Below are 56,675 nucleotides of genomic sequence, written 5' to 3' on the forward strand. Positions count from 1 at the left end.
TCTACCGTTACCTCGCCGCCGGAGGGGCCAGGGACTCATACGAGACATCGCGGGAAGCCGCCGACTATCGGGCGCAGCCGGCCGTCCGTGCCTGGGTGGATGTAGCGCCGAGGCTGGCCCGGCCCGACATCGCGGACCACTTCTCTTTCGATTGGGACCCGGTCGGAATCGGACGACGCAGCCGCGAGGAGTACGTCGCGACCTACGAGTTCAGCCTTCTGCCACTGCGCAACGTGCTGACGCTCAGTGGATGGTGGTACGAACTTGGCGATCCTCCCCTGCACGGCGCATGCCACGGTCCCCTCGAGTGCGTCCACGAGCCGAACTTCGGCATGGAACACCCGGAGGTGCAGTCCTATCTCATCGCGCTGCCCGCCGACACTCTGCTCGTCAACGTGCACTGCCACGTCTGATCCGCCCCACCCACATGGCCGGTCGACGCCACCTCGCAGTGGTGATCATGGGACCACCTCTACCGCAACACCGTTGCGTTTACGTCCGCGAGCGGCTCGCAAGTCCGTGCTCGAAGAACGTGACAGTGGTGTGGACGGTGTAGTTCTGGCTGGTCGTGGGGTGTTGTCCGGCGTTCGGGCCGTACTTGCTGGTGGGGTTCTTTCGGGTGCGGGCCTTGACGCGGTGCCGGTGGCGGGCGGGGTGCAGGGCGTCGAGGACGGCCCGGCCGATGGTGCCGACGAGGTCGGCGGGTCCCGTCGGGGGCAGGATCGCGGTCGCGGTGGTCACGGTGTCGCCGGCGGTGGTCTGCAGGACGGTGAAGCTGATGCGGTCCATGTCCAGGCCGGGCCGGGTGCAGGCGGTGTCGGAAGCGGCACGGATCAGGGCCTGGTAGGTGGTGAGCAGGGCGTAGACCTCCTGGTCGAGGCCGGTCAGGCTGCGGGAGCGCAGGACACGGCCGTCCAGCATCGTTGCCTTGATCGAGAAGTACGTCGTCTCCGACTGCCACCGCTCGTGGTAGAGATCCACGAGCCTGGCAGCTGGGTGGGCGGCCGGGTCGAGGAGAGTGGTGAGCAGGCGCCACTGCTCGGTGCGGACGGTGCCATCGGCCAGGGTCACGGTGACGGACGCCTCGATGACGCGGACGGTCAGCATGACGGGCAGGACGCCGTAGCCGATCCGGGCCAGGTAGGAGCCGTCGTCCAGGTGCCGGAAGGGGGTGGGTATGCGGCGGGCGGAGGAGCGCACCAGGAACTGGGCGCCGGTGGCCTGGACGTCCCGGGCGAACTCGTTCGCGTCGAAGCCGGCATCGGCCAGCAGGAGCATCGTGCGGTCCAGCACACTCAACAGGCGTCCCGCGTAGGTGAGTTCGCCGTCACTCTCGGGGCCGAACGCGGCGGCCAGCACGGCACGGGTGCCACACTCGACCAGGACCACGAGTCGTAGCAGCGGGTAGCCGAACTCCACGCTCTCGCCCGCCCGCTTGGGATAGCGCCAGGTGAGCGCCTCCTCATCGGGCACGTGCAGCAAGGTGCCGTCCACGGCCACGGTCCGAAGCCCCCGATAGAACGAGCCGGCCTGCCCGAGGTGGGCGACGGGTCCGGCGAGGATCTCGAACAGCCGCCGCAGCGGTGCCGCTCCTATCCGCCGTCGGGCCCGGGACAGCGAGGAGACCGCCGGACGCACCAACGGCAGTCCCTCCAGCCCCGCCGTCAGCTTGCCCCACACGCCCCGATAGGAACAGTCCTCGAACAGGGCCAGCGCGAGGACGAAATAGACCACCACCCGGGACGGCAGCAGCCGCAGCCGCTTCTCACGTGACCCTGTCTCATCGATCACCGCGTCCACCAGTACGAAGTCCACGATCTGGGTCAGCTCGCCCAAGTGGCCGGGCGCGTACACACCCCCGGCCGCCTCGACCGTGCGCGTGATGACAGACTTCTCCTGCAACGGGACTCCCGATGATCTTCTTGCTCGACACAAGCTGATCTATCAGGACGTCCCGTTGCGTCATTCAACAGGGCTTGACCTGCGACTCAAAACCCAAACGCAACGGCGTTGACCTCTACCGCAACACCGTTGCGTTAGCGCCTTGAGCGGTTGCTGAGTCCGTGCTCGAAGAACGTAACCGTGGTGTCGATGGTGTAGTTCTGGCTGGTCGTGGGGTGTTGTCCGGCGTTCGGGCCGTACTTGCTGGTGGGGTTCTTCCGGGTGCGGGCCTTGACACGGTGCCGCTTGCCGACAGGGTGCAGGGCGTCGAGGACGGCCCGGCCGATGACGCCGACAAGGTCGGCGGGCCCGGCCGGGGGAAGGATGCCGGCCGCGGTGGTGACGGCATCTGCGGCGGTCGCGTGCAGGACGGTGAAGCTGATGCGGTCCATGTCCAGGCCGGGCTTCTGCCTCGACCGTCGTGAACCGGGTGTTCTCCTCCACGCGCGGGCGGAGGCCAGCGTCAGACAAGCGGTCGGCGAGAGCCGCCGCGGTCGCTCCCGAAGCGGACACAGCGCACCCTCCGTTGCCAGCGATCACTTTCAGTGAAGCTAGTTAACTAGATTAGAGCTAGTGGACTAGATTTTCCATATGTCTGAGCAACCGCCGTACCTCCGCATCGCCGACGAACTCCGGCAGCGCATCGCGGAGCACGTCTGGGAACCGGGCGACCGTCTCCCATCCCGCGCCCAGATCGGCCAGGAGTTCGGCGTGGGCGAGAACGTGGTCCGCAGGGCACAGGAGTTGCTGATCTCCCAAGGCGTGCTGGAAGGCCGGGCCGGATCGGGCACCTACGTCGCCGAGCCCCGGGAGCGCGTGAGGGTCGTCCGGTCGTCGGCACGTGAGCAGCCCAGTGGATCCCCGTTCCGCCAGGACATGAAGGCCCTTCGCCGACAGGGCGACTGGGAGAGCCGGACCGACGCGAAGGTGCCGGCCCCGGCGGAGATCGCGACGCGGCTCGGGATCGCCGAGGGCGAGCTGTGCGTCCGCACGACGTACGAGTTCCTTGCGGACGGGAAGCCGGTCCAGTTGTCGGCGAGTTGGGAGCCGTACGCCGTCACTGGCGGAACCCTCGTCGTTCTTCCCGAGGGAGGGCCTCACGCGGGGGCTGGGGTCGTGAACCGCATGGCCGAGATCGGAGTCACCATCAGCCACGCGGTGGAGCAGCCCGAACCGAGGCACGCGACCGCCGAGGAAGCATCGCTACTCGGTATCCAGAAAGCCGCGCTCGTGACGCACATCCGGCGGACGTACTACAGCGATGACGGCCGACCCGTGGAGACAGCGGACATCGTGGTGCCCGCAGCGCACTGCGAGATCGTCTACGAGATCCCGATCAACCGCTGACGAGCTGCCCAGGCAGCTCCAAAGCCGTGGCCCGGCCGTGCCCCCTGCGTGCCCCTTCCGTGCCCGACAGAGCGGGAAACCAGGGGGAACAGCGGGTGCCCGGCAGGGAGTAGGCATGGCAGAGGCCCCCGACCATACGTACTGGTCAGGGGCCTCTCACTTGCGGTGGGTGTGGGATTTGAACCCACGGTGACATCGCTGCCACGACGGTTTTCAAGACCGTTCCCTTAGGCCGCTCGGGCAACCCACCCCGCGTCGTCGAGCCGGCGGGCCGGGCCCGCCTCGACGCGAAGGACAGCCTAGCCGGTCAGCTGTCGCCCTCGCGCTCGCCCAGGGTGAGTTCGGCAGTCGCCGTCTTGCCGTCGCGCTTGTACGTCAATGTGACCTTGTCACCCGGCTCGTGGGTCCAGATCTCACCGATCAGGGTCGGCCCGCTCTCGATCACGGTGTCGTTGAACTTCGTGATCACGTCGCCGCCCTTGAGGCCCGCCTTGGCCGCAGGCCCGTTCGGGGAGACCGCCGCACTGCCGCCCGCGCCCTCCTCCGAGATGACCGCGCCGCCCGTCGTCTCGTCCATGGTGACCGTCGCGCCGATCACCGGGTAGACCGGCTTACCGGTCTTGATCAGCTGCTCCGCGACGTTCTTCGCCTGGTTGACCGGGATGGCGAAACCGAGGCCGATCGAGCCTGCCTGGGACTGACCGAGGCCACCGCTGGTCGACTGGATGGCCGAGTTGATGCCGATGACCGCGCCGCCCGCGTCGAGCAGCGGACCACCGGAGTTGCCCGGGTTGATCGAGGCGTCGGTCTGCAGGGCGCTCATGTACGAGTTCTTGCTGCTGGAACCGTCACCGGAGGCGACCGGGCGGTTCTTGGCGCTGATGATGCCCGTGGTGACCGTGTTGGAGAGGCCGAACGGCGCACCGATCGCGATGGTCGAATCGCCGACCGCCACCTGGTCCGAGTTACCGAGAGCCAGCGGCGTCAGGCCCTGCGGCGGGTTCTTCAGCTTCAGTACGGCCACGTCGTAGCCCTGCGCGCGGCCGACGACCTCGGCGCCGTACTTCTTGCCGTTGGAGAACGTCGCCGTCAGCTGGCCGTTGTCCGCCGCGGAGGCCACCACGTGGTTGTTCGTGAGGATGTGGCCCTCCTTGTCGTACACGAAGCCTGTTCCGGAACCGCCCTCGCCGTCGCCGTTCTGGGCGTCGATCGTGACGACGCTGGGCAGCGCCTTCGCCGCGACGCCCGCGACCGTGCCCGGGTCACGCTTGAAGTCCTTCGGGCTGTTCGAAGCCGCGATCGTGGTCGACCCGGTGGCGGAGTCCGTGTCGTTACGGTCGGCCACCCAGTAGCCGAGGGCTCCGCCGATCCCGCCGGCGACGAGCGCCGCCACGGCCACGGCGGCGACCAGACCGCTCGCACGCCGCTTGTGCGACGGCTCCGGGGCCGCGTGCGCCGGAGCGCCCCAGACCGCTCCAGAGTCGCCGCCGCCGGCGTACGAGGGAATCGCGGGAGGGGGAGGCGGCCAGCCGCCCGTCGCCGCCGGTTCCTGATACGCCGACTGGTGCGAGGACTGGTGCGCCTGCTCGTGGGTCGGCTGGTGCGCCTGCTGGTGAGTCGGCTGGTGCGCCTGCTGGTGAGTCGGCTGCTGCTGCGACGCCTGATACGGCTGCGACTGCTCGTAGGGCTGCTGGGTGGTTTCGTGCGGCTGGTTCCCGGCCGCCGCACCGGGGACCGCGTCCGGAGCAGGGGCCGGTACAGCCTCGGGGGCCCTCGGCACGTCAGCGGGAGCGGCCGGGGCCGGCGCCGCGAACGGCGGCATGCCCTCGGGAGCAGCGGCCGGCGGCACTGGAGGTGTGGACGGAACAGGCGGTACGGCCGGGACCGCAGTGCCCTCGTTGCCCTCGTTCTCGGTGCTCACAGCTCTTTACTCCTCGGTTCCACTCGGTCTTCGGCAAGAGATCCGCTGTGCACGTGTCTGCGGTCAGCTTTTCCCACAGCACGTCAGGCCACTGTAAGCAGGACCTGTGCATCCGCACACCAATCTTTACATCAGACAAAACGGTCTCCCCCTGTGTCCCGTCCCATGTCTTGCGTTTCAAGGTGCGCACACCTCTCGCCGTCCGGTGACACGATGACGCGGTGACGGACGCACGGCAGCACACCAACCGCACCCCCATCCAGGTCATCGCCCACCGCGGGGCCTCGGACGACGCCCCGGAGCACACGCTCGCCGCCTACCGAAAGGCGATCGAGGACGGTGCCGACGCTCTGGAGTGCGATGTACGGCTCACCGCGGACGGACATCTCGTCTGCGTCCACGACCGCCGGGTGAACCGCACGTCCAACGGCCGTGGCGCCGTCTCCACCCTGGAACTCTCCGCCCTCGCCGCTCTCGACTTCGGCTCCTGGAAGGACCGCGAGGAGTCCCCGGACTGGGACCCGGCGCCGGGCGAACTCACCTCCGTACTCACGCTGGAGCGCCTCCTCGAACTGGTCGCGGAGACGCGCGCGGCCGGGCGTCCCCTTCAGCTGGCCATCGAGACCAAGCACCCCACCCGCTGGGCGGGGCAGGTCGAGGAGCGACTGCTGCACCTGCTCAAGCGCTTCGGTTTGCACGATCCACCCGCCGACGCCCCCTCCCCGGTGAGCATCATGAGCTTCTCGGCACGTTCCCTGCACCGCGTCCAGGCCTCCGCGCCCACACTGCCGACCGTCTACCTGATGCAGTTCGTCACCCCGCGGCTCCGCGACGGACGGCTTCCCGCCGGTGCCCGGATCGCCGGTCCGGGGATGCGGATCGTACGCAGTCACCCCGGCTACATCGACCGCCTGCACGCCGCCGGCCACCGCGTACACGTCTGGACGGTGAACGAACCGGAGGACGTGGAGCTGTGTGTACGCCTCGGGGTCGGGGCGATCATCACCAATCGCCCAAAACAGGTCCTGTCCCAACTGGGTCGTCTTTAACATCCGTTACAGGGTGTGCACCGGCGCATTCGTTCCGTACCCGATCGTTACGAGTGCGTCACTGGCGGACCTTTGGCCGGTTTCCGGTCCAGTCCATTGGGGCATCCAATCCGTGGCGTGGGGCGAAGGAGGTCCGGGGGTGGCGTTGGTGGTGGCACAGGAAGTGCCCGCGTCGTCGAGCATGGCCGTACCCCATGGCCCTGCGGGCGTGGGGCAGGCGCGGCACCGTATGCGCGAGCAACTGCGCAGCAACGGGGTCGCGGACACGGTCGTCGACGATGCGGTTCTGATCCTTTCCGAACTTCTCAGCAACGCCTGCCGCCACGGCAGGCCACTGGGACAGCACACAGACGTGGGTGACGGCGATGTCCGCGCCGCATGGCGCGTGGACAGAACAGGCGGGCTGACCGTCGAGGTGACGGACGGCGGCGGGCCCACCCGGCCGGTCCCGGCCACCCCGTCGGTGACCGCACGGGGCGGTCGTGGGCTCAACATCATCAACTCTCTCGCCCGGGAGTGGGGCGTACGCGACAACTCCTCCGGTGAGGTCACCGTCTGGGCGCAGGTCGCCCAGGAACAGGGGACAGCAGGCCGTACGGGGCGGGCGCCCGACGGCCCGGACGGACTCCACGCTCTCAACGGCCTGGACACATTGGACGACCTGGGCGGACTGGGCGGGCTGGACGGACTCGGCTTCGCCGACGCCCTCGACGACGCGGGCTGACCGGACACCAGGCCCGAAACAAGACCCGAAAAACCGGACCCGACGACCGGCCTGCCGCCGGACGTCCGGAACGCGAGCCGATGGCAACGGAGCCCCGCGGCCGCACCCGCCCGGCACGGACCGCGTCGGCAGGTGTGCCCGGGCAGCGGCACAGGCGGCTAGGCTCGCGGCCGAGACCGCACTGTCGCAATCGGGAGAATGCCCACCATGGCCAAGAAGCGCCCTCAGACCAAGGCCGCGAAGCAGCAGCTCAAGGATGGTGAGATCCCGGTCGTCGGGGCCCGCGAGCCCTGCCCGTGCGGTTCGGGCCGCCGGTACAAGGCGTGTCACGGACGCGCCGCCGCCCAGGCCGTGACCGAACTGGTCCAGCGCCCCTTCGGGGGACTTTCCGGCGAGTGCGACTGGGTCGCCCTGCGCGAGCTGGTGCCCGCCGCCACCGTCGCGCTGACGCTGAAGGGCGGACTGCCCGAGGGTGTGCCGTCCGTGACGCTCGCGACCGTTCTGCCCATGGCATGGCCGGCGCTGCGTCGCGACGACGGTTCCGTCCTGCTCGCCCTGCAGAACGACACCTCCTCGGGCGACCTGAGCCGCGACCTCGCGGACACCCTGCAGCGGGCACTGGAGGCGGAGCCCGGAACGCCGGTCGCCGCCCGGCGCGTACCGGCCGACGGACCGCGTCTCCAGGACGTGCTCGACCCCGGCGCCCCGTTCGAGCCGGTCGTCCACTCCGGATTCGAGTTCTGGGTCCCGGACGCGGAGAACGCGACCCCGGAGGTGTCCGCCTCACTGGAGCGTGCCAACGACGCCGCGATCCCGACCACGCTGCTCTCCGGTGTGGACGCCGCGTACTGGTGCGAGACCCCGGAGAAGAACCACCTGCGCTGGGTCATGCCGTACCCCGAGGAGCAGCTCCTCGACGCGCTCGCCCGGCTGCACGCGGCCGGGACGTCCTCGCTGGGCGAGGGGACCCGTCTGGTCGGGTCGTTCCGGGCCCACGGGCTGATGGTCCCCGTGTGGGACCTGCCGCGCACGATGGGTGCCGAGGAGTGTGAGAAGCCTGCGGCCGAGATCGCCGAGCGGCTCGCCGAGGCACTCGCTTCGGACGCCCCGCTCACCCCGGAGGAGCGCCGTGCGCGCGGCGGGCTCACCAACCGCCAAGTAACGCTCAGCTGACAGTAACGACGCCCGCAGGGCGGCTCGGTGACCGGCGTCACAGGTGACCGTACTCGCGGGTAAATCATTGTCTGAATAGGCGAGATCGAATTTGCGAACGGCAGATCTCTTGTTACCGTTCTGGCAGTCCGGTCGCTGGTGCATCCCCCGTCGCCAGCGACCGGGCATCCTCATTTCCGGTGCTGCTCGAACGGCCCCGGCCGGCCCCGTCAACCGGTGGGCGCGGAAGCCGGGTTGCTGCCGGTCCGCAGGAGCAGTGGAGCGTCTTCCGCCGTCCCGCCCCTCGCGTACTCCGCCACCGCCGTATAGCCGGCCGCCACTCCGTGCACCGGTCCGCGCGGCGTCTCGCAGACACCCGGCTCGTCGTTCGCCTCCACCTCGCAGCGCAGCTGTACGGCCCGTCCGCCGGGTCCCATCAGCGTCAGGAACGCCCGCAGTTGCTCGCCGGTCGTGTTGCGGTAGTACGTGCGTGCCCAGACATCGCGCCCTGCCGTCATGACACAGGTCTGCGCCTCGATGCCTTCGGGAGAGGTCAGTTCCGGACCGCACCGGGTGGCAGGCGCATCGGCTCCGCCCCCGCCGGCGGGCGGCCCACTTTCGGACAGAAGTCCGGAGGGAGAGGCGGGAGAGACCGGCACCGGCGCATTCCCTTCCGGTCCGTCCGGGGAACTGTCCGCCGGGCGCTCGCCGGGCATTTCCCCAGCGGGATCTCCGGTGGGATCTCCAGCAGGTTCACCTGCACGTTCTTCGCCACGTCCTGCGGAAAGGCCATCAGAAAGTAGCGGGCTGCCGGATTTCCTATCGGCCGAAACGGATTCAGGTCCGCCCGAGGTCACAGCGGACGCGGCCAGTGGGAGCAGAGCGGTGAACAACACCGCCGCCGAGAGCCCGACCATGCGGAGATTCATCGTGGCCTCACCTGCCGACTGGGCGCGAATTTCTGACGGTGCGCCGACGATATCGAGGGAATTTGCGCGGCCGGGGCTGCGTGCACCCAATTACCGCAGAACTCGGTCGGCTCACACCCGTACGAGTGAGCCGACCGCAATCGTATGCCCGTCCGGACGCCATGGCGTCCGGACGTCACCGGCCTGCTCGCAGACCGGCGGCCGGGCCCCTGCCGGACCGTCAGTACGCGAGGCGGCTACCGCCGTCCGGAGCCCCGGTGCTCGCCTCGACCAGCGCGTCCAGCACGGCTTCCACGTCGGGGAGCCAGGGCGCGACCGACCGGGACTGCGGTGCCCGCTCCCAGCAGACCTGCCCGGCGCCGATCTCCGAAGGCGGCAGAACGAGATAGCCGCCTTCCCCGTGGAATCGCAGGGAGCTGGGCACCCAGTCCTTGGCGTGCAGCAGTTCACCGAGCCGCTCCAGGGTGTACGGAGCCACCAGCAGCGACCACCGCGTCGGCGTCGCCACCACCGGGCCGATGCGCAGGCCCATCGCGTCGAGCGCCGTAAGCGCCCCTGCGCCGACGACCGCGGGCAGACTGAGTGCGCAGGGCGCGCTGCCACCGGTGGCCAGCACGACCGGGGCCGCGGGCCGGTTGGTCCACCACCACCGCACCATGCGTTCGTCGGTGGTCGCGGCCAGGAGGCCGGGATCGAAGGGGTGTGCGCCGGGCACGGCGCACTCAGGGTCGGGGCAGGCGCAGCCACGGCCGCGGTCACCGCGCGCACCGGCGGTCGCCGGCCCTGCTCCGGGCAGCACGGGCCACTGCCATGCGGTGGCACAGGTCAGCGCCGCGTCGAGCTGCGCGGACCGTCCCTTGCGCCGGAGCCGGAGCCTGCGTCGCCTTCCGAGGATCTCGCGCATGAGCGCTCGTTCCTTTCCGTTGAACGCCGAGGTCCACATCACACCACGTGTGCGTTACACCACGCGTGCGTCTCTTCGCTGTGCGTACATGCTCATCAGATCTGCGGTACGGGCATGCCTTCGGTACCGAGCGTGAGCCGAGCCGAGCAGAGTGGAACCGTGCAGAAATGGAGCTGAGTCGAAGCGAGCCGAGTCGTACCTAGCCGAGCGGAGCCGGACCGGGTCCAGCCAAAAACATGGCGGGGGCGGCGCGTGCTGCGCACCAGCCGTCCTGTGCAAGCCCCGCCACTCGGGGGTGGGGGCGCGGCCGTCGCCGATAAGGACGTCCGGGCCCGCTGCCAGGTTCCAGTTCCAGGGCGATCACAACTGCCCATGGTCATCACCGATACGTACCCAGCATGCCCCGGATGACGCTTCCCCGGGCACTTCACCCCGGGGGCACCACCTGTCGAGCACACCCAGTCGACCGCAAATAACTGTCATAGGTGCATTTTTTGGCCAACTTAACTGTCACACAGACACCACAAATCCCGTGAGGACAATGCTGGACATCGCCTTACTTGTGCGTGTACATGTGGATGCATTGATAGCGGCGCAGAATGACATGGGGGTTTGCGATGCTATTCGACGAATCGCACCGGTCGGAAAGCTGGCTGCCATGAGCGCCCCTCACCTCCCGAAAGTGGCTGGAATCGATCCAACAGTTCCTGTTTCAACGCACACTTCCGCGCCTCTGACGGGTGTCCCGGCAGCCCCGGGAGCCTTCCTCCAGGACCGTCTGGCGTCCTGGGTGTCCGACCTCACGACCCTGCACGAACTCACCGAGCGCCTGGCCAGAACCCATACGCTCGACCTCGCCCTCCGCGAACTGCTGGCCGCCGGAGCCGCCCTCGTCGGCGCACGCCGGGGGCTCCTCGTCCTCGAACCGGCCGTGGGCGGCCCCTCCACCACGATCGGCCTGGGACTCGCGCACGCGGAGCTCGGGCACATCGAGACCGTGCCGCGCAGCGCCACCTCGTACGGCCGCATCCTCGACGGACTGCCGGACGCCCAGGGCCCGCTGACCAACCCCGATCTGCTCGGCGACGAGAACCTCGACCCGCGCCACCGCGAGGTCGCCGCCCGGCTCGGCTACGCCGCGAGCTACGCCCTGCCGCTCGCCACCGACGCCGCAGGCCGGCTCGGGGCGGCCGTCTGGCTCTACGACGAACCCGCCGAACCGCTGGAACGCCAGCGCCACCTCGTCGGTCTCTACGTCCGGTACGCCACGGAGCACCTGGCCCGGCTGCTGGAGCTCGAACGGGCCCGCGCCGACGTGGCGATCCTCGCCGAGGAACTGCTGCCGAGCAGGCTGCCACGGACCCCCGGGGTCCAACTGGCCGCCCGCCACAGGGCCGCGCCCCAGGGCGGCGGGGACTGGTACGACGCCCTGCCGCTGCCGGACGGCGCGCTCGGTCTCGCGGTCGGTTCGGTCGGCGGTTCGGGCCCGGGCGCGCTCGCCACCATGGGCCGGCTGCGGGCGAGTCTGCGGGCGTACGCCGTGATGGAGGGCGAGGACCCCGTCGCCGTACTCTCCGATCTGGAGCTGCTGCTGCGGCTGACCGAGTCTGCCAGGGCCGCCACCGCCCTCTTCGCCTACTGCGAGCCCGCCCGGCGCAGGATCGTGCTGGCCGGGGCAGGGCACAGCCCGCCCCTCGTCATCGGTGACCGCCGCACCGAGTTCGTGGAGACCACGCTGTCGGCACCTCTGGGCATGCTCGCCTGCTGGGAGGCACCGAGCGTGGAGTTCACCCCCGAGCCGGGCGAGACCGTACTCCTCTACACCGACGGCCTGCTGCGACGCACCGGCGACGCGATGGACCGGGCGTTCGCCCGGCTGCACTCGGCGGCGTCCTGCGTACCCAAGGCCGCGCGGCGCGATCCGGGCGCGATCGCCGACCATGTGCTGCGGGCGATGCTGCCGGAGGGCCTGGACCAGGGCGACGGCACCGAGGACGTCGTGATCCTGGCCGCCCACTTCGACTGACCGATGCCGTACCGGACGCCGGGGCCGATGAAGCCCAGGTCCCGCGCGGTCGTGTAAGTGGTCTTCCGGCCCTGGACCCCCTTCCGTACGCCCGTACGATGGGGAGTGGTCCAGTGTCGTATCAAGGAGACAAATCGTGTCTGAGGAGCTCATCCCGGAGAACCCGGAGCCGGAGACCGAAGAAGCAGAGCCGATCAAGCGGCGGAAGAACGGCCTGTACCCGGGCATTTCCGATGAGCTCGCCGACAACATGAAGTCGGGCTGGGCCGACACCGAGCTGCACGGCCTGGAGCCGATCGCCCAGGCCGGGTACACCGCCACCCGTCGCGCCGCGCTCTCCGCACGCTTCCCCGGCGAGCGTCTGATCATTCCCTCGGGCAACCTCAAGACCCGTTCGAACGACACCGAGTACGCCTTCCGCGCCTCCACCGAGTACGCGTACCTCACCGGTGACCAGACCCACGACAGCGTCCTGGTCCTGGAGCCCAAGGGCTCCGGGGACACGGCCGGACACGAGGCGACCGTCTACCTCCTGCCCCGCTCCGACCGTGAGAACGGCGAGTTCTGGCTCGACGGCCAGGGCGAACTGTGGGTCGGCCGGCGCCACTCCCTCACCGAGGCCGAGCAGGTGCTGGGCATACCGGCGAAGGACGTCCGTGAGCTCCCGGCCGCGCTGGCCGAGGCCACCGGACCCGTGCGCAACGTCCGCGGGCACGACGCCGGCATCGAGGCCGCACTGACCGACAAGGTCACCGCGGAGCGCGACGAGGAGCTGCGCGTCCACCTCTCCGAGGCCCGCCTGGTGAAGGACGCCTTCGAGATCGCGGAACTGCGGAAGGCCTGCGAGATCACCGCCCGCGGCTTCGAGGACGTCGTGAAGGTCCTCGACAAGGCCGAGGCGACGAGCGAGCGCTACATCGAGGGCACCTTCTTCCTGCGCGCCCGCATCGAGGGCAACGACATCGGCTACGGCTCGATCTGCGCCGCCGGGCCGCACGCCACCACCCTGCACTGGGTGCGCAACGACGGCGCCGTCCGCTCCGGCGAACTGCTGCTGCTCGACGCGGGCGTGGAGACCAATGACCTCTACACCGCCGATGTGACGCGCACCCTTCCCATCAACGGCACGTTCACGCCGCTCCAACGGAAGATCTACGACGCGGTGTACGAGGCGCAGGAAGCGGGCATCGCGGCCGTCAGGCCCGGCGCCGACTACCGCGACTTCCACGACGCCGCGCAGCGCGTGCTCGCCGAGAAGCTCGTCGAGTGGGGCCTACTCGGCGACCTGTCCGTGGACAAGGTCCTGGAGCTCGGCCTCCAGCGCCGCTGGACCCTGCACGGCACCGGTCACATGCTCGGCATGGACGTCCACGACTGCGCCGCGGCCCGCACCGAGGCGTACGTCAACGGCGTCCTGGAGCCCGGTGTGTGCCTCACGGTCGAGCCCGGTCTGTACTTCCAGGCCGACGACCTGACCGTGCCCGAGGAGTACCGCGGCATCGGCGTACGGATCGAGGACGACATCCTCGTCACCGAGGACGGCAACCGGAACCTGTCCGACCAGCTGCCGCGCCGGTCCGACGAGGTCGAGGCGTGGATGGCCCGGCTCAAGGGCTGACCCGCAGGGCGACGGACCGTCGTACCAGCGCCGGGGGGCGCGCCGCTCAGCACACCATGAGCAGCGTGCCCTCCCGCCATTTCAGGACCTTGTCGAAGCTCACGACCGCGCCCCTGCCCGGCCGGTTGGCGAACTGGACGTGATCGGCGAGCTGTTCGATCAGACCGAGCCCGCGTCCGCTCTCCGCCGTGACGGTGGGCTGCCCGGCGGGCAGCCGCACCGCGGCCGACTCCTCCACGGGCTGATCGACGGCCGGATGACCGACGGCCGGGCAGACCTCCTCCAGGTGGACCGGAGGCCGCTGCGCGGCAGCGGGCTGTCTGCCGGCCGGACATTCGGCGGGCGGTTGCACGGCGGTGCGAAGCGCGGGCCGGGTGGGGAATCCGGGCCCCGAATCGGCGACTTCGATACGGCATTTCTCGCCGTCCAGATACGCGGTGACCCGGTACTGCTCACCGGAACCCGCGGCACCCTCGTCCCGGCGTTCCCCGCCGTGCTCCACGGCGTTCGCGCAGGCTTCGCTGAGCGCCACGGAGAGGTCGTAGGAGATGTCCGGATCGACGCCCGCGGTTTCCATGGTGCCCAGTAGGAAACGACGGGCGAGCGGAACGCTCGCGGCTTCGCGCCGCAAATGGAGTGACCACCACATGCTCATGCTCCAGCCTCCTGGCTGCGGCTCGACATACGGATACGTATTGCCGCACAGTGCCCCTTGTAAGCACGGATCGGCCGCGACAGCATCCATTCGGCGGATGCGAATGTTCCGTATACCGGCTAGGGCCCGGCGGCCCGGCCCGCCCGAACAGGCACAACAGCCATCCATGCCGCAGGAAAGCGACCTTCCGGACCTGGCTGACGCAGTCCGTACACGCAGTGCGATGATGACCTCGCCATGTCTATGCCCGTCGCACGAGCTGGAGCCGGTCTGCGGCTCATGAGGGCCGCGGTGTTCACCGCGGTCTGCGTCGTGCTGTCCGCGGCAGGGCATGCGCTCGCCTCGTGCGCGACCGTCCCGTGGTGGACCTTGCTCGCCGGTTTCCTCGGCCTCTTCGCGGTCATGGTTCCGCTCGCCGGGCGCGAGCGGTCCCTCCCGTCGATCGTTGTGGCGCTCACCGGCGCACAGCTCGTCCTGCACGTCCTCTTCGGACTGGGCAGCCACGGCACGGGCACCACGACGGCGTCCGCGGCCCGGACGGACAGTGACGCGCTCATCCGCTTCGCCGCCGGACTCGTCTGCGGCGAGGGGCCGTCCGGGCTGAGCGCCGCCGAGGCCCACCGCATCGTCACGGCCGCGGGTATCGACCCGTCGACCCTGGCCCAGGGCCACACGCACGCCGCGGCGGACGCCCCGACCGGCCTCGCGGGACTCGCGGCCTCGTCCGGCATCCTGCCGAGTCTGCCCATGTTCCTCGGGCACTTCCTGGCCGCACTCGTGACCGGCTGGCTGCTGCGCCGGGGCGAGGTCGCTCTGTTCGGTCTCACCCGCCTCTCGGTGCAGAGCGCCCAGGAGTTCGCGGCCGGCGCCCAGCTGCGTGCCCTGCGCGCCGCGCTCGCGCTCGTACGCGCCCTGCTCGTCGGCCTTCCCGGACGGCGGACGACCGGGCCGCTCCTTCCCCGTACCGCCGCCGACGCACCCGCGCCCGCCACCGGGGACCCCTTGCAGCACATGGTGATCAGGCGCGGGCCTCCGGCCGTATACGTACGCGCAGCCTGACGCGACACCCTGCGCCGGAACACTCCGGCGTGGCCCGGATCCCCGGGAGAAAAGGTGTCGCGATGCCGTCGCGCACCGGCGCGCCGGACCACCCTTTTCCTCCTGCCTGTGGAGATTCCTGCCATGAACGTTTCACGCATCGCCCTCGCCGGCGGCGTCGCCGCGTCCACCGTCCTGCTGCTCGCCGGCCCCGCGGCCGCGCACGTCAGCGTCCAGCCGCAGGGTGAGGCCGCCAAGGGCGGCTACGCCACCATCAACTTCAAGGTGCCGAACGAGCGCGACGACGCCTCCACCATCAAGATCGAAGTGAACTTCCCGACCGAGCACCCGCTGTCCTCGGTCAGCCCGCAGGCGGTACCGGGCTGGAAGATCAAGGTCGACAAGGCGAAGCTGGACAAGCCCCTCGACGTGCACGGCAAGAAGATCACCGAAGCCGTTTCGAAGGTCACCTGGACCTCGGACGGCAGCGAGATCGCCCCGGGCTACTTCCAGCAGTTCCCGCTCTCGGTCGGCCAGCTCCCCGAGGACACCGACCAGATGGTCTTCAAGGCCCTCCAGACGTACGACAACAAGGAAGTCGTCCGCTGGATCGAGGAGCCCACCGCGGACGGCGAGGAGCCCGAGAGCCCGGCCCCCGTGCTCAAGCTGACCGCCGCCGCGGCCGACGCGCACGGCGCCGCGGCCTCCGACGACAAGAGCGCCCACGCGACGGACGACAAGTCCACCGAGGACACGAAGGCGTCCGACGCCACGGCCTCGGCCGACACCAGCGACAGCACCGCACGGATCCTGGGTGTCGTCGGCATCGTCGTAGGCGTCGCCGGGGTCGCGTTCGGAGTTCTCGCGGGCCGCCGCCGCACCGTCTGACACCCGAAGCAGCACTCGCACCACAGACCAGGAAACAATTCTCCATGCGCACCAAGAAGACGATGCTGGCCGCGGCGCTCGCCGCCGCGGCCGCACTGACGCTGTCGTCATGCGGCAGCGGGACCGACTCGGCCAAGCAGCCCGTCGCCGATGTCTCCATGGACACCAGTGACAAGGCCGCGACCGTACTCGACCAGCCGTTCACCAAGCCCGACCTCGTCCTCACCGACACGCACGGCAAGAAGTTCGACCTCCGCGAGCAGACCAAGGGCAAGCCGACGCTCATCTACTTCGGCTACACCCACTGTCCCGACGTCTGCCCGCTGACCATGAGCAACATCTCGCTCGCCAAGCGCGCCCTGCCCAAGGCCGACCAGGACAAGCTCCAGGTCGTCTTCGTCACCACAGACCCCGAACGCGACACCCCGTCGTCCCTGGGCAGCTGGCTCAAGGCCCAGGACCCCACCTTCATCGGACTCACCGGCGACTTCCCGACCATCCAGGCGGGCGCCCGGCAGATCGGCATCGGCATCGACCCGCCGAAGGCGGAGAAGGACGGCACCGTCGTATCGATGCACGGCGCCCAGGTGGTCGCGTTCTCCCCGAAGACCGACAAGGGGTACGTGCTGTACGGCGAGGACACCACGTCCGACGACTACACGAAGGACCTCCCGAAGCTGATCACGGGGGCCACCCCGTGAACCGCCGCTCCGCTCTCGTCGGCGTCCTGGCCCTCACCACGGGTCTGACGCTGGCGGGGTGCTCCTCGGACAGCAAGCCGGAACTGAAGGTGACCGGTGCCTTCATGCCGCAGCCCGTCAGCGACATGGCGGCCGGGTTCCTCGTCGTGAAGAACAGCGGGGAGGCGACCGACCGGCTCACCTCCGTGACCAGTCCGCTCTCGGACAACGTCACGATCCACGAGACGAGGAACCGGACCATGCGCATGGTCAGTTCCTTCGAAGTGCCCGCCGGCGGCGAACTGCATCTTGAACGCGGTGGCAAACACATCATGTTCATGAAGCTCAAGCAGCGGCCCAAGCAGGGCGAGAAGATCTCTCTGGAACTGCGTTTCGAGAAGGCCGGCCCCATCACGGTCGACGTTCCCGTCAGGGAGACCACCTACAACCCGAAGAAGCAGTGAGGGACTGACGCACCATGACAGCCACCGCCCCGCGCTTCGCGCCGCACCCGATACGCCGGCCGCTCGCCGCCCTCGCGCTCCTCGCCACCCTGACCGGCCTGTTGTTCGGCCTGGTGCTGGCGGGCGCGAGCCCCGCGTCCGCGCACGCCGCCCTCACCGGGAGCGACCCGCAGTCCGGGGCGGTGGTCGACACCGCACCCGAGGAGGTCACGCTCACCTTCTCCGAGCAGATCGCCGTCGGCGACGACTCGATCCGCGTCCTCGACCCCCAGGGACGACGCGCGGACGACGGTGCGCCGCGCGAGGTGGGGAGCGGTGGAGCCGTCCAGTACGGCGTCCGGCTCCTCGCAGGTCTGCCCGACGGCACCTACACCGTGGCCTGGCAGGCGGTCTCCGCGGACAGCCACCCGGTCGCCGGTGCCTTCACGTTCTCTGTCGGCGCCCCCTCGGACACCACCGTCGCCCTGCCTTCGGGCGGGGCCGGCGACGGACTGGTCGGCACGCTCTACGGCATCGCGCGCTATGCCGCGTACGCCGGGTTCATCGTGCTGGCGGGTGGTGCGGCCTTCGTGCTCGCCTGCTGGCGGCGGGGTGCGGGCGAGCGTCCGCTGCAACGCCTGGTCGTGCGCGGCTGGCTCACCCTGACCGCGGCCACCCTGGCCATGCTGGTGCTGCGCAGCCCGTACACCGGTTCCGGCGAACTCTCGGACGTCTTCGATCTCAACGGGCTGCAGGCCGTGCTCGACACCAAGCCGGGGGCCGCTCTGGTCTCCCGGCTGCTGCTGCTCGGGGCCGCCGCGCTCTTCGTCGCCGTCCTGTTCGGCGGGTACGCCAGACGTGAGGACGAGACGGAGCGGAAGGACCTCACCTTCGGGCTCGCCATCGGCGGCACGGTCGTCGCCGCCGGGATCGCCGGCACCTGGGCCCTCGCGGAGCACGCGTCGACCGGCATCCAGCCGGGCATCGCCATGCCGGTCGACGTCCTGCACCTGCTGGCCGTCGCGGCCTGGCTGGGTGGCCTCGTCACCCTTCTGGTCGCCCTGTACCGGACGCCCTCGGTCGAGAGCTCCGCCGTACGACGCTTCTCCCGGGTGGCGTTCGTGAGCGTGGTGGTCCTCGCCGCCACCGGGATCTACCAGTCCTGGCGCCAGGTCGGTTCCTGGTCGGCGCTGACCGGTACGCAGTACGGGCAGCTCCTGATCGTCAAGGCGGCCCTGGTGGCCCTCCTTGTCGGTGTCGCCTGGATCTCCCGCCGCTGGACCTCCCGGCTTACGGAGAGCGCGCAGAGCACGGAGAGCACAGGGAGTACAGGGAGCGCCGAGAACGCCGCGGATTCAGCGGACGACGCGGAGGGGGGCGCGTCGGCCCCGGTGACGGCGGGAACGGATACCGAGGACGTCACCCCCGATCGCGCCGCCCAGCTCGCCCGTCAGCGTGCCGCCCTGACGGCGACCAGGAAGAAGCGTGTCCGCGACGCCGATCCGGGCCGCTCGGGACTGCGGCGCTCGGTACTCACGGAGACCGCAATCGCCGTCGTCCTGCTCGCGGTCACGACCGTGCTGACCTCCACCGAGCCGGGGCGTACGGAGGAGGACGCCTCCCGCGGTGCGGCTGCGGCGGCCGTCCCGGCGAACGGGACCCCGGTCAATCTGAGCATGCCCTTCGATACCGGCGGCCGGAACGGCAAGGGGACCGTACGGCTGGACTTCGAGCCCGGCCGTGTCGGCGCCAACCAGCTGCACATCTGGGTCAAGGGGGCCGGCGGAAAGCCGCTGGACGTCCCTGAGGTGAAGGTGGCCCTCACGCTGAAGTCCAAGGACATCGGCCCGCTGCCGGTCGTCCCCGACCACCTCGCCGACGGCCACTGGACGGCCGACGGCATCCAGATCCCGATGGGCGGCGACTGGACGATCTCCGTGACCGTACGGACTTCGGACATCGACCAGACGACCATCGACAAGAACGCCAAGATCGGCTGAGCAGGTTGAGCAGGTTGAGCAGGAACATGAAGGACGAGGCCCCGAAGGCCGCGAGAAGCGACTCGGACACGGGTGCGGCCGGTGCCGCGGGTGCGGTCTCCAGGCGGCGGCTGCTCGGCACCGCCGGAGCCGCGGGAGCGACCGGCCTCGTGCTGGGCGCGGCGGGTGGTGCCGCCGCGTACGCCGGTATGCGCGCCGATGACCCGGTGGCGCTGACCACCGTCGGATCGACCCGGGCAATGTTTCACGGGAAACATCAAGCGGGGATCACCACTCCGCTTCAGGCCCGCGGCCATCTGATCGCCTTCGACCTGGCCCCCGGCGCCGGACGCAAGGAAGCCGCCGCGCTGATGCGCCGCTGGTCGGCCACGGCCGAGCGGCTGATGGCGGGCCGGCCTGCCGGCGACAGGGACGGTCACGACACGGGAATCGCGCTGGATGCCGGGCCGTCCTCGCTGACGGTCACCTTCGGCTTCGGCCGCACCTTCTTCGAACGTACGGGCCTGACCGGCCGTCGGCCCGCCGGTCTCGACCCGCTGCCGCCGTTCTCCTCCGACCACCTGGACGCGAAACGCTCCGACGGTGACCTCTGGGTGCAGATCGGTGCCGACGACGCACTCGTCGCCTTTCACGCGCTGCGCGCCCTCCAGAAGGAGGCCGCGGCAACGGCCCGGGTCCGTTGGCAGATGAACGGCTTCAACCGCACCCCCGGTGCCACCGAGCAGCAGAGGACCGCCCGCAATCTGATGGGCCAGATCGATGGCACCGGCAATCCGAAGCCCTCGGACAGCGACTTCGACCAGCGGATCTTCGTGCCGTCGAGCACGGGGAGCGACGGTGCCTCCCCCGGCTCCGGTCCGGAGTCCGACTGGCTGGCGGGCGGCTCGTACGCCGTCGTGCGGCGCATCAGAATGCTCCTCGACGACTGGGAGAAGCTCCCGGTGGAACGGCAGGAGCGGGTCATCGGGCGCCGCAAGGCGGACGGCGCCCCGCTCAGCGGCGGGACCGAGACGACCGAGATGGATCTCGACAAGGCAGGCCCGGACGGCCGCCTCCTGATCCCGGACAACGCTCACTCCCGGATCTCCTCCCCCGAGAAGAACGGCGGCGCGGCCATGTTGCGGCGCCCCTTCTCGTACCACGACGGCATCGCGGCGGACGGCACCCCCGACGCCGGGCTCCTCTTCATCTGCTGGCAGGCGGACCCCTTCCGGGGCTTCGTACCGGTGCAGCGCAAGCTCGACCGGGGTGACGCACTCTCACCGTTCATCCGGCACGAGGCCAGCGGTGTCTTCGCGGTACCGGGCGGTGCCGCCAAGGGGGAGTACGTGGGACAGCGGCTGCTGGAGTCCTGACGGGCTGCCCGGCCGCATCCTGAGACGGCGCGGCCCCGTGCGTACGGCACATTAGGGTGACCGTATGTCAGCCACGCGCTACGCCTATCTCGGCCCCGAGGGCACCTTCACCGAGGTCGCCCTCCGTACGCTCCCGGAAGCCGCCACCCGCGAGCTCGTCCCGATGGTCTCGGTTCCGGCGGCCCTGGACGCGGTGCGCAGCGGTGAGGCGGCAGCAGCGCTCGTACCGATCGAGAACTCCGTCGAGGGCGGGATCACCGCGACGCTCGACGAGCTGACCACCGGCGAGCCGCTCATGATCTACCGCGAGGTGCTGCTCTCCATCACCTTCGCGCTGCTGGTGCGTCCCGGGACCAAGCTGACCGACATCAAGACGGTCACCGCGCATCCGGCCGCGCAGCCGCAGGTACGCAACTGGATGGCGGCCCACCTGCCGAAGGCCGTGTGGGAGTCGGCGGCGTCCAACGCGGACGGCGCGCGGCTGGTCCAGGAGGGACGGTACGACGCGGCGTTCGCCGGGGAGTTCGCCGCGGCCACCTACGGCCTGGAGCCCCTGGTGACCGAGATCCACGACGCCGAGAACGCCCAGACGCGCTTCGTTCTGGTGGGCCGCCCGGCGCGCCCGTCGGCGCCGACCGGTGCGGACAAGACCTCCGTGGTCATCTGGCTCGGCGACGACCACCCCGGTGCGCTCCTCGAACTTCTCCAGGAGTTCGCGGTGCGCGGGGTCAACCTGATGCTGATCCAGTCCCGGCCGACCGGTGAGGGCATCGGCAACTACTGCTTCGCCGTGGACGCCGAAGGGCACATCGCCGACCGGCGGGTCGGTGAAGCCCTCATGGGGCTGAAGCGCGTCTGCCCGAACGTGCGCTTCCTCGGTTCGTATCCCCGGGCCGGAGTGACGGCCGCGGACGTGCGCGCTCTGCGAGCGGGGACCTCGGACACGGACTTCACGGAGGCATCCGACTGGCTGGCCCGCAGCCAGGACGGCAGGGGCTGAGCAGAAACTCAGCAGAGGGGCTGGGGCTGAAGCGGTTCCGAGGCAGGTCATGCAGCAGGTCCTGAAAGGGTCCTGAAGCGGGTTCCTGAAGCAGCCTCCAGGGCATGGGGCCCACGGCGGTTTCCACCCGCTGAACCACCCCCGGTGGCGCCCCCGCCAGGCGCCCTGTGCGTTACGCACCGGTCCTACCTGCAGATTTTCATTTGCCCACAGAGTTATCCACAGGATGGCATCTCGACCTGGGGACAAGTCGACACCGTAATGCGACATGGTCGACAAATCGGCTCAGTGTCAATAGATCCGTCCACAGGGTCACAGGTCGCCGCGTGTCACCCCAATTGCATTGATCAACTCTCCCAAGCATCGAATTCCCACCCGAATGAGTGTGTGAGCTGCGTTTGAACGGGGACTCCATGAGCCTTCATGTGGCTTTCGGACGATCTCTTCCGGTGTCCACAGATCTTCCTCACACCCTGTGGATAACTAATTCGAACCGCACCCACCTGTGGACAACACGAGAACCTCCACCCTCAACTCCCGCCCCGCGCAGGCGCGATGCGTCAAGAGGGACGGGCGGGTTGAACCCTTTTCGGCGGAATGGGCTTGTTTATTGACCGCACCGGCCCACCCCGGTCCGGCGATTCCCCTCCAGCATTACCAATTGCGGCAATTCGGGCAAAGTGACACGCTCGTCGATATCGGTTCGAGCGGGGGAACCCCACACCGGTAGCCTTGAGGGGTGATTGACCTTCGCCTGCTCCGTGAGGACCCCGACCGTGTTCGCGCCTCCCAGCGCGCCCGTGGAGAGGACGTCGCGCTCGTCGACGCCCTTCTCTCCGCCGACGAGCTGCGCAGGTCGTCCGGCGTCCGCTTCGACGAACTCCGCTCCGAGCAGAAGCAGCTCGGCAAGCTGATCCCCAAGGCAACCCCGGACGAGCGTGCCGAGCTGCTGAAGAAGGCCGACCAGCTGAAGGCCGAAGTAAGGGCGGCCGACGCCGCCCAGGACGAGGCCGACGCCGCGGCCAAGCGGCTGCTCCTCCAGCTCGGCAACATCGTCCACGAGGACGTTCCCGTGGGCGGCGAGGAGGACTTCGTCGTCCTCGAGACGCACGGCACCATCCGCGACTTCGGGGCCGAGGGCTTCGCCCCGAAGGACCACCTTGAGCTCGGCGAGGCGCTGGGCGCCATCGACATGGAGCGCGGGGCCAAGGTGTCCGGCTCACGCTTCTACTACCTGACGGGTATCGGCGCACTGCTGGAACTCGCGCTCGTCAACGCCGCGATCGCGCAGGCCACCGAGGCCGGCTTCATCCCGATGCTGACGCCCGCGCTGGTCCGCCCCCGCGCCATGGAGGGCACCGGCTTCCTCGGCCAGGCGTCCGCGGACGTCTACCACCTGGAGAAGGACGACTTCTACCTGGTCGGCACCTCCGAGGTCCCCCTCGCCGCGTACCACATGGACGAGATCGTCGAGGCCGACAAGCTGCCCCTGCGGTACGCGGGCTTCTCGCCCTGCTTCCGCCGCGAGGCCGGCACGTACGGCAAGGACACCCGCGGCATCTTCCGCGTCCACCAGTTCGACAAGGTCGAGATGTTCTCGTACGTCGATCCGGCGGACGCCGAGGCCGAGCACCGGCGGCTCCTCGACTGGGAGAAGCAGTGGCTCACCTCGCTGGAGCTGCCCTTCCAGGTGATCGATGTCGCCTCGGGCGACCTGGGGGCCTCGGCTTCCCGCAAGTTCGACTGCGAGGCGTGGATTCCGACGCAGGGCAAGTACCGCGAGCTGACCTCCGCCTCCAACTGCGACGGCTTCCAGGCACGCCGCCTCTCCGTCCGGATGCGCGACGGCAAGAAGGTCCAGCCGCTGGCCACGCTGAACGGCACGCTCTGCGCCGTACCGCGCACGATCGTGGCGATCCTGGAGAACCACCAGCTGGCCGACGGTTCGGTGCGGGTCCCCGAGATGCTGCGCCCGTACCTCGGCGGCCGTGAGGTCCTGGAGCCGGTCTCCAAGTGACGGCCTTCCCGTACAAACTCGTCGCCACCGATCTCGACGGCACGCTGCTGCGTGACGACGGCACGGTTTCCGGACGCACGCGCGAGGCGCTGGCCGCAGTCACCGCGGCCGGCGCGGCGCACATCATCGTCACCGGACGTGCCGTCCCGTGGACCCGGCACATCCTGGACGACCTGGGCTACGAGGGCCTCGCGGTCTGCGGTCAGGGCGCGCAGGTCTACCACGCGGGCGAGCACAAGCTGCTGACGTCGCTCACCCTGGACCGGCAGCTCGCCGGTCTGGCGCTGTCCAAGATCGAGGCGGAGATCGGCCCGCTGGCGCTGGCTGCCAGCCGTGACGGCCTCGAAGGCGAGGTCCTGGTCGGACCCGGTTACCGGGTCCAGGACGGGCCGCTGCCCGCCGTCTTCGTGGTCGATCCGGCCGAGATGTGGACCGCTCCGCTGAACAAGGTCTACATCCAGCATCCGGAGCTCGGCGACGACGCCCTGACGAAGGCCGCCCGGGAGGCGGTCGGCAGTCTGGTGGACGTGGTCATGGCAGGTCCGGGCGTGGTGGAGATCCTGCCACTGGGGCTGAGCAAGGCGACCGGACTGTCCCTGGCGGCCCGCCGACTGGGCCTGAAGGCGGCGGACACGCTGGCCTTCGGTGACATGCCGAACGACATCCCGATGTTCGGCTGGGCGCGGCAGGGTGTGGCCATGGCGAACGCGCACGACGATCTGAAGGCCGTGGCCCACGAGATCACCGCGTCGAACGAGCACGACGGCATCGCCGTGGTGCTGGAGGAGCTCCTCAGGACAGGGCGCTCCTGACGCACCGGGGAGCCGAGCGGCCCTTCGCGGCCGTCGGCGTCCCACGGAACGTCTGCCGGTATCCGCGGCGGAGGATGCGCGGATCGAACGCGCGCGGGGTTCGCGACCCCGACGACGGCTTAGCAAGCCGCTGCCTTACCACTCGGCCAATCCTCCGGGCGGGTGGCCGCGCGCAAGCGCGTGAAGGGCCACCCGGGGGGCCTGCTGCAAGCGGTCCCGCACGGTACCCGACGTGGCTACTGCGGGACGGGTCGCGGACCACCCTGCGGGGAACTCGACGGACTCGGACTCTCGGTCATCGTCGCGCTCCTTCCCGTCCTCGGCGTACGTATCCGTGCGCGCTGTCCCCACTACTGTGCCGCGCGGCACGCCTCCTGTGCCACCGATTTACTCGCGGTCCGCGCCCTGCGGGGCGGGACCGCGAGCAGTCGGTGCCGGTCAGCGCGGTCAGCCGCGCAGGTCCTTCAGCTGCTGGGCGAGACCGTCCATGCGCGCGTCGATACGGACGAGGTCCTGGGAGACGTCCGAGAGCTTCACGCTCATGGCGCCGACGACCTCGTACGTGACGTCCAGCTTCCGGTCGAGGCCGTCGAGCCGCTCCGACATCCTGCCGAGCACCGGGCCGAGCTCCTGGAGCGCGCTGCCGACGTCGGCGAGGCAGCCCTCGATACCGGTGACGCGCCGATCCAGCGAGCGGTACGCCACCTGTAGCTCCTCCTCGGCGTCGAGGAGGTACGTCCGTACGCATCGGGCGATGTCGCTGTCGCGAAGAAGCATGGCGGCGTTGAGTACGGTTCTGCGGGTGTACAGCGTGAGCTGGGTGGCAGCCTGTGGATAACTTTCACCCTCATCCCCCGCCCATAGGGACATCATGTCCCTATGGAAGGTTCGCAGGTCAGCGCCCCGCAGCAACGTGAGACCGTTCTCCTCCAATTCGGCTCGGTGTCGCTGGGTCACCTTCTTGACGGCTTCTGTGGATACTTCGAAGTAGCGAGCGACATCCTCTGTGCGAACGTGAATTCCGTCCGGGAGCATGACAAGACTCTTGATCTTGTCGAGGGCGTCGACGCGCCCCATCCGCTCGACGCGCAGGGCGCGTGATTCGAGCAGGGCGACTTCCGTGGGCATGGGCATGCCTTTCGTACGCGGGAACGGCGATGGACGGCCCTGTCCCCGGGCTTCAGGGGCGGAGGACGCTCACGGTTGCCACTCACTCGATGACCGACCCGGCCGGCACTGCCTCACCGGTGTCGGCGATCCCCGAATTCACGAAAGCTCGACGCCACAGATTCTCACTTCCTCCACGCACCCTGACCAACGAGCCGATAAACGTACAGTTTCGCGTACCACTGTCCGTTCATAGGACGCAGAACAACCCCCGCCCATCGGACGGGGGTTGCACCGTTGCGGAGCGGTCGCTCACTCCTCGCCGGCGAGTTTCAGTGCCCGCAGTTTCTGACCCGCGTACCAGGTCGCGGCCACCGTGATGCCGGCCAGCAGCACCGTCGCCAGCGGCAGCCCGACGTCCGAGGTGATCACACCGTCCCCACTCACCTTCTGGGCGACCGCGAGAGACCACTGCTGCACACTGAGCGTCCGCGCACCCGGCACCAGGCTGCCGAAGAGCGCCTCCCACACGAGCGCGTAGACCAGACCGAAGACGACCGCGTGCCGGCTGACCGTGCCGAGCAGGAGGAACAGCGCGCTGTACGCGATCGAGGCGACCAGCGCCGCGATCGTGTACGCCACCGCGATCTGCTGACCGTTGCCGTTGAGGATCAGGCCCGCGAGCAGGGTCGGCAGGGCCGAGAAGACCATCGTGACGGCGATGGCCACGGTCAGCTTCGTGACGATGATCGTCGGGCGTTTCACCGGCTTGGCCAGCAGGTAGACGATCGAACCGTCGTCGATCTCCGGCCCGATGGCCCCGGTTCCCGCGATGACACCGATCAGGGGAACCATCGTGGCCAGGGCGAAGCCGCCCAGCACATTGGCGGCGACCTGGTCATCGGCCCCGGCGAACACCCGGACCGCCACGGCGATCACGATCAGCAGCACGGGCAGGATGAACAGAACGGCGGCCCGGCGCCGGCCGAGCAGGGCCCGGTAGGTGAGCCGAGCGACTGTGGGGTCGTACATGACGCTTCACAGCTCCTTTCAGGCCACTACTCAGGCCGCTACGAGATAGGAAAAGACCGATTCGAGGGACTCGTCGGACGGCGAGACGGTCAGCAGCCGGATGCCGTGTTCCCGTGCCACCCTCGGCAGCAACGCGGTGAAACGCCCGAAGTCCACGGCCTGGATGCGCAGAGCACGTTCGCTCAGGTCGACCTCGATGCCCGCGGTGGACGGGTCGGCGATGAGCGCCGAGGCGAGCGCGCGGTCGTCGCTGGAGCGTACGAGATAGCGGTGCGGCCGGTCCGTCATCAGCCGGCGGATGCGCCGGAAGTCACCGGACGCCGCATGGCGGCCGGCCACGATCACCTCGATGTGCGAGGCCAGTTGCTCGACCTCTTCGAGGATGTGCGACGAGAACAGGACCGTACGGCCCTCCGCTCCCATCCGCCGCAGCAGCTCCATGAGCTGCATGCGCTGACGCGGGTCCATCCCGTTGAACGGCTCGTCGAGCAGCAGTACGGACGGTTCGTGGACCAGCGCGGACGCCATCTTCACGCGCTGGCGCATGCCCTTGCTGTACGTCGAGATCTTGCGGTCCTGGGCGTGTTCCATTTCGACGGTGGCCAGGGCCTCGCGCGCGGCCTCGTCGCCGAGACCCTGCAGTTCGGCGTTGGCGACGACGAACTCGCGGCCGGTCAGGAAGTCGTACATCCCTTCCCGCTCGGGGACGATGCCGATCTCCTTGTAGACCGTCTCGTTACGCCAGATCGCTCTGCCGTCGAGCGTGACCGTGCCCGTCGAGGGGGCGAGGAATCCGGCCATCATGTTGATCAGCGTGGACTTGCCCGCACCGTTCGGGCCGAGCAGGCCCGTCACACCCGGGCCCACCGTCATGCTGACGTCGTTGACGGCGACCACGTTGCCGAACCAGCGCGAGGTGTGGTCGATCTCGATGGTGGTCACAGCCCGACCTTCCGGTAGCGGCGCATCAGTACGGCGTAAGAGCCGGCGACGAGCGCGAGAACAACGATCAGATACGCCACTCCGGCGCCCGCCCCCGGGCCTTCCCCTCCGGGGAAGGCGGAGGTCGCGCCGAGGAACGCGGTCTGGACACCGTCGATCAGCGTGATCGGCGAGAAGAGCCCCAGCCATGGCACCGCGCCGGTGGACCCCGTCTCCCAGGCGATGGCCTGGACGGTGGAGACCGCGCCGTAGGTGATGGTCAGTACGGCGATCACCGCAGCGACGCCGAAGCCGCGACGCGGGGTGAGAGCCGCCATCACCAGGCCGAGACCGGCGAACAGGACGGACAGCAGAGCCACCGACACCAGCCCCTGCCCGAAGCCCTTGGTCTGGGCGACGAAGTCGAACTCCGCGAGCAGCGCTCCCGCGTACAGGATGACGAGCGGTGCCGCGGTGAGGATGAAGAGCGCCGACGCCATGGCCGCGTACTTGGCGACCACGTAGTCACCGCGTTCGATCGGCCGGGAGAAGTACAGGGGGATGCTCTTGAACCGCAGGTCCCTGGAGACGGACTGCGGTGCCTGGGCGGCGATGAACAGCCCGATCACCGCCTGCAGGTAGATCGCGAAATCCGTGTACTTGACGGGCAGTTTCGTCATGCCGGGGGTGGCGATGGCGACGGCCACGATGATCAGGGCGACCAGGCACATCACCCCGCACAGCAGCATCGGGAGCACCTTGGACTTCGCGGAGCGGCCGAGTCCGAACGAGCCCCTGAGGGACTGCGAGAAGAGCGAGCGGCGCGCATAGGCGCGTCCCAGGCGCGGACCGTCGTAGGAGCGGTATCCGATGTTGTGGATGCGGGAGCTGTCGCCCCCGGTCACGGTCCCGGTGTCGGTGCTCATCACGAACCGTTCCCCTTCTGCGTTGCGGCGCCGACGGACGCGGCGGGTGCCGCGGGAGCCGCTTGCGGCGCCTCTTCGGTACGGAAGACCTCGGCGATGTGGTGACGCCGCTGTTCCATCCGTACGAGGCCGAGTCCGAGCCCGGCGACGCTGTCGCGGACGATGTCGTACGTCTCCTCGCCGGCCGCTTCGACCAGGAGGATGTGGCCCGCCCCCGGCAGCCCCTCCACGTCGAGGCCGTCGAGGCCGATCAGCGGGACTCCTGCTCCGGTGAGGACCTTGCGCAGTGCGGCGGTGCCGTCGGGGTGGGTGTCGCTGTCGGTGACCTCGACCGCGAGGGTGGTGGTGGTCTGGGTGAAGTCGCTGGTGGAGCTCGACCGCAGCAGGCTGCCGCCGTCGACGACGACCACGTGGTCGCAGGTGCGCTCGAGTTCGCCCAGGAGGTGGGAGGTGACGAGCACGGAGATGCCGAAGTCGGTGTGGATGCGGCGGATCAGACCGAGCATCTCGTCGCGTCCGACCGGGTCCAGGCCGTTGGTCGGCTCGTCGAGCAGGACCAACTGCGGGTCGTGGACGAGTGCCTGGGCCAGCTTCACCCGCTGCTTCATGCCGGTCGAGTAGCCACCGATGGGCCGGTAGCGCTCCTCGTACAGACCGACGTGGCGCAGCGTGTCGGCGGTGCGCTCGCGCGCCGCCGTGGGAGGCAGGCCGGACATCCTGGCCATGTGCACGACGAACTCGGTCGCCGACACGTCTGGGGGCAGGCAGTCGTGCTCGGGCATGTATCCCACGCGCTCCCGGATGGCGGCGCCACTGGTGGCGACGTCGAGCCCGAGCACCGCGGCCCGGCCCTCGGTGGCGGGGGACAGACCCAGCAGGATCTTGATCAGTGTGGACTTGCCGGCCCCGTTGGAACCCACCAGGCCGGTTACGCCGGGTCCGATGTCCAGGGTGAGCCGGTCAAGCGCGGTCACCCGGGGGAACCGCTTGCTCAGGCTTTCGGTCACGATCACAGTCACGTCTTCGAAGGTAGTGGCGCGGACCACAGCGGTCGTCAGACCTGGCGGCTGGATCCGCGTCCGACTCCAGGCGTACGGACCCGTAGGGGGGACCTCACAAGGGAGGACGTCAGGATTCCGGTCCGCAGGGCTCCCAGGTCGTCCGCAGACCCCCGGTGTAACCCTGTCCACAGGTCAGGCACACCCCTTGACGTAGCCGCCGGACATTGTCACATTCATCAGTGTCACGTTACGGCCACGTACCGCGCACGTCAGGGAACGGACGGTTGCATGACCTTCGCAGCGAAGGACGGAAAGGCCCCGGAACTGCGGGGGTTCAGAGAAGTGCAGCGCCTCGCGTACGACTGCGCGGAGGCGGTCGCCGCCCAGCTCAGGCCGGGGGTGACGGAGCGCGAGGCGGCGCGGATGCAGCGCGACTGGCTGCGTGAGCGCGGTGTGCGGGACTGGTTCCATCTCCCGTTCGCCTGGTTCGGTGACCGCACGGCGTTCGCGGGCTTCAAGGTGCCGCTGCAGTTCTTCCCGACCAGCCGGAAGCTCGAACCGGGCATGCCGTTCATCCTCGACATGGCCCCGGTCCACAAGGGGTTCACCGCCGACATCGGCTACTCCGGCTGCCTCGGACTCAGCCCTCTGCACGACAGGCTGCTGGCCGATCTGGAAGCGCACCGCGAGCTGATCCTGCGCGAGGTCCGTGAGCGGCGCTCCCTGCGCGAGATCTACGAGGACGTGGAGCGCCTCATGATCCGGCAGGGGTACGCGAACCGGCACCGGGCGTATCCCTTCGGGGTCATCGCCCACAAGGTCGACCGGGTCACCGAAAGACGCTGGTCGCCGCATGTCTTCGGATTCGGCACGCAGTCGCTCAAGGGGCTGGCGAGCGACGCCCTGCACGGCCACCGGGACGGCTGGTCGCCGCTGTGGAGCCCGTACCGCTTCTCCGACCACCTGCCGCGGCCGGGGCTGTGGGCGGTCGAACCGCACCTCGGGTTCCGGGGTACGGGCGCGAAGTTCGAGGAGATCCTGGTCGTCACTGATTCAAAGGATCCCGAGCAGAGCGCGTTCTGGCTCGACGACGATCTGCCGCACGTGCGGCGCTGGGCAGAGGAGAAGGTGACGGCGTGAAGCTGCGTGAAGCGCGCGAGCGCTGGGTCAGTACGGGCGGCATCGAGCTGTGCGTCGCCGAGCTGGGCGACGTCTCCAGGCCGACGGTCGTGCTGGTGCACGGATACCCGGACAGCAAGGAGGTCTGGTCGGAGGTGGCGTCACGGCTGGCCGATGAGTGGCACGTCGTGCTGTACGACGTGCGCGGCCACGGCAGGTCGACGGCGCCCTCCCCCCTGCGGGGCGGTTTCACGCTGGAGAAGCTCACGGACGACTTCCTGGCGGTGGCGGACGCGGTGAGCCCCGACCGGCCGGTGCACGTGGTGGGACACGACTGGGGTTCGGTGCAGGCGTGGGAGTTCGCCACCGTCAAGCGGACCGAGGGGCGGATCGCCTCCTTCACCTCCATGTCCGGGCCCTCGCTCGACCACTTCGGTCACTGGATCAAGCAGCGCATGAGCCGGCCCACACCGCGCAGGGTCGGCCAGTTGCTGGGTCAGGGCGCCAAGTCCTGGTACGTGTACATGCTGCACACGCCGGTCCTTCCGGAGCTCGCCTGGCGCGGTCCCCTCGGAAAGCAGTGGCCGCGGATCCTCCAGCGCATGGAGAAGGTCCCCGCGGACGGCTATCCGACACCGTCGCTGCCCCAGGACGCCGCGCACGGCGCCTGGCTCTACCGTGACAACGTCCGGCCCCGGCTGCGCAGGCCGCGGACCGACGCGTACGCACATGTCCCGGTCCAGCTCATCACACCGACCGAGGACTTCTTCCTCTCGGAATCGCTTTACGACCAACTGGAGCTCTGGGCTCCGCAGTTGGTGCGCCGTGCGCTGCCGGCCAAGCACTGGGTGCCCCGGACCAGGCCGGACCAGCTGTCCGCCTGGATCAGTGAGTTCGTAGCCGCCAACGAGGCGGCGCGGCAGGGCGGTCTGCCGGTTCAGGGCACCTCGGCGACCGGGGCGTACGCCGACCGGTTCGGCGGGCAACTGGTCCTGGTGACGGGGGCGGCCGGGGGGATCGGCCGTGCCACGGCCTTCGCGTTCGCCGAGGCGGGCGCCCGGGTGGTGGCCGTGGACCGCGACGGGGAAGGTGCGGCCCGGACGGCGGAGATGGCTCAGCTGATCGGCTCACCCGCCGCGTGGGGCGAGACGGTCGACGTCAGCGACGAGCAGGCGGTGGAGAAGCTCGCCGAGAAGGTCGCCCGGGAGTACGGGATCGTCGATGTCCTGGTGAACAACGCCGGGATAGGCCTGTCCGGCTCCTTCCTGGACACGACGAGCGAGGAATGGAAGAACGTCCTCGACGTCAATCTGTGGGGTGTCATCCACGGCTGCCGGATCTTCGGCAAGCAGATGGCGGACCGAGGCCAGGGCGGCCACATCGTCAACCTGGCGTCCGCCGCGGCCTTCCAGCCCTCGCGGGCCCTGCCCGCGTACAGCACGTCCAAGGCAGCCGTGCTGATGCTCAGCGAGTGCCTGCGGGCCGAGCTGGCGGAGAAGTCCATCGGAGTCAGCGCGATCTGCCCCGGCATCGTCAACACGAACATCACGGCGACCACGCGGTTCGCCGGTACGGACGCGACGGAGGAAAAGCGCCTCAGGAACCGGACCGGTCGGCTCTACGGCCTCCGGAACTATCCGCCGGAGAAGGTCGCCGACGCGATCCTCAAGGCCGTGGTCCGCAATCAGGCCGTCGTGCCCGTCACCCCGGAAGCCCGGGGCGCACGGCTGCTGTCCCGGGTGAGCCCCGGGGTGCTGCGCGGCATCGCCCGTCTGAAGCCGCCGCTGTGACCGGCGGCGGGGCCGGGGGTGGCGGCGGACCGTCGGCCGCGGAAGGCCGGCCGGACGCCGAGTACCGGATCGAGGACCTGGCCCACGCCAGCGGCGCCACGGTCCGCACCATCCGCGCCTACCAGGACCGGGGGCTGCTGCCCACGCCGGAACGGCGCGGCCGGGCCAATGTCTACCGGTACACGCACCTGGCCCGGCTGCGGCAGATCGCGGACCTCCTGGAGCGGGGCTACACCCTGGCCAGCATCAAGGAACTGCTGGAGGCGTGGGACGCCGGCCGCGGTCTGGGCGGTGTGCTCGGGCTGGTCGCCGAAGTGCAGGGCCCGTGGACCGATGAGGAGGCGGGCCGGATCTCCCGCGCCGAACTGGACACGCGGTTCGGATCGACGCAGGACGACACGGCCGTCGACGAGGCCGTGGCTCTCGGCGTACTCGAACGCGTCCCGGGAAAGGAGGACGAGTTCCTGGTGCCGAGCCCCCAAGAACTGTCCGTGGCAGCCGAGTTGTACGCGGCGGGCGTGCCGTTGTCCGCGATTTCCGGCCACCTCAGAGAACTTCGGGGCCAGGTCGAGCACATCGCCTCGCGCTTCCTGGAGTTCACCACGGAGCACGTCTTCGCCCGCTATCTCGGGCACAGCCCGCCGACGGACGCGGACGCGGCGGAGGCGGCGTCCATGGTGCGACGGCTCCGCCCGCTCGCCCAGCAAACGGTCGACGCCGAACTGGCCCGTGCGATGCGGATGTTCGCCACCCGCCACCTGAACCACCACCTGGGCTCCGAGGCACTGAACGACGACAGCTCGCCACGCCCCGTCCTTCTGCCCGCCGGGACAGTGCGCTCCGTCCAGGCGCTGGTTGGGCCTGAGCGGGTGGAGGCGTTCGTGGCGGCGGCCACGGAACGCGAGGTACAAGCCCGCACATTGGACATTCTTGCCGCATCCCACCCAAAGGGTAAGTAAGTTGATCAAATTCCGCTTTTAGTAAGTGTCTTGTCCACAGAATTGCCAATCCGCCTGTGGATAACCGCAGTTGGCTGTGGATCAAACCTCGTGCCGCCTGTACTCCCGAAGAAATCGAGGAATCGAGGAATCGAAGAAATCAGGGTGCGCCGGGAGGAGCGCCGGAGGCATCCTGGCCGGATGGACGACCAACGTGCCGTCAGCGTGTCGAAATTCCTCTCGCGTCACCTCAGACATCAGCCGGAGCTCATCGGCCTCACGCTCGACGCCCAGGGCTGGGTACCGATCGACGACCTCCTGCGCGCGACCGCCCGACAGGGATTCGCCCTCACACGAGGCGAGCTGGAGCACGTGGTCGCGGCCAACGACAAACAGCGCTTCGCCGTGGACGGCGACCGCATCCGGGCGAGCCAGGGACACAGCGTCCCCGTGGAACTCGGGCTGCCTCCTGCCGAGCCGCCCGCGTACCTCTACCACGGCACTGTCGGCCGTGCCCTGGCCCGGATCCGCGCGGAAGGTCTGCGCCCCATGGACCGCCACCATGTCCACCTCTCGCCGGACCGCGGAACCGCGACCCGCGTCGGTGCGCGCCGGGGCCGTCCCGTCGTCCTGTCGGTGGACGCGGGGGCGATGAACCGGGCGGGCCACGTCTTCCACGTCAGCGCCAACGGGGTCTGGCTGACCGACGCCGTACCACCGGCATTCCTGCGCCTGCGCGACTGAGGCGCTCACGCCTTACGGGCGCCCCGTGGCAACGCGCCAGGCTGCCCAGACCCTTGCGGAGATCGTCGAGATTCATGACCGGCCTGACCTCGGCCCCGGCCTGAAGGTCCGCCCATCCACCGCTGGAGCGGCCCTCGCACGCTACCGCGAGGGCTGTGGCAACCCAGCGGGGGATGTCCGGTACTGCCCTTGCTCCCAGTCACCGGACCACCTACGACCACCTCTCCTGGCGCGCCTTCCGGGACGGGCCGTGGTTCGGGGCGGTACCCACGTTGACCGCAGCGGCGACGGCCACGCAGACCATGCGTTTGGGTGCTCTCGTCACTTCAGTCAAGTCGTGTTCACCTATCGCAGACTGACCTGCGAAAACGCGGCAAGAGTGCACGAAGGACCGGCGTGGGCGCTCAGACCGGCTCGACGGCGATGCGAGGGCGGCACAGACGGCGCAGGTCATCCGTGTCGCTCGTGATGACAGTGACGTCGCCGTGCTCCGCGTGAGCCGTAGCCGCGAGCATCGCATCGATGGCGTATCTGTGGCCGTGCAGGCTTTCCGCGGCGAGCAGTCTGCTTGCCGCACGTGCGATCTCCTCCGAGACGGGGCGCACCTTGGCCAGGGAAACGGCATGGTCGAACGCTGCCTGCGGCACCTTCGGGTCGCGTGCTTCCACCAGCGTGGCGGCGCTCGTCACGACGAGCAGGTCCAGTCTGCGGGCGACGTCCAGCCATACGGTCATGTCGCGGTGCCGGCGGGAGAGCTTGGTGAGGGCCTCGCTGTCGAGAACGAGAGTCCCGCTCATGCGGCGTCCGCTGGAGCGGACTCACCGCGGTGGGCAGCGTGGTGGGCACGGATGCGCTCGGCCTTGTCCGACGCCTCGGCAGGGTCGACAGGGCCGTGCTCCGCTTCCGCGGTGGCAATGTACTCGTCGATGGCTTCGCGTTGGAGCTGCCGCTGTACGGCCTCCTCGATATAAGAGGAGACGCCTTGCTTGCCGGCGCGTGCGCGGATCGCCTCCAGGGTCTCGGCGCGCAGGGAGACGCTGGTGACTCGGGTCTTGCCGGGGCGGGGCGTATCCATAGGGGAAGTGTAGTACATGACCTGTTAACTCGCTGGCGTTCCGCAATGCCTACCGGCGGCCGGCGACGAGCGTGCTGAGGCGGTCGCCAATGGCGGAGACGCCCGGACGGGGCTCGTTCTCGTAGTTCTCGTAGTACCAGGGCTTGCGTCGGCACAGCAGCGCCTCGCCGTGCTCGGTCCAGGTGAATCCGGGCTTCCGCAACAGCCTCCGGAACACCGCGTCGACTGTCTTCGGGTGGGCAGCGGCCAGTCGGCGGATCGGCAGTAGCGCGATCGACTCCTCACGCAGGTACGTGCGCAGCAGATCCTGGTGCCGTCCGCACCGGCGGAAAGCCCGCGTATCGTCGGGTCATGCGTCTGAGCACGGTGATCCTCCCCATCCACCCGTGGGGCAAAGCACAGAAGACCTGGCGGCGGGCCGAAGACCTCGGATTCCACGCCGCGTACACGTACGACCACCTCTCGTGGCGGTCCTTCCGGGACGGACCGTGGTTCGGTGCCGTCCCCACGCTCACGGCCGCAGCGACCGTAACGCAGAGTATCCGTTTGGGTACGCTGGTGACTTCAGTCAAGCCTCTTTCACCTATCGCGGCGTGACCTGGGCGAATTCGTTGTCTCCGACTCAGATACCGATGAGCCGGACGCGGTCAGCGCACAGCAGGGCCATGTCATCGTCCGTCTGGCAGCCGACCAGGGGGTGATGGGGACAGCGGTTCCCCGCCTGGACGACGCCGGGTCAGGGCGGACCAGTAGAACGGACCGGTCAGGTGTAACCGAGTTCCTCCAGGCGGACTCTGAGCCGTGTCGCAGCCGCCTCGCTCTGCCTCTCCAAATCCGCGATGGAAGTTTCGTACCGGTCACCCCATGAGCGGTAGACGTCGACCATTCCCTGTCGCTTTGCGGCAGCGAGCCTCTCCACACGAGAGCAAAGGTCGTCACCAAGGACCTCAAGCACTCGCTCGCGTGCCAGGCCCTCAGGGAGATACGAAGGTCGGCCGTCGGCCACCGCCCACCGGGCGATCACCCCGGGAAAGCTCCGGAGGTCCAGGCTTCTGAGGTCGTCCTGCCGGACGGCCCACCATGCCGCGAACGCACCGGTCAACTGGTACCGGTCCAGGATCCCGGCCGGCAGGAGCTCCTCACGGAAAGAGGCCATGAGCCGGGAACGCGATGTCAACAAATTTCCGGTGCCCACGAGTTCGGCAATGCGTGATTCCGTTGCACGCCACCAGGAGCGGCAGTGGTCGACGAAGTCCCCCTCTCGGGCAGCGGCCAGGTCCGAGATACGCGCTGCCGTCGCCTCGCACCCGCGGGCAGGGAAATCGAAGTAGCCGGAATCCTTCGTCGTGAACAGGTCGGTGAGGCCGATACCGAAGACCTGGAACCTCTCCATCCCCGCGACGACCTCACTTCTCGGTACCCCACCGAACAGCGCGGCACGGACGTCCAGCGATGGCTCGGCGGGTGGACCCGGGTCGACATAACGCCGGATGTTGAGGTTGAAGTCGTTGGCCTCGATCTCGTCCAGAGAGACCACTCGCGAGAAGCCGGGGATGTCCGCCCACTCGTGGAAGGCGCCCACGATCTTTTCCACGTTCTGCGGCTCCAAGCGGTTCTGCGACCGCCCCGTGACCACTTCGCGCTCCGCGTTGACGAACAGTACCTGGCCGCGCTGATCCGCCGATGTTCCGGCCGTGCCCCGCAGGACCAGGATGCAGGCCGGGATGGCCGTGCCGTAGAAGACGTTCGGTCCGATACCGATCACCGCTTCGAGTCGGCCGTCTTCGACGATTCCCCGGCGGATCTGCTCCTCCGCCCCACCCCGGAACAGCACACCGTGCGGGGTGACGACCGCTCCGATCCCGTCCGGAAGGAGTGTGGCCAGCACGTGCTGGACGTTCATCAGATCGGCCTTCTTACCCTGCCCGGGTGTCCAGCCGTACTTCATCCGCTCCGAATGCCTCATCTCCTTCTCGGAGTAGTTCATCGAGAAGGGAGGATTGGTCAGTACGCGGTCGAAGCGCCTGAGGTGCCCGTCCTCCAGTGAGTGAAGTGGATCGGTCAGTGTGTCCCCGCAGAGCACGGAACTGTCCGTGAGGCCGTGCAGCAGAAGGTTCAGCCGAGCAGTGGAGCACGTCGCGGCGTTCATCTCCTGCCCGAAGAGGGCGAGGTCCGCGCCCTCCCCGCCCTGCTCGTCGACGTACTGCCCGGCTTGGACGAGCATGCCTCCTGAGCCGGCAAACGGATCGTAGACCGACTGTCCTGCCAGCGGGCGGACCAGGCGCACCATCAGGCTGACCACAGAACGGGGCGTGAAGAACTCTCCGCCCCGTTTCCCGGAACTGTCGGCGAACGCGCCCAGGAGGTGGTCGTACGCGCGGCCGACCACGTCGCCGAACTCCAGGTCGCCGTCGTTCAGCGGAATACGGTCGAAGTGAGCGACCAGCGCCTTCAATTCGCCGCGGCTCAGTCTTACGTCGAAGTCGACAGCCTCGAACACGCCCTTAAGGACTTCCGGGTTGCTCTGCTCAAGTGCCCACAGAGCCTCGTTGAGTACCCGCCCCGGCGCCTTGCCCTCGTAGTCGACGATCTGGGACCAACGCGCACGGTCAGGCACCCGCAGGATGCCCGGCTGATCCGAGACCCGCTTGAGAAGCAGCATCGCGGAGATGACCTCACGGTACTGCGACGCGTCCATCCTGCCGCGCAGGATGTCACCAGCGTCGAAGAGGGCCCGTTCCAATTGGTCGAGGTTCAACAGACTCACGTGCGCCTCACTCCCTGGATCAGCTCTCCGAAGATGGCCGGCCGTAGTGCCTCCAGGCGATCAGCCATCTGCCGCTGGATCCTGATCCGTGCGTCGACATCCGCCAGCGCTTCGACGACAGCGTGCTGCCGGTCCAAGGGCGGCACGGTGACCGGCAACTCGTTCAGCATCGCCGAGTTGAGCGAAGGCACCGTACCCGGGATGGACTGGCCCAGCATGTACCGTTGCACGGGCGGATACGACAGATACGACACGAGGTACTCCGGCAGGACACGGTCCCGCTGGGGCCTGATGCGCAGACAGGACGAACCATAGAACCAGGTGGCGTGTTCCGCCCCGACCAGCGCCAGCCGGCCGAGCGTCCCCTGCCGCACGACGAGGATGTCGCCCTCCCGCAGCGAGAACCGGGAGAGGCGTTTCGCTCCGTCCCACGGAACCCGCCGTAGCCGCCGGGTGTCCACTTTGTGGTCGTCGGTGAGATCCGGCGGCGAGATCACCGGCACTCCGTCGGGGCCTTCATGGAGGTTGTCCAGCAAGGACCCGGACGGCCCTGCCTTCACCTCGCACAGGGTCCCGAGCGGGATCTCATGGTCCCGGCTCATGGATACGTCGTCTCCTTTCACAGCTCCTCTGTCCTCTTCCCGGCACCCCGATCTGCCGTGGCCCCGCGCGTGGGTGGTGGGGTGCCGGTGCGGGTGCGCACCCGCACCGGCACCCCACCACCCACGGTCAGGCGACCCGCGTCCAGTACCGCACGGCGCCGCGCACCAGTTCCTCCATGGCAGCGGCCAGCAGGGCCATGACGACCACGGTCAGCGCCGCCGTACCGTGCCCCAGGGCGAAGGCGCCGAACACAACCAGGACGATGATCAGCACAAGCGGCCCCCCGGCCTTGATGGCCCGAGGCGGGAGGGACCATGCATGATGGGTAATGGGAATCCTCACGAGGATGTCCTTTCTGTCTTCGCACTCTGTGCGGGGATGGTCGAACCGCGCCACCCTGCCGGGCGTCCAAACCATGCAGGGTGGCGCGGCGGTTCGTGTACGGCACCACACACCGAGTCCGGGCCACGCCCGATCCTCGGTGACACTGAAGACACTACATCTCGAAGCTAGCTTCGCAAAAGGTCGCGCGCTCCAACTGCCCCGCCGAGGGCAGCGAGTTGGCCCCGCCGCATCCCTTTGCCGCGTCACCGCATCCGCCGGAACGTCTCAGACCGTCTCGCCTATCGTCGAGGTATGCGTCTGAGCACTGTGATCCTGCCGATCCACCGATGGAACAACGGACGGAGGCTGTGGCAGCACGCCGAACAACTCGGCTTCCACACCGCGTACACCTACGACCATCTGTCCTGGCGGAGCTTCCGCGACGGGCCGTGGTTCGGCGCGATCCCGACGCTGACGGCGGCAGCGGCGGTAACGCAGCGTATGCGTTTGGGCACCCTCGTCACCTCAGTCAAGCCTCTTTGACCCACCAGGTTGCATTGGCTTCGCATCGGGGTTCGACTCTTGCCCTCGGTCAACACACCACTCGGAGTGCTCCCCCACTCGACCGCGCTGGCAGGGCGTGGATCCCGGTTTGTCAAATTCGGAGACGCTGGATGACCGTGCGCTGTAGCTTCACCGCGTGCGAGCCGAATCGAGCTCGCGCAGCGGGAGGGGATGTTCGGCGTGCGAGTTGTGTCAGTCATCAATTATAAGGGTGGGGTCGGAAAGACCACCCTTACTGCAAATATTGGAGCAGAGCTTGCATTTCGAGGGAAGAAAGTTCTGCTCATCGACCTCGACCCGCAGGCGAGTCTGACATTTTCGCTTGTTCGACCCGAGTACTGGCAACAGAATCTTGAAGCCGAGAAGACGATCAAGAGATGGTACGAGTCGTTCGACTCCAGTTCCCCTCTGAGTCTATCGTCACTTGTGACGCGAGCTCCGCGAATTCGAGACTTCGGGAACGGCGGAATCTTGCGATTCATTCCGTCGCATCTTGGGCTGATCAACGTCGATCTGGAACTGGCCACAGAACTCGGTGGAGCCTCCCTCAAGCAATCCAAAATCAACTACCTCCGTGTCCATCGACGTCTTGCTGAAGGACTCAAAGAGGATGTGTTTAGCGATTTCGATGTAATCCTAATCGACTGCCCGCCAAACTTTAATATCGTAACAAAGAATGCAATCGTTGCAAGTGACAGCGTCCTCATCCCAGCCAAAGCCGACTATCTTTCGACACTCGGAATCGACTATCTCCAGCGAAGTCTGCGCGAACTCGTGGGGGATTACAATGAATATGCTCAACTCGAGCCTGGAGACGGAAATGCGCGGGTGATCAATCCGCAGGTACTTGGCGTAGTTTTCACGATGATGCAATTTTATGGCGGTCAGCCAATTTCCGCTCTGCGTCCGTATATGCGCCAGACCGCATCGCTCGGAGTGCCCGTGTTCGACAGCCTTATGCGGGAGGCGAAGACCCTCTCTGTCAGCCTTGGGTGAGACGTCTCGCTTCGGCGGGTTAGCCTGAGAGGGCACTGACAGGAGAACTATCCCCTCATGACCAGTACCAATCCCACGGGATCCGACCCGGCCCCCAGGCCGAAGCGCCGTTCGTTCAGTCCGGAGTACAAGCTGCGGATCGTCGCCGAGTACGACGCCGCGCCCAGGAACGAGAAGGGCGCGGTCCTGCGCCGCGAGCGCCTGTACCACTCGCACGTCACCGAGTGGCGGGCCGCGCGGGATGCCGGGGCCCTGGAAAAGCTGGTCGACAAGCGCACCAGCCCGGCGAGGCCGAAGAAGCCGGCCGCCGAGACGGAGAACGAGAAACTGCGCCGCCAGGTGGAACGGCTGGAGAAGGAACTGGCCCGGAACAAGGCCGCACTGGAAGTCATGGGAAAAGCTTCCGCGCTCTTGGAAATGATCTCCGAGAGCGCGGACTGAATCCTGCCGCCGGCCCTGTCGTGGCCGAGGCGTTCACCGGCGTCGAGGCCCAGCTGGGCATCACGGCCGCCTGTCGGCTGACCGGTCGGTCCAGGGCCACCCATTACCGCCGGCTCCGGCCCCCGCCACCACGCGAAGAACGTGCCCCGCAGGTGCAGCCGTCGGCCCTGTCGGACGAAGAGCGTGCCGTGGTGCTGGAGTTGATGAACGGCGAGGAGTACGCCGAGCTTGCGCCCGCGCAGATCTGGGCCCGCGAGCTGGACGCGGGGCGCTATCACTGCTCGGTCTCGACGATGTACCGGATCCTGCGCGAACAGGGGCAGAGCGGCGAGCGCCGACGGCAGGCCACCCATCCCGCCAGGACGGTGCCCGAGCTGGTCGCCACCGGGCCCTCGCAGGTGTTCACCTGGGACATCACCAAGGCGGCCGGACCGGTCAAGGGCGTCTGGTATCACGCCTACGTGATCATCGACATCTTCAGCCGGTACATCGTCGGCCACACCGTCGAAGCGGCCGAATCAGCGACACGGGCCGAGGAACTGATCCGCGAGACCATCACCCGCAACGGCATCGTGCCCGAGACGGTGCACGCGGACCGCGGCACCTCGATGACCAGCAAGAAGGTCTCCCAGCTGCTGATCGACCTGGGGGTGACGCGGTCGCACTCGCGGCCGAAGGTCTCCAACGACAATCCTTACAGCGAGGCCCACTTCAAGACCACGAAGTACATGTCCGACTATCCCGAACGGTTCGATTCGCTGGCCCACGCCCGCGAGTGGTTCGACGCCTTCATCGCGTACTACAACCACGAGCACCGGCATTCCGGCATCGGCTGGCACACCCCCGCATCCGTCCACTTCGGGACCGCCGAGGAAGTCCGCGACCAGCGCGCGGTCACTCTCGCCGAGGCTTACGCCCGCCACCCCGAACGCTTCGGCCGCCGCCCCCGACCACCCCAGATACCCCAAACGGCCTGGATCAACGACCCGGCCAAGCGCCGCGAACCCGCACCACAAACCCCATAGCGATACGACCGTCTCACTGGACTTGAAATCTTCCGAGACGCTGTTCGCCAGCTCCCCTGGCAGTGGGCAGCCCCTAGTTCTGAGGGCCGGAAAGACTGCGACCGAGAAGCAGTTGATCAGGGAACTCGAAGGCCTGGTTTCGGAATTCATGCTCAAGCTTGGGGTGTAAAATTATGGACACGTCTGCAGGACAGTCGAGTATGGTGCTCGAACAGGTGGGGATTTTCCTGCAATCTCTATCACCTGAACAGATCGAAGATCTAGCGGCTGGGCGGTATCGAATTTCCCTGGTCAGAACGCAGGCGCCACGAGAAGCCAAAGCTCGCCGGAGCGGCCCGAGCGTCGATCTCGAGCAGCTGCGAATTGACCTTTCCGGTGTGGAATCCCGGGAAGCCGGAGAGGATTATCTTAAAAATAAAAAGCTGAGTCGCGCCGATCTGCAGGCTCTTGCCCGCGTGCTGGATATTCCAGTGCGGAAGGGTGACAACATGGATGCGATCAGAGAGAGTGTTGTCGAGGCTACGATCGGGTACCGATTGAGGTCTGATGCAATTCGCGGAAACACCCCGCCCGAAGGTGAGGTTAAGTAGTAGATTTACCAGCCGTAAATTTGCAGACTCCAATCTGGACGCTTCTACTGCGGTCCGTATCCGGTTGGCGGTGCTCGCGCGATGTGACGCGGTCCGCAACCTTCGTATTCATCACCTCTTACTCGCTCTGACTGCTCGATGAAGGCATGCCGTGCTGGTCCGGCGCTCCCGTCTCGGCACGAGTTGGTTACTCGGCGCCCGATCTTGAAATCCATCGGGCCACACCTTCGAAGGCATTTAGTGCCCGCTTGTCATACAGCCCGAAAAGGTCCTGGCAGTCACGGCCGAGGCGGTTGTACAGGGCTGCAGCCCCCCGGGTATCGCCCGACTGGCCAGTGAGTTCGGCATGCTCTATGCGCGTTTCGATCACTTCCTCGCCATACGGCCCGAACCGGAGTTCCAGTTCGAAGATGCGGCGGTCCAATTCCTGAATACGCTCCGAGTGGCCGACATTACTGTCCACGGCGTCCAGCAGGTGAGTCCGCCCCATGGCAATGGCGACGTCCTCAGTTCCCAAGGAGTGCTGGACTTCACTCATCACTACGGCAACCGCTTCGGCGCTGCGCGGACGATCTGCCGGATTCTTGGCCAGGAGAATTCGGACGATGAAGTCAAGCTGATCGGGCACGCCTGGTCGGTGGGCACTGGGCGGTGCCGGCAAGTTGTCTTGGTGCATTCTGCCCACGGTCATGGGGTCGTCCTGCGGGCTGCCGAAGGGCGGGCGGCCCGTCAGCATCTCGTAGAGCACACAGCCCACGGAGTACAGGTCACTGTGCACGCTGCCCGGGCTACCAGCCCACCTCTCGGGTGCCTTGTATAGAGCGGTGCCCACGCCTGTGTGGGACTGGGTGACATCCGCGAAGGACGCGAGCCCGAAGTCCACGATCTTCACCACGCCCTCGTTTGTGATCATGATGTTGTCGGGCTTGATGTCATGGTGGAGCACCTTGCGCGAGTGCGCGGCGTCCAGGCCCTCGCAGATCTCCCGTGCCCAACGGACGGTTCGCTCGGTCGTGAGGGTTGGCCCTTCCTTCAAATGGCTAGCGAGTGATCTGCCCTGGATGTACTCCATGACGATGTAGAGCTCGCCGTCGTGCTCGCCCGTGTCGTAGATCTGTGCGACGTGAGCATGGCTGACTCGCGCCATAGCAACGCTCTCCCGCCCGAACCTCTTCACCGTCCAATCGGTGAACTCTGTGGCGGCTCCCTGCTGGCGGAGACGTCGTCGTGCGAGGAACTTGAGAGCCACGGTGCGGCCAAGCTTCGTGTCCTCGGCTGGCCAGACGTCACCCATAGCACCGCTGACCGCACGGTCCTTAACTTTGAAACGGCCGCCGATCAGCTTGGAGGTGTCCATCTGGTTCCCTTCCCGCTCCCTGGCCGGAGACTCACGCCAGGCGATCAGTCCCGCTTGTGTCCCTCTCCCCACCGAGTGAGGAGATCCAGCTGCTCCACCGCATCGCGCCAATCCTCGAGAAGGACCTCGCATTGGCGGAGCGCCTTGTCCATCGTGGCGACAGCCTCGTGTCGCAATTGGTCTCCGTGATCGCGTACGCGCCTTCTGCGGAACGGGACGCTTCCGAACTCCCAGACCGCCCCAGTGAAGAGTCCGATCGTGAGCAGCGCGAAGAACCAACGTGCTGCGCCATCGACGAACGGCACCACCAGCGCCAGCGTGAACGCACCGACTACCAAGGCGCCGATCACGCGTGGCCATCTGCGCGCGACAGCGTCCGATCGAACCTGAGTCTGTCGCTCGATATGCGTGTCGAGTTCATCGACAACCCTGCCTGACTGCACCATCATCTGCGGGTCCGTCGGGACGGAGCAGTCCCAGCCCGCGACGCTCAACGTGATGTGACGCGGGAGGCGATTGCGGGAGGCAGTGACGAGCCGTTGCGCAGCCTCCTCCAAATCCGGCCAAATGGCCCGCAAAGCCATGCGGCGAGCCGGTTGGCTGAGCCGTACTTCGTCTGGCTCGAAGATGGCCTGATCGAGGAGTTCCATGAGTGCGATCGGGGCGCCGTCGGGGGACACTGACGATTCATGGGCCCTGTCAGCCGCCTCAAGGTCTCCGCCGTGTTCGATGACCCGCTCAAGTCGCCGCATCCTCTCGCGCATGTCTGCTTCATCCGGCTCGAGTTGATCGATGAGACGTTCGAGGGCGCTCTCCACATGGCCGCCATTACCGACCGGCGTATCGGCTCCGTCGAACCCATCAGGGAACATGTGCTCAAGGTGGGTCAAGGTCCTGTCGGGCACCGTCGATAGTTCCCAAGCACCCCGGAGCACCTCCCATTGGTCTCCGCATGTCTTGCGTAGATCTGCATACCGGTTCTCGGTAAGGCGACCGCGGAGGTTCAATAGCCGGGACCCCAGCTGGGTGCTACCGAGTATGCCGACCGATGCAGGTGCACTGGTTGAAAGGGGCGAGACCCCTCGGTTCCATCGCGCCATGGCCTGCCGGGTGTAGCCGAGTGCCTTCTCGCCCAGTTCCTTGCCGGCGATCGCGTCCAGGACGACCAAGAAGTCTTGCCCCAGTTCATCAGGATCGAGCGACTGGAGGTAGAGGTCCATCCACGCAGCGGCTTCGGTTTCGTCTCCGAGGCGAGAACACGTAAATGAGAAGAAGAGGTTGGCCTTCGCGGCGTCCAACGCGCAAGCATGCGCCCGCGCGCGCTCACCCTGCTCCTCCTCATCGCGGAACTTAGCTGCAACTGCCATAGTGGCGGGCGCTAGCCAGTACGTTGGCTCAAGGAGCAGCCGCTCCTCGGAGCATGCCCGCACAGTGGCTGTGTTCACCACGTTTCTGTAGACGGCCTGTGCGGTGAGAGTGTGCACCAGGCCGCGGGCCAGGGCACGGGTCTTTTTGCGCTGTGCGAAGCTTGCATGCCACTCGGTAGTCAGCCGAGAGAGCTCTGCCTGGGCTTTGGAGACTTCCCGGTCACGTCCGTACTGTTCGATAAAGGTGTCGAGGGTGTGGCGCGTGTCGGTGACCGCGCTCTCCAGCCCTGCGATCTCCTGTCGCACATTGCCGACCTCACCGCTAAGCCTCACGACGTCCGCCTCCACGCCTTGCAGCCCCTCCCTGAAGCCGGACAGCTTCACCTCGTGACGCCCTTGCCCCTCCTCTATGCCTTGGATCCGTTCGCCGAGTCGCTGAAGTGCCGTGTCCAGGCCAAGCTCGTCGTCCATGACATCCCCCCGGCCATCACCAACTGCGTTGTGTGCCTGGTCATTGTCGACTCGATTGAGCTGCTGGTCGGCCAACTGGCTTAAATTGGTTGGTAAATGAGTCGTTTCGGTCACTGTCGGGGCGGGATGGCAGTATGGCGTTTCACATGAACAGACCGACCGAACGGGAGCGCACCGTGCGCGAGATCGTCTATCTGTCGGAAAGCAAACTGCGGCAGTTCGTACCTGAGCCACGGCGTGTCCCGCGGACGGGTGCTCTCCGCGTGACCACGCCGTTGGGAGGCATCGACATGGACGCGCCGGTGCCCAACGTGGAACAAGGGCAGCTGCGGCACCTTCGCGATGTTTCCAAGCACGTTGAGCTTATGGCGGACTGGTACACACAGCCTGACCTGCGGCCCGGCCAGTGGGTGCAGTTCGAAGCACCACTTCGTTGCGTGACGCTCGGTGGCGCTCACCAAGACCTCGTACTGTTCGTGGACCCTTCAAGCCGAGGGAGAACAGGCTCAGTGACGGACGGGGACTGCCGTCTGCTCATGCATGGGTCGGCCCGTCATCTCAAGGGCTGGGCCCCGGTGTCAATAGACGGTCCCGCGCTAGAAGTGGAGAACTCGGCCTCCAGCCTGGGAACTGCATTCGTCACCAGGGCCGGACAGGTAGTGGAGACGCTCACCAGGCACCGCGACCCGCTGCTACTGGAGCAGAGTCCATCCCCGGAAGCGGCGCGCCTGCACCGCCGGGGCGTGCAGGAGCTGCTAGATGCGTTGGACGATGAGGACGGCAGCATCGATATGTCCGCAATGATGACTGGATACGCGCGTGTTACGGGAATTCTTTCGGGTGCCGGTGCCACCTCTCGGTGCGTAGTGGCTAGCCCCCTCGTTGTGGAGTACGCGGCAGCCGACTCTTTGAGGGATTCCATGTGATTGCACAGCGACTTCGCGTGCCAGGACGCTAAACCCACGGTGCCAGCGAAGTGCCTGCTGGGCCCTAACTCCCGGTAACGCGGCAATTAGCCGAGTTGCTTGCCACCTTCGGTGGCAATCTGCTCGAAGACTGCCTGGCCAGCGGCAAAGTCCGAGTCAGGAATCGGCCAGTGGATCACGATTTCGGTGAAGCCGAGCTCACGGTGGCGGCCGGCGAAATCAACGAATGCGTCTACGGACTCCAGCGGACGGTTCCGGTCGGGCGTGAAGCCGTGGAGCAGGATCTTGTCGAGTTCGGGCGCGTCGCGGTCGATCTCCTCACATGCCTTGCCGAGTTTCTCAATCTGGCCGCGAAGGGCTTCCACCGACTGCTCCGGGGTGCCCGTCTCGTACAGCTTCGGGTCGCCGGTCGTCACCCACGCCTGCCCGTGGCGGGCGGCCAGCTTCAGGCCGCGTGGGCCGGTCGCCGCCACCGCGAACGGCAGTCGAGGTCGCTGCAGGCAGCCGGGGAGGTTCCGGGCCTCCTCGGCCGTGTAGAAGTCCCCCTCCTGGGAGACCGCGTCCTCGGTGAGCAACCGGTCGAGCAGCGGCACGAACTCGGCGAACCGGTCCGCTCGCTCCCTCGGCGTCCATTGCTCCTGCCCCAGCGCCGTCGCGTCGAAGCCGTTGCCGCCGGCCCCAATGCCGAGGGTGATCCGCCCGCCGGAGACGTCGTCGAGCGAGATCAGCTCCTTGGCGAGCGTCACCGGGTGCCTGAAATTAGGCGACGTAACGAGGGTGCCCAAGCGCAGGCGGTCCGTGGCCGTGGCCGCGGCGGCGAGGGTGGGCAGAGCGCCGAACCACGGACCGTCGCGGAAGGTGCGCCAGGAGAGGTGGTCGTAGGTGTACGCCGCGTGGAAGCCGAGCTCTTCGGCGCGCTGCCACTTGGCACGGCCTCCCTCGTGCCAACGGTCGACGGGAAGGATCACGGTGCTCAGGCGCAGACTCATGCCACTGAGCCTATGCCGGACTCGGCCCTCGTCTCCTCCCGAGCGAAGACGAGCGGGGGCTGCAGGGGCTGCTCGACGTCGCACGTGGCGGCGAGATCGTCGGTCCCTTGGCGTCCGCTCATCGCGCGGCGGTGACCGACCAGCCGTAGCGGGAGAAGACGGGGCCACCGTTCCGATAGGCGGCCAGGGCTTGTGCAGAGGTCGGGAACGCAGGCTCGGGCAAGCGGTTGGCGGTGATCCACTGGGCCGCCAGGTGCTTGTCCGGTTCGGCGTTGGTCAGTTCTCCGGCCCATGTGTCGGTGGCGAAGACGAACAGGACGAAGTGACCGGCCTGGTCCCGGCCCTGTTCGATGTGGATGACGTGGACGAGTGCGAGATCCGCCGCGGCGACGAGCAGGCCGGTCTCCTCCGCGAGTTCGCGAGCGGCGGCCTCGTCGAGGGCTTCGCCCGGTTCGGCCTTGCCACCGGGAAGGGTCCAGGCCGGTTGCGGGGACCAGTCACGTGCGGCGTAGTGCACAGCGGCGATCGTGCCGGCGCGTTTGTCATGGACGATCACGCTGACCATGTTGCGGCTGTTCATCACGCTGGTGCTCGTCACAGTGCCCACTCCTTGCTGCCAGAAGATGTCGGTGGTCCGGCTGCGTGGTTCAGCCTGGGCCCGCCGCTCGGACGGGTGCTTCTCAGCACCCGAGCATGAGGCGGTCGGCGTTGAAGGGGGAGAAGACCAGGTCGGTCATGTGAGTCGGGGTTTCGGTGCATCGGACGGGCACTTGTGGCCGGCGCATGTCTTTGGGGTAGGTGGCCGGGTCGTAGTCGTTGGTGAGCTTGTACGCGTGAAAGCCATGTTCGCGGAGGGTGTTAATGATGCCGATAGTGCTCTCGCCCTGCTTGGTCAGGAGCCTGGGCGCGACTTCCACAACAAGTTCCGCGTCGTCCGGCAGGCGAGGGAGCGCGGGTAGCAGTCCACGGATGGCTGCTGCTTCGGCGCCTTCGACATCGATCTTGATGATGCGGGTAGTGGCTAGTTCGGCCTGGCTGACCAGGTCGGTCAGGGGCGCGGTGGGAGCTTCGAAGGCCGCGTGGACGGAGCGGGGCCGGACAGCGGTGGTGTGGCCGAGGTTGGCGGGGTCCTCCAGGTACAGGGTCAGCGTGCCGTGGCTGTCGGAGGCGGCGGAGCGAACGGCACGGATGTTGGTGCGGTGGTTGGCAGCGATCGCTGTGGTCAGGTCATCGTGGAACTGCGGAGACGGCTCGATGGCGACGACGCGGCCGTGGGGGCCGACGGCGCGGGACGCCAGGAAGCTGAAGGCGCCGCGGTGGGCTCCGACGTCGATAAAGGTGTCCCCGGGCTGGAGCCGGTCGCGCAAGAAGGCGCTCAGATTCGGCTCCCACTCGCCGAACAGGTATTGGTAGCGCTGGATGACGTCGCTGGTCGTGACGCCGACCTTGTCGCCGGATCGCAGCCGGATGGTAGTGCGGACGGGGCGGGTGCGCAGGTGTTCGTCGAGGAAGTGGTCGACGAGCCGTGCCTTGCCCACGGTTCCAGGGGCGTGGCGGACGTAAGCCCGCAGCGCGCGGGCGAGAGCGGAGGCGGACACGGGTGACTCCTTCGGTTGGCGGATGCAGGGAACAGGGGCCCGGGTCGGTCGGCGGTGACAGACTGGCCGGAGAACGCTTGGGGTGATGAGGGGAGCCGGCGGTGGCCGAAAGCACTCCGGTGGTGTTCCTGCTGGTGGGGCTCACCGGTTCGGGGAAGACCACCTATGCGCAGCGGAAGCTGGAGCCTCGGGGTGCTGTGCGGCTGTCAGTGGACGAGGTCGTCTACGAGCGGCACGGCCGGTACGGCGTCGACTACCCGGAGAACACCTACTTCGAGAAGGAGTCCCCGGTCGTCGCCGAGCTGCACCGGCGGCTTGCCGAGCTGGTGGCGGAGGGCCGGGACGTGGTGTGGGACCACGGGCTGTGGCCGCGCAAGGACCGCGACGCGATGAAGGAGCTGGTGGAGTCGGCCGGCGGGCAGTGGCGGCTGCTGTACTTCCCGGTGATGCGCGACGAACTGCTCCGTCGGCTGGTGGAACGTAACGAGCGGGCGGATGCCAACGCGCTGGTCGTCACGCCGGAGGCCCTGGACGACTTCTTCGCGCGCTTCGAAGTACCTCAGGACGAGGGCGAGGAGATCGTGGAGCCGGGCTGGTTCTGAGGCGCGTGCGGACGCCAGTTGGCGGCGATCCTGGCGGCTTCGGCGGCCCAGCCGTTCGGTAGGCGGTCGAGGATGACGTGGCGGAACCCGAGGCGGGGGTCGGAGACATCGATGCGGCCGTGGTGACGGTCGATGTGCAGCAGCAGGCGGGACGCCTCGCTGCGGACGGCCGGGGTGTGCTCGGACCACTCTCCGGAAGTGAACTGCTTGACCCGTCGCTGCAGGTCATCCAGGACGCCCGAGCGCCACTTGAAGTGATGCACGCACGCGAGCGTGTCCGGGGCCGGTTTGTGGCCCGGTGCCCGGTGGTTACCGGATGCCATCGTCACCGAGGAGTGGGCGAGGACGATCTTGCGTGGGTCGCCCTTGAGGAGCCGGTAGGTGAGGTGCCCGCCGAGCGGGAAGGCCCGGTCCAGTCCGGTTTCCGGGCGCCAGAAGGCCAGGCGGCCGTCGTTCGTGACACGGTCGAGCAACAGCCCGCCGATCACCTTCTGTCTGGTGGCCTCGGCCTGGGCGATCACGGTGGAGAGCGGGGCCGGGTAGGTCTGGAACTCGTCGGAGTCGGCGATCAGGTGCCATCCGGGCCCAGCCTGGTTGCGCAAGTCGTCGCGGAGCCGGGTGTTGGTGTGCTCGTGCCACGGCCCGGTACTGACTCGGGCCGGGATGACTCCGAGAGCGTGGCTGGCTGCGATGAGCTGGTGGCGCCAGGCGTCGGGGACGTGGTCGGGAAAGTGGAAGGCGAGGTGGAACCGCTCGATGCCGAGCCCGCGGTAGTGGGCGGTCCAGGCGGACAGCAGGGCCGGTTCGACCGGGCCGATCACCGCGACCAGGGCGGGAGAGATGGGCGTCGTCATCGGCACTCCTTGGCCAGGCGGGTATAGGCGTCGGTGAGGAAGGCGGCCTGGTCGGCTGCCGCGTGCATGTCCAGAGCTTCGGGCGCCGATGGCCCCGGGCGGACCGGTGGCTCGGCCGCGAGTTTGTCCAGCGCCTTGGCAAGTGCGTTCGGGTCACCGGCCGGGAAGAACTGGGCCCACGGCTCCCCTGTGAGCCGGGCGACCAGCTCGGGGTCGTGTGCGGAGACGATCAGCGGTACGGCGAGGCGGGCGGTATCCATGACCAGTCCCGATTCCTTGCCCACGCCGGGCTTCCGGGCGACGAGGGCCGCGTCAGCGGCGGCGTACACCAGTCGCAGGATCTGATCCGCGACCGGCCCGGGCACCGTGTGGAGGCGGACGTTCGGCAGCTGATGCCAGCGTGTGAGGGTGCTGTCGTCCAGTGGGGCGCCACACACCAGGACGTGCAGCGGCTCGGTAAGGCGGGCGAGGGCTGCGTCGATGGTGGCGATGTCCTTGTACGGCCACCAGCCCCCGACCACGCACACTGCCTTCGCGTCGGCGGGGATGGTGAAGACGGCACGGGCGTCCTCGCGCTCGGCGCCGGTCACCCGCCGGCCGTCGTCGACCGCGAACGCCCGCACCTCACCGCGGAGGCGTGGGAAGGCCGGCGCGGCCTGGTCGCGGACGGCCGTGGTCGGGTACAGCGCGATCACCCGCTTCTCACCTCTGCGAGCGATCCGGCCCAGCCATCGGATCGGAAGGTCCTCGGTGGTGACCACTTCATGGACGAACCGCAGGTGCGGGGTGCCGCCGAGCAAGGCCGCGGCACCGTGCAGGGCCTCACTCGCGGTGAGGATCACGACCGTCGCGGCCCCAGGGGCAAGGTGGCGCGCGGTGCGAAGACAGGCGGCTTCGGCCAGGCACCGGGCGAGAAGGGTGACCTGGTGCGGGAATCTGCGGACCGTCGGCGGCCAGCGCCGGGAGGCTAAGACCTGCCGGCCGGCGGCGGAGACCCGTGCTGACGCCCGCGCGGCGGCCAGAAGGATCTTTGCCGCAGGCCCGGCCGGACCGATGGTGACACGGGTGCTGGACCGCACCAGCGGGCCTAGGTCATCGCTCAGGCCGCCTGGGGCGATGACGAGGCTGTCCGGCCGCACGGAGGCGAGTGCCGCCAGCGTGCGCTGGTGGTGTCCGCCGCCTTGGTGCGCGTACGGCTCGATCAGCACCAGTGGCCCGGGGTCGGGGTTCATCCGGTGACCGCCTGCTCGCCGTACAACGTGGTGAAGTGCTGGTACAGCCAGGGCGGGTCGTTGAGCGCCTCGAAGTGCTGCGGGTTGCGCGCGGCGACCTTGGCGAAGTCGACTCCGTCGCGGGCGCCGGCTGCTGAGTAGGCGGCGAATTCGCCGTCGCGACTGGCCATCCAGGCGGCGATGCGTTCCTGGGCGGAGACGTCGGTCATGCCGTACTCGCTGCCACGCGCGAGCATCGCGCACTCGCGGAAGCCCGCCCTCCACGCGTGGAACGGGGTTTGGTTGAACCTCGTGACCCCGGCGGTCTGGCGACAGAACTCGACCCGGCCGGGCAGCGCGGCCAGGACGTCGACGGCCTTGCCCATTTCCCTCAACGCTGAGCGGCGGATCAGCTTGAGCCCGCCGTAGCCGTAGGTCAGGCCGTTGACCGGGTTGACCGCCTGCCAGACCCGCATTGCCACCCCGTCGGAAAGCGGTTCCACCGTGGCGGTGGGGAACTCGGGGTCGATGGCGAAGTCGCCGTCAGCAAGAAAGAACGTCTCGGTGTCGACCATCTCGGCGGTGAGCCGGTAAGCGCGTCGCATTCCGCGGACTCCGTGTAGGCGCTTGACGGTGCCGCCCAGCACCCGGGCGAGGCGGGTGTGCAGTGAGCTGGCCAGTGGCTCGTCGTAGGAGAGCTGGACCGCGTCGAAGCTGGTCACCGGATCGCCTCCAGGTAGCGGGCGGCCACCGTGGCCGGCGCGAGGTCGGTGGTGGAGGCGTGCGCTCGCTTGGCGTGCACGAGGTAGAACTCGGCATCCTTAGCTAGGCGTTCGACGATCTGGACGGCCTGGTCGTCGGTGTCGAACAGCAGCTCGTTGTCGATGTGCTCGGCCAGCCAGCCGGTGCGAGGTCCGATCACAGGCAGGCCCATCGCCTGGCAGTCGATCACCGACATGGACCAGGGGCAGCCGGGTCGGAAGGGCGCGATGCCGAAGTGGGGGCCGGCCAGCAGATTGCGGTAGCGGATGCGGTCGCCGCGGTCGGAGGCGATGGTGACGCCGTCCGTGGTCGCCAGCTCCTCCAAGTGTCGTTCGGGGCTGGGGTCGAGACGGATGCGCTCGGGACTGCGGGTGCCGAACAGGTCCATGACCGTGAGCCGCACCGGGGCGTCGGCGACGAGGCGGCGGGCGAGCTGGGTGAAGCGGGCGGTGCCGTAGTGCCTGTACAGGCGGTGGTTGTAGATGCCGGTGACCCTGCCTTCGGGCGGGGTGATGTCGGCCGGGTCGCGTACCAGCCGTACGTCCCTGGGGGCGGGGACGATGTGCAGCTTGTCGCCGAGGTCGACGCCGGTGCGGGCAGCGGCTGCGGCGGTCCAGGAGGCGGCTGTGGAGGAGTGGACCAGGATGCGGTCGCAAGCCGCGAGGCCGGCGGCGAAGGCCAGCAGCACACTGTGGCCGAGGCCCCGGTCGTTCAATGCCGGGTCCAGCTCCAAGTCGCCGGTGTCGGTGAAGGAGAACGGCAGGTAGTGGCAGTATCCGGCGATCCGCGCGTCCACCCCGGCTTCCAGGAGCGCTGCCCGGATAGCGGGGGCAGCCTCGATCTGGTTGGCCACGACCACCTCGGGCCGCTGGTCACGGATCAGGGTGACCAGAGCGTCCATCCCGGGGTCGAAGCGGGCCCGGTATTTGGTGGACGGGGAGATGGTGGGCGCGAAGTGCACACGGGCGTCGCCGGCCGGAACCGGAGAGGCCACGGTCACCTCGACCCCGGCGTCAGCCAGCGCCGGGGCGAGCATGTCGGCGAAGGTGAAGCCGGAGTCGGCGGTCAGCTGGCTGGAGTTGGAGACGTTGAGCAGATACAGCACGCGCATCGCTGGGACCTTCCTCGTTTGTGGGCCCGGGGGTCGACCTGGGCCGGTAGAGGAAGGAAACTGGCGACCGGGACCGTGACAGAATGGTGAATCGAGATCACTCACGGTTCATTCATCTCATCCAGCATCCAAGGCGGGGGCTTTGATGGACGCGCGGGACGACGCCCTGACAATCGAGCAGGCGGCCGAGGCGTTCGCGGCGGAAGTTGCCTACTGGCGCGAGGTGCGGGGCCTGGCCAAGCGGGAGTTGGCCCGAAGGATGGCCTTCGATCCGTCCTACGTGAGTCATGTCGAGTCGGGCCGGCACAAGCCGACGGAGGACTTCGCCCGCCGCGCGGAGGAGACCCTGAACGCGGGCAAGGCCATCTGGAAGCGCTGGCTGGACTTCGAGACGGCCAAGGCCCGCACGTCACCATCGGCGGCTGTCCCGGCTCCCCGCAGGGTTGAGCAGCCGTACGCGACCGGCTCGGCGATCGTCGTCGAGCACGACGCTGCCCGCCTGGACTACGACGGCCGTCTCTACCGGCTGACGATGCGCCGCCTGCTGCGGAACACCGGCAGCGAGCCGATCACCCGCTACCTGATCCGCATCAGCGTCGACCGCTACCCGGGCGAGCCGGAACGGTCCAACGCACACTGCCGCGAACACCCCCTGACCTGGGGCGAACTGGCTCTCACCGCGACCTGCCGTGGTGAGACGATGCGCTGGCAGACCAAGCACGACCGCGACGCTTTCAAAGAAGTGTGGCTGTTGTTCGAGAACGAACAGGGCCGCTTCCCGCTGTACCCGGGCGAGTCGGTGTGGATCGAGTACGCCTACTCGGCGGGCGAGGAGAAGTGGGGCCGCTGGTTCCAGCGTGCCGTCCGCCTGCCTACCGAACATCTGGGGGTCGAACTCGCCTTCCCTGCCGAACTCGACCCCGCAGTGTGGGGCACCGAGACCTCCATGACCGCCGAAGCGGCTCCGCTTCGCACTGCGCCGGTCCAGCGCGAGGAGAGCGGGATGCGTGTCTTCTCCTGGAGCACTTCCGCACCCGCGCTCCATGCCCGCTACCGTCTGGAGTGGCGATTCCGGGCCAGTCCCGAACATGAAGCGAACCAAGGGGAGATCAGGTGATCCAGGTGCGGCCCAGTGAACAGATGCGTGACCTCGGCGTCGTGCAGCGCGGGGCCCCCGTGCTTGCCGAGCGTGCGCGCGTCTTCGACCTGCCGGCCGAGCGCGAGGCGGCCGAGCAGGCCATCGAGCGGCTGTTCTCCTCGATGGAGCGGATCGGGCAGGTCCACCCCTTCGCCAAGGGCATGGGCATCGCGGCGCCCCAGATCGGCATCGGCCGGGCCGCCGCCGTGGTCCAGCCCTCCGACCCCGACGCCCCGGCGATCGTTTTGCTGAACCCCCGCATCACCGAGCGTTCCACTGATGCGGACGAACAGTACGAGGGATGTCTCAGTTTCTTCGACGTCCGCGGCTTGGTGCTCCGACCGCTGCGGATCACCGTGGAGACCACGACGCTGGAGGGCCAGACAGTGACCACCACCTACGAACGCGGACTCGCCCGGCTGGTCCACCACGAGATCGACCACTTGGACGGCCTGCTTTACACCGCGCGCATGGAGACGGGAGTCGCCCCCATCCCCGTCGAGCAGTACCGACAGACTGGGCGCTCGTGGGCCTACGAGCAGTAACGGCCGCCACTGCTTCCGAGCCCACCGCCCTGCGCGTGTCCTGCCGTTTCCGCCTCCCCGCCACCGCCGTAGTGGCTGCTCGCCCTCGGGGCGTTCTGGGGCAGCGGACCCAAGATGCGTCCGCTGCTCCGGCTCAAGACGCCAAGTAGCGGTCAGCGCTGTCGACGGCGCTGGGCGGCGGGGGGCGTGGGTGCCGCGACGTGCTGGGGGGCTCGTCCCTGGTGCCCGTAGGGTGCGAGCGCCGTCGAGCGCAGGCGGGCTGCTTCGGCGCGGAGGTTGGGTGCGGGGTTGCGGCTGGTGTGCTGGATGCGGGTGATCAGGGCGCGGGCGGGGCTGTGAGCGCTGCCGAGTTCGCGGCGGGCGGCGGCTTCCTTGAGGAGCTGGTGGGGTTGGTGGCCGCTGGCTTCGGCGTCGGCGAGGACAGTGGCGAGGGCAGGCCAGGCGGGGTCGGTGAGGATCCGGTCGGCGTGTTCGGGAACGGCGGTGCGTACGTCGTTGGCCAGGGTGTGACGGGTCTCCTGCTTGGGGTGGCGGGTTTCGAGCTCGGTGAGCGTCGGGGCGAGTGCGGTGTCGGCTGCTGCCTGGAGGTGCTGGATGACTTGGCGGGCAGCGTCGGCCTGGTGGGCGTGGCCCTTGGCGTCGTGCCAGCGTGCGGCGAGGACGGTGGCCCAGACGAGTGCGGCGGTCAAGGCGGCGAGGGCGCTGCCGTCGGGGCCGGTGGTGGCGCCGGCGATGTCGCGGGCCGCCGTCCGCAGGGCGTGGGCGGCCTGGTGGTCGGCGCGGGTCTGGGAGCGTTGGGCGCGGGCGAAAGCCTGGCTGGCAGAGTGCAGTTCGGCCTGGAGGTGGGTGGGGGCTTTCTGGGCGGTGGCTTCGAGGAGGTCGCCGAGGGCGGTGATGTGGGCCTGGGCGTGGGTGGTGTCGGCCATGTCGGCGTGGAGCATGTCGAGAGCGTCGGTGGCCTGGTGCCACGGGGTGGTGGGGTGGTTGCGGCGGGCGGTGGGGTGCTCCTCCGGTGCCGTGGTCTCCAGCCGTGCCTTGAGCTTGGGGAGGGTGAGGTCCGGGGCGATCTTTCCGCCGGGGTGGTAGATCTGCTCACCGGCCTTGTTCACGTCGCCGGGCCGGCCGACGGCATAGCCGAGGAGGTCTCCGGACGGGCCGCGGCGGGGCTTGACCAAGATGTCGTCGGCTTCGAGGTAGGCGAGCAGTTCCTCGACGCTCCTCGCGTGCGGGATGGCTGCGCGGATGCGGTTCTGGAGCCATGCGCGGCTGGTCTGCTCCCAGC

55 protein-coding genes, 2 tRNA genes and 3 pseudogenes (2 of these 60 running past the window's edge) are annotated in these 56,675 nt (G+C 68.3%); 31 read left to right on the plus strand and 29 right to left on the minus strand.

All coding sequences use genetic code 11. From position 1 onward, the window contains the following. Window positions 1–413: the 3' portion of a hypothetical protein gene (locus F0344_RS17155; RefSeq protein WP_258049979.1), read on the plus strand. 388 nt of this gene lie to the left of the window's left edge; only the last 413 of its 801 coding nucleotides appear in the window; its start codon lies off the left edge, out of view; its stop codon occupies window positions 411–413. A 79-nt stretch (window positions 414–492) separates the two neighbouring features. Here F0344_RS17155 and F0344_RS17160 read toward each other — a convergent pair whose 3' ends face one another. Together F0344_RS17160 and F0344_RS17165 are read right to left on the minus strand one after the other, a co-directional pair. Continuing rightward, window positions 493–1,902, minus strand: a complete 1,410-nt coding sequence (locus F0344_RS17160) for an IS4 family transposase (protein WP_185296855.1) — start codon at window positions 1,900–1,902, stop codon at window positions 493–495. 134 nt (window positions 1,903–2,036) lie between these two features. Next, complete coding sequence (locus F0344_RS17165; RefSeq protein ID WP_185299622.1) at window positions 2,037–2,333, minus strand: hypothetical protein; 297 nt, start codon at window positions 2,331–2,333, stop codon at window positions 2,037–2,039. Window positions 2,334–2,532: 199 nt separating this feature from the next. Here F0344_RS17165 and F0344_RS17170 point away from each other — a divergent pair, with 199 nt between their 5' ends. Continuing rightward, complete coding sequence (locus F0344_RS17170; protein ID WP_185299623.1) at window positions 2,533–3,288, plus strand: GntR family transcriptional regulator; 756 nt, start codon at window positions 2,533–2,535, stop codon at window positions 3,286–3,288. 163 nt (window positions 3,289–3,451) lie between these two features. Here the strand turns inward: F0344_RS17170 and F0344_RS17175 are convergent. Together F0344_RS17175 and F0344_RS17180 are read right to left on the minus strand one after the other, a co-directional pair. Beyond that, window positions 3,452–3,538, minus strand: a tRNA-Ser gene (locus tag F0344_RS17175). 57 nt (window positions 3,539–3,595) lie between these two features. After that, window positions 3,596–5,209, minus strand: coding sequence for a S1C family serine protease (locus F0344_RS17180; protein ID WP_185299624.1), 1,614 nt, complete (start codon window positions 5,207–5,209; stop codon window positions 3,596–3,598). A gap of 221 nt (window positions 5,210–5,430) precedes the next feature. On the opposite strand from F0344_RS17180, the gene F0344_RS17185 reads away from it, so the two are divergent. The 3 genes from F0344_RS17185 (at window position 5,431) to F0344_RS17195 (ending at window position 8,155) form a co-directional block, all read left to right on the plus strand. Continuing rightward, entirely contained in the window at window positions 5,431–6,258 is an 828-nt protein-coding gene (locus F0344_RS17185; protein ID WP_185299625.1) for a glycerophosphodiester phosphodiesterase, read from the plus strand. A 139-nt stretch (window positions 6,259–6,397) separates the two neighbouring features. Continuing rightward, complete coding sequence (locus F0344_RS17190; RefSeq protein ID WP_185299626.1) at window positions 6,398–6,982, plus strand: ATP-binding protein; 585 nt, start codon at window positions 6,398–6,400, stop codon at window positions 6,980–6,982. A 207-nt stretch (window positions 6,983–7,189) separates the two neighbouring features. After that, window positions 7,190–8,155, plus strand: a complete 966-nt coding sequence (locus F0344_RS17195; protein ID WP_185299627.1) for a DUF5926 family protein — start codon at window positions 7,190–7,192, stop codon at window positions 8,153–8,155. A 209-nt stretch (window positions 8,156–8,364) separates the two neighbouring features. Here F0344_RS17195 and F0344_RS36535 read toward each other — a convergent pair whose 3' ends face one another. Then, a complete protein-coding gene (locus tag F0344_RS36535; protein ID WP_308460976.1) occupies window positions 8,365–8,652 on the minus strand; it encodes a hypothetical protein in 288 nt (95 codons plus the stop codon). Between the two features lie 631 nt (window positions 8,653–9,283). Next, window positions 9,284–9,967 (minus strand): bifunctional DNA primase/polymerase, encoded by a 684-nt coding sequence (locus F0344_RS17205; RefSeq protein ID WP_185299628.1) that lies wholly within the window; start codon window positions 9,965–9,967, stop codon window positions 9,284–9,286. Window positions 9,968–10,508: 541 nt separating this feature from the next. Between F0344_RS17205 and F0344_RS17210 the strand changes: the two genes are divergently transcribed. After that, window positions 10,509–11,993 carry a PP2C family protein-serine/threonine phosphatase gene (locus F0344_RS17210; protein WP_185302734.1) on the plus strand — a complete coding sequence of 495 codons (1,485 nt, stop codon included), beginning with the start codon at window positions 10,509–10,511 and terminating at the stop codon, window positions 11,991–11,993. 136 nt (window positions 11,994–12,129) lie between these two features. Next, window positions 12,130–13,611, plus strand: a complete 1,482-nt coding sequence (locus tag F0344_RS17215) for an aminopeptidase P family protein (RefSeq protein WP_185299629.1) — start codon at window positions 12,130–12,132, stop codon at window positions 13,609–13,611. A gap of 46 nt (window positions 13,612–13,657) precedes the next feature. Here the strand turns inward: F0344_RS17215 and F0344_RS17220 are convergent, their stop codons facing one another. After that, a complete protein-coding gene (locus tag F0344_RS17220) occupies window positions 13,658–14,266 on the minus strand; it encodes an ATP-binding protein (RefSeq protein WP_185299630.1) in 609 nt (202 codons plus the stop codon). A 237-nt stretch (window positions 14,267–14,503) separates the two neighbouring features. On the opposite strand from F0344_RS17220, the gene F0344_RS17225 reads away from it, so the two are divergent. From F0344_RS17225 to F0344_RS17265, 9 genes are all read left to right on the plus strand, one after another. Further along, window positions 14,504–15,325: a hypothetical protein gene (locus tag F0344_RS17225; RefSeq protein ID WP_185299631.1), complete on the plus strand. Its 822-nt coding sequence runs from the start codon at window positions 14,504–14,506 to the stop codon at window positions 15,323–15,325. Window positions 15,326–15,448: 123 nt separating this feature from the next. After that, a complete protein-coding gene (locus F0344_RS17230; protein WP_185299632.1) occupies window positions 15,449–16,192 on the plus strand; it encodes a YcnI family copper-binding membrane protein in 744 nt (247 codons plus the stop codon). 62 nt (window positions 16,193–16,254) lie between these two features. Then, the gene (locus F0344_RS17235) at window positions 16,255–16,893 is read left to right on the plus strand and encodes an SCO family protein (protein ID WP_374940155.1); all 639 of its coding nucleotides are present in this window, start codon (window positions 16,255–16,257) and stop codon (window positions 16,891–16,893) included. Further along, the gene (locus tag F0344_RS17240; protein ID WP_185299634.1) at window positions 16,890–17,336 is read left to right on the plus strand and encodes a copper chaperone PCu(A)C; all 447 of its coding nucleotides are present in this window, start codon (window positions 16,890–16,892) and stop codon (window positions 17,334–17,336) included. The genes F0344_RS17235 and F0344_RS17240 overlap by 4 nt, the downstream gene beginning before the upstream one ends. Window positions 17,337–17,350: 14 nt before the next feature. Further along, window positions 17,351–19,315: a copper resistance CopC/CopD family protein gene (locus F0344_RS17245; protein ID WP_185299635.1), complete on the plus strand. Its 1,965-nt coding sequence runs from the start codon at window positions 17,351–17,353 to the stop codon at window positions 19,313–19,315. 26 nt (window positions 19,316–19,341) lie between these two features. Further along, window positions 19,342–20,670 carry an iron uptake transporter deferrochelatase/peroxidase subunit gene (gene efeB, locus F0344_RS17250; RefSeq protein ID WP_185302735.1) on the plus strand — a complete coding sequence of 443 codons (1,329 nt, stop codon included), beginning with the start codon at window positions 19,342–19,344 and terminating at the stop codon, window positions 20,668–20,670. A gap of 64 nt (window positions 20,671–20,734) precedes the next feature. Next, the gene (pheA, locus tag F0344_RS17255) at window positions 20,735–21,670 is read left to right on the plus strand and encodes a prephenate dehydratase (RefSeq protein WP_185299636.1); all 936 of its coding nucleotides are present in this window, start codon (window positions 20,735–20,737) and stop codon (window positions 21,668–21,670) included. A 739-nt stretch (window positions 21,671–22,409) separates the two neighbouring features. Then, complete coding sequence (serS, locus tag F0344_RS17260) at window positions 22,410–23,687, plus strand: serine--tRNA ligase (protein ID WP_185299637.1); 1,278 nt, start codon at window positions 22,410–22,412, stop codon at window positions 23,685–23,687. Next, on the plus strand, window positions 23,684–24,499 hold the full coding sequence (locus tag F0344_RS17265; protein WP_185299638.1) for an HAD family hydrolase: 816 nt from the start codon (window positions 23,684–23,686) through the stop codon (window positions 24,497–24,499). Before serS ends, F0344_RS17265 begins: the two co-directional genes overlap by 4 nt. 68 nt (window positions 24,500–24,567) lie before the next feature. Here the strand turns inward: F0344_RS17265 and F0344_RS17270 are convergent. The 6 genes from F0344_RS17270 to F0344_RS17295 form a co-directional block, all read right to left on the minus strand. After that, window positions 24,568–24,655: transfer RNA gene (locus F0344_RS17270), tRNA-Ser, on the minus strand. 291 nt (window positions 24,656–24,946) lie between these two features. Next, on the minus strand, window positions 24,947–25,627 hold the full coding sequence (locus F0344_RS17275; protein ID WP_185299639.1) for a hypothetical protein: 681 nt from the start codon (window positions 25,625–25,627) through the stop codon (window positions 24,947–24,949). 291 nt (window positions 25,628–25,918) lie between these two features. Continuing rightward, complete coding sequence (locus F0344_RS17280) at window positions 25,919–26,638, minus strand: ABC transporter permease (protein ID WP_185299640.1); 720 nt, start codon at window positions 26,636–26,638, stop codon at window positions 25,919–25,921. A 30-nt stretch (window positions 26,639–26,668) separates the two neighbouring features. After that, window positions 26,669–27,580: an ABC transporter ATP-binding protein gene (locus tag F0344_RS17285; RefSeq protein WP_185299641.1), complete on the minus strand. Its 912-nt coding sequence runs from the start codon at window positions 27,578–27,580 to the stop codon at window positions 26,669–26,671. After that, window positions 27,577–28,485 carry an ABC transporter permease gene (locus tag F0344_RS17290; protein WP_185299642.1) on the minus strand — a complete coding sequence of 303 codons (909 nt, stop codon included), beginning with the start codon at window positions 28,483–28,485 and terminating at the stop codon, window positions 27,577–27,579. The genes F0344_RS17285 and F0344_RS17290 overlap by 4 nt, the downstream gene beginning before the upstream one ends. Continuing rightward, on the minus strand, window positions 28,485–29,498 hold the full coding sequence (locus F0344_RS17295) for an ABC transporter ATP-binding protein (protein ID WP_219732185.1): 1,014 nt from the start codon (window positions 29,496–29,498) through the stop codon (window positions 28,485–28,487). Before F0344_RS17295 ends, F0344_RS17290 begins: the two co-directional genes overlap by 1 nt. Window positions 29,499–29,774: 276 nt before the next feature. On the opposite strand from F0344_RS17295, the gene F0344_RS17300 reads away from it, so the two are divergent. The 5 genes and pseudogenes from F0344_RS17300 to F0344_RS37055 form a co-directional block, all read left to right on the plus strand. Next, complete coding sequence (locus F0344_RS17300; protein ID WP_185299644.1) at window positions 29,775–30,626, plus strand: M24 family metallopeptidase; 852 nt, start codon at window positions 29,775–29,777, stop codon at window positions 30,624–30,626. Further along, window positions 30,623–32,395: an SDR family oxidoreductase gene (locus F0344_RS17305; RefSeq protein WP_185299645.1), complete on the plus strand. Its 1,773-nt coding sequence runs from the start codon at window positions 30,623–30,625 to the stop codon at window positions 32,393–32,395. The genes F0344_RS17300 and F0344_RS17305 overlap by 4 nt, the downstream gene beginning before the upstream one ends. Continuing rightward, window positions 32,392–33,354, plus strand: coding sequence for a MerR family transcriptional regulator (locus F0344_RS17310; protein ID WP_185299646.1), 963 nt, complete (start codon window positions 32,392–32,394; stop codon window positions 33,352–33,354). The genes F0344_RS17305 and F0344_RS17310 overlap by 4 nt, the downstream gene beginning before the upstream one ends. Before the next feature lie 180 nt (window positions 33,355–33,534). Then, the gene (locus F0344_RS17315) at window positions 33,535–34,077 is read left to right on the plus strand and encodes an RNA 2'-phosphotransferase (protein WP_185299647.1); all 543 of its coding nucleotides are present in this window, start codon (window positions 33,535–33,537) and stop codon (window positions 34,075–34,077) included. A gap of 209 nt (window positions 34,078–34,286) precedes the next feature. Continuing rightward, window positions 34,287–34,427: pseudogene (locus F0344_RS37055) on the plus strand (LLM class flavin-dependent oxidoreductase); the annotation flags it as partial. Window positions 34,428–34,481: 54 nt separating this feature from the next. Here the strand turns inward: F0344_RS37055 and F0344_RS17320 are convergent. The 3 genes from F0344_RS17320 to F0344_RS35870 are packed head-to-tail and all read right to left on the minus strand — an operon-like array spanning window position 34,482 to window position 35,369. Continuing rightward, on the minus strand, window positions 34,482–34,874 hold the full coding sequence (locus tag F0344_RS17320) for a DNA-binding protein (RefSeq protein WP_185299648.1): 393 nt from the start codon (window positions 34,872–34,874) through the stop codon (window positions 34,482–34,484). Next, complete coding sequence (locus F0344_RS17325) at window positions 34,871–35,152, minus strand: hypothetical protein (protein WP_258049980.1); 282 nt, start codon at window positions 35,150–35,152, stop codon at window positions 34,871–34,873. The genes F0344_RS17320 and F0344_RS17325 overlap by 4 nt, the downstream gene beginning before the upstream one ends. A gap of 49 nt (window positions 35,153–35,201) precedes the next feature. After that, entirely contained in the window at window positions 35,202–35,369 is a 168-nt protein-coding gene (locus F0344_RS35870) for a hypothetical protein (RefSeq protein ID WP_258049981.1), read from the minus strand. A 134-nt stretch (window positions 35,370–35,503) separates the two neighbouring features. Between F0344_RS35870 and F0344_RS17335 the strand changes: the two are divergent. Next, window positions 35,504–35,740 (plus strand): annotated as a pseudogene (locus F0344_RS17335) (LLM class flavin-dependent oxidoreductase); the annotation flags it as partial. A gap of 175 nt (window positions 35,741–35,915) precedes the next feature. On the opposite strand, the gene F0344_RS17340 reads toward F0344_RS17335, so the two are convergent. The 3 genes from F0344_RS17340 to F0344_RS17350 form a co-directional block, all read right to left on the minus strand. Beyond that, window positions 35,916–37,919, minus strand: a complete 2,004-nt coding sequence (locus F0344_RS17340; RefSeq protein ID WP_185299650.1) for a type I restriction-modification system subunit M — start codon at window positions 37,917–37,919, stop codon at window positions 35,916–35,918. Next, window positions 37,916–38,521: a restriction endonuclease subunit S gene (locus F0344_RS17345; RefSeq protein WP_185299651.1), complete on the minus strand. Its 606-nt coding sequence runs from the start codon at window positions 38,519–38,521 to the stop codon at window positions 37,916–37,918. The genes F0344_RS17340 and F0344_RS17345 overlap by 4 nt, the downstream gene beginning before the upstream one ends. 127 nt (window positions 38,522–38,648) lie before the next feature. After that, on the minus strand, window positions 38,649–38,864 hold the full coding sequence (locus F0344_RS17350) for a hypothetical protein (protein WP_185299652.1): 216 nt from the start codon (window positions 38,862–38,864) through the stop codon (window positions 38,649–38,651). A 252-nt stretch (window positions 38,865–39,116) separates the two neighbouring features. Here F0344_RS17350 and F0344_RS17355 point away from each other — a divergent pair. From F0344_RS17355 to F0344_RS17375, 5 genes and pseudogenes are all read left to right on the plus strand, one after another. Then, window positions 39,117–39,374: pseudogene (locus tag F0344_RS17355) on the plus strand (LLM class flavin-dependent oxidoreductase); the annotation flags it as partial. 207 nt (window positions 39,375–39,581) lie between these two features. Next, window positions 39,582–40,406, plus strand: coding sequence for a ParA family protein (locus tag F0344_RS17360; RefSeq protein WP_219732140.1), 825 nt, complete (start codon window positions 39,582–39,584; stop codon window positions 40,404–40,406). A 57-nt stretch (window positions 40,407–40,463) separates the two neighbouring features. After that, entirely contained in the window at window positions 40,464–40,847 is a 384-nt protein-coding gene (locus F0344_RS17365; RefSeq protein WP_185297728.1) for a transposase, read from the plus strand. Between the two features lie 20 nt (window positions 40,848–40,867). Beyond that, entirely contained in the window at window positions 40,868–41,872 is a 1,005-nt protein-coding gene (locus F0344_RS17370; protein WP_185299653.1) for an IS3 family transposase, read from the plus strand. A 200-nt stretch (window positions 41,873–42,072) separates the two neighbouring features. Continuing rightward, window positions 42,073–42,462, plus strand: a complete 390-nt coding sequence (locus F0344_RS17375) for a hypothetical protein (RefSeq protein ID WP_185299654.1) — start codon at window positions 42,073–42,075, stop codon at window positions 42,460–42,462. A 187-nt stretch (window positions 42,463–42,649) separates the two neighbouring features. Here the strand turns inward: F0344_RS17375 and F0344_RS17380 are convergent, their stop codons facing one another. Continuing rightward, window positions 42,650–43,819: a serine/threonine-protein kinase gene (locus F0344_RS17380; protein WP_185299655.1), complete on the minus strand. Its 1,170-nt coding sequence runs from the start codon at window positions 43,817–43,819 to the stop codon at window positions 42,650–42,652. Between the two features lie 44 nt (window positions 43,820–43,863). Next, the gene (locus F0344_RS17385; RefSeq protein WP_185299656.1) at window positions 43,864–45,657 is read right to left on the minus strand and encodes a hypothetical protein; all 1,794 of its coding nucleotides are present in this window, start codon (window positions 45,655–45,657) and stop codon (window positions 43,864–43,866) included. A 146-nt stretch (window positions 45,658–45,803) separates the two neighbouring features. Here F0344_RS17385 and F0344_RS36845 point away from each other — a divergent pair, with 146 nt between their 5' ends. Then, the gene (locus F0344_RS36845; RefSeq protein WP_374940098.1) at window positions 45,804–46,583 is read left to right on the plus strand and encodes an SAVMC3_10250 family protein; all 780 of its coding nucleotides are present in this window, start codon (window positions 45,804–45,806) and stop codon (window positions 46,581–46,583) included. 86 nt (window positions 46,584–46,669) lie between these two features. Here F0344_RS36845 and F0344_RS17390 read toward each other — a convergent pair whose 3' ends face one another. From F0344_RS17390 to F0344_RS17400, 3 genes are all read right to left on the minus strand, one after another. After that, complete coding sequence (locus tag F0344_RS17390) at window positions 46,670–47,572, minus strand: LLM class flavin-dependent oxidoreductase (protein WP_185299657.1); 903 nt, start codon at window positions 47,570–47,572, stop codon at window positions 46,670–46,672. A 118-nt stretch (window positions 47,573–47,690) separates the two neighbouring features. Then, window positions 47,691–48,170, minus strand: a complete 480-nt coding sequence (locus F0344_RS17395) for an NUDIX domain-containing protein (RefSeq protein WP_258049983.1) — start codon at window positions 48,168–48,170, stop codon at window positions 47,691–47,693. An 82-nt stretch (window positions 48,171–48,252) separates the two neighbouring features. Next, window positions 48,253–49,170 (minus strand): FkbM family methyltransferase, encoded by a 918-nt coding sequence (locus tag F0344_RS17400; protein WP_185299658.1) that lies wholly within the window; start codon window positions 49,168–49,170, stop codon window positions 48,253–48,255. 101 nt (window positions 49,171–49,271) lie between these two features. On the opposite strand from F0344_RS17400, the gene F0344_RS17405 reads away from it, so the two are divergent. Then, window positions 49,272–49,772 (plus strand): AAA family ATPase, encoded by a 501-nt coding sequence (locus tag F0344_RS17405; protein WP_219732141.1) that lies wholly within the window; start codon window positions 49,272–49,274, stop codon window positions 49,770–49,772. Here the strand turns inward: F0344_RS17405 and F0344_RS17410 are convergent. Genes F0344_RS17410 through F0344_RS17425 form a run of 4 tightly spaced genes read right to left on the minus strand, consistent with a single transcriptional unit; the run spans window position 49,730 to window position 53,710 of the window. Continuing rightward, entirely contained in the window at window positions 49,730–50,626 is an 897-nt protein-coding gene (locus tag F0344_RS17410; protein ID WP_185299659.1) for a glycosyltransferase family 2 protein, read from the minus strand. The two genes, F0344_RS17405 and F0344_RS17410, sit on opposite strands and share 43 nt — an antisense overlap. Then, window positions 50,623–51,858, minus strand: a complete 1,236-nt coding sequence (locus tag F0344_RS17415; protein ID WP_185299660.1) for a hypothetical protein — start codon at window positions 51,856–51,858, stop codon at window positions 50,623–50,625. Before F0344_RS17415 ends, F0344_RS17410 begins: the two co-directional genes overlap by 4 nt. After that, window positions 51,855–52,559 carry a hypothetical protein gene (locus F0344_RS17420; RefSeq protein WP_185299661.1) on the minus strand — a complete coding sequence of 235 codons (705 nt, stop codon included), beginning with the start codon at window positions 52,557–52,559 and terminating at the stop codon, window positions 51,855–51,857. The genes F0344_RS17415 and F0344_RS17420 overlap by 4 nt, the downstream gene beginning before the upstream one ends. Continuing rightward, window positions 52,556–53,710, minus strand: a complete 1,155-nt coding sequence (locus tag F0344_RS17425) for a glycosyltransferase (protein WP_185299662.1) — start codon at window positions 53,708–53,710, stop codon at window positions 52,556–52,558. Before F0344_RS17425 ends, F0344_RS17420 begins: the two co-directional genes overlap by 4 nt. 145 nt (window positions 53,711–53,855) lie before the next feature. Between F0344_RS17425 and F0344_RS17430 the strand changes: the two genes are divergently transcribed. Together F0344_RS17430 and F0344_RS17435 are read left to right on the plus strand one after the other, a co-directional pair. Beyond that, entirely contained in the window at window positions 53,856–54,827 is a 972-nt protein-coding gene (locus F0344_RS17430) for a helix-turn-helix domain-containing protein (protein ID WP_185299663.1), read from the plus strand. Beyond that, window positions 54,824–55,393: a peptide deformylase gene (locus F0344_RS17435; protein ID WP_185299664.1), complete on the plus strand. Its 570-nt coding sequence runs from the start codon at window positions 54,824–54,826 to the stop codon at window positions 55,391–55,393. The genes F0344_RS17430 and F0344_RS17435 overlap by 4 nt, the downstream gene beginning before the upstream one ends. Window positions 55,394–55,545: 152 nt before the next feature. Here the strand turns inward: F0344_RS17435 and F0344_RS17440 are convergent, their stop codons facing one another. Continuing rightward, window positions 55,546–56,675, minus strand: partial view of a mobilization protein gene (locus F0344_RS17440; protein ID WP_185299665.1) — the 3' portion only. Its footprint extends 580 nt past the window's final position; the window shows 1,130 of its 1,710 coding nt (coding positions 581–1,710); the start codon falls outside the window, past its right edge — the gene reads right to left on this strand; its stop codon occupies window positions 55,546–55,548.

Source organism: Streptomyces finlayi (assembly GCF_014216315.1).
GTDB classification, from domain to species: Bacteria; Actinomycetota; Actinomycetes; order Streptomycetales; family Streptomycetaceae; genus Streptomyces; species Streptomyces finlayi_A.

Bases quoted from the DNA above. Each gene is read 5' to 3' on its own strand.
- F0344_RS17165 (WP_185299622.1), bottom strand. From the start codon at position 2,333: ATGGACCGCATCAGCTTCACCGTCCTGCACGCGACCGCCGCAGATGCC.
- F0344_RS17170 (WP_185299623.1), top strand. From the start codon at position 2,533: ATGTCTGAGCAACCGCCGTACCTCCGCATCGCCGACGAACTCCGGCAG.
- F0344_RS17195 (WP_185299627.1), top strand. From the start codon at position 7,190: ATGGCCAAGAAGCGCCCTCAGACCAAGGCCGCGAAGCAGCAGCTCAAG.
- F0344_RS36535 (WP_308460976.1), bottom strand. From the start codon at position 8,652: ATGACGGCAGGGCGCGATGTCTGGGCACGCACGTACTACCGCAACACG.
- F0344_RS17205 (WP_185299628.1), bottom strand. From the start codon at position 9,967: ATGCGCGAGATCCTCGGAAGGCGACGCAGGCTCCGGCTCCGGCGCAAG.
- F0344_RS17210 (WP_185302734.1), top strand. From the start codon at position 10,509: ATGCTGGACATCGCCTTACTTGTGCGTGTACATGTGGATGCATTGATA.
- F0344_RS17220 (WP_185299630.1), bottom strand. From the start codon at position 14,266: ATGAGCATGTGGTGGTCACTCCATTTGCGGCGCGAAGCCGCGAGCGTT.
- F0344_RS17225 (WP_185299631.1), top strand. From the start codon at position 14,504: ATGTCTATGCCCGTCGCACGAGCTGGAGCCGGTCTGCGGCTCATGAGG.
- F0344_RS17230 (WP_185299632.1), top strand. From the start codon at position 15,449: ATGAACGTTTCACGCATCGCCCTCGCCGGCGGCGTCGCCGCGTCCACC.
- F0344_RS17235 (WP_374940155.1), top strand. From the start codon at position 16,255: ATGCTGGCCGCGGCGCTCGCCGCCGCGGCCGCACTGACGCTGTCGTCA.
- F0344_RS17245 (WP_185299635.1), top strand. From the start codon at position 17,351: ATGACAGCCACCGCCCCGCGCTTCGCGCCGCACCCGATACGCCGGCCG.
- efeB (WP_185302735.1), top strand. From the start codon at position 19,342: ATGAAGGACGAGGCCCCGAAGGCCGCGAGAAGCGACTCGGACACGGGT.
- pheA (WP_185299636.1), top strand. From the start codon at position 20,735: ATGTCAGCCACGCGCTACGCCTATCTCGGCCCCGAGGGCACCTTCACC.
- F0344_RS17275 (WP_185299639.1), bottom strand. From the start codon at position 25,627: ATGCCCACGGAAGTCGCCCTGCTCGAATCACGCGCCCTGCGCGTCGAG.
- F0344_RS17280 (WP_185299640.1), bottom strand. From the start codon at position 26,638: ATGTACGACCCCACAGTCGCTCGGCTCACCTACCGGGCCCTGCTCGGC.
- F0344_RS17290 (WP_185299642.1), bottom strand. From the start codon at position 28,485: ATGAGCACCGACACCGGGACCGTGACCGGGGGCGACAGCTCCCGCATC.
- F0344_RS17300 (WP_185299644.1), top strand. From the start codon at position 29,775: ATGACCTTCGCAGCGAAGGACGGAAAGGCCCCGGAACTGCGGGGGTTC.
- F0344_RS17315 (WP_185299647.1), top strand. From the start codon at position 33,535: ATGGACGACCAACGTGCCGTCAGCGTGTCGAAATTCCTCTCGCGTCAC.
- F0344_RS17320 (WP_185299648.1), bottom strand. From the start codon at position 34,874: ATGAGCGGGACTCTCGTTCTCGACAGCGAGGCCCTCACCAAGCTCTCC.
- F0344_RS17325 (WP_258049980.1), bottom strand. From the start codon at position 35,152: ATGGATACGCCCCGCCCCGGCAAGACCCGAGTCACCAGCGTCTCCCTG.
- F0344_RS17345 (WP_185299651.1), bottom strand. From the start codon at position 38,521: ATGAGCCGGGACCATGAGATCCCGCTCGGGACCCTGTGCGAGGTGAAG.
- F0344_RS17360 (WP_219732140.1), top strand. From the start codon at position 39,582: ATGTTCGGCGTGCGAGTTGTGTCAGTCATCAATTATAAGGGTGGGGTC.
- F0344_RS17365 (WP_185297728.1), top strand. From the start codon at position 40,464: ATGACCAGTACCAATCCCACGGGATCCGACCCGGCCCCCAGGCCGAAG.
- F0344_RS17375 (WP_185299654.1), top strand. From the start codon at position 42,073: ATGGTGCTCGAACAGGTGGGGATTTTCCTGCAATCTCTATCACCTGAA.
- F0344_RS17380 (WP_185299655.1), bottom strand. From the start codon at position 43,819: ATGGACACCTCCAAGCTGATCGGCGGCCGTTTCAAAGTTAAGGACCGT.
- F0344_RS17385 (WP_185299656.1), bottom strand. From the start codon at position 45,657: ATGGACGACGAGCTTGGCCTGGACACGGCACTTCAGCGACTCGGCGAA.
- F0344_RS36845 (WP_374940098.1), top strand. From the start codon at position 45,804: ATGAACAGACCGACCGAACGGGAGCGCACCGTGCGCGAGATCGTCTAT.
- F0344_RS17390 (WP_185299657.1), bottom strand. From the start codon at position 47,572: ATGAGTCTGCGCCTGAGCACCGTGATCCTTCCCGTCGACCGTTGGCAC.
- F0344_RS17410 (WP_185299659.1), bottom strand. From the start codon at position 50,626: ATGACGACGCCCATCTCTCCCGCCCTGGTCGCGGTGATCGGCCCGGTC.
- F0344_RS17415 (WP_185299660.1), bottom strand. From the start codon at position 51,858: ATGAACCCCGACCCCGGGCCACTGGTGCTGATCGAGCCGTACGCGCAC.
- F0344_RS17425 (WP_185299662.1), bottom strand. From the start codon at position 53,710: ATGCGCGTGCTGTATCTGCTCAACGTCTCCAACTCCAGCCAGCTGACC.
- F0344_RS17430 (WP_185299663.1), top strand. From the start codon at position 53,856: ATGGACGCGCGGGACGACGCCCTGACAATCGAGCAGGCGGCCGAGGCG.